At 59.7% G+C, this 56148-nt stretch carries 55 protein-coding genes and 1 pseudogene (2 of these 56 cut by a window edge); 25 read left to right on the top strand and 31 right to left on the bottom strand.

The features are described 5' to 3' along the window. The 3 genes from ACZ0A4_RS24285 to betC all read right to left on the bottom strand — a co-directional run. On the bottom strand, window positions 1–81 hold the beginning of the coding sequence (locus tag ACZ0A4_RS24285) for a SulP family inorganic anion transporter (RefSeq protein ID WP_463576621.1). The gene continues 1488 nt to the left of window position 1, outside the view; the window shows 81 of its 1569 coding nt (coding positions 1–81); its start codon is at window positions 79–81; its stop codon lies off the left edge, out of view. Window positions 82–335: 254 nt separating this feature from the next. Next, on the bottom strand, window positions 336–1256 hold the full coding sequence (gene choX / locus ACZ0A4_RS24290) for a choline ABC transporter substrate-binding protein (RefSeq protein WP_463576622.1): 921 nt from the start codon (window positions 1254–1256) through the stop codon (window positions 336–338). 16 nt (window positions 1257–1272) lie between these two features. Next, complete coding sequence (betC, locus tag ACZ0A4_RS24295) at window positions 1273–2787, bottom strand: choline-sulfatase (RefSeq protein ID WP_463576623.1); 1515 nt, start codon at window positions 2785–2787, stop codon at window positions 1273–1275. A 114-nt stretch (window positions 2788–2901) separates the two neighbouring features. On the opposite strand from betC, the gene ACZ0A4_RS24300 reads away from it, so the two are divergent. After that, entirely contained in the window at window positions 2902–3852 is a 951-nt protein-coding gene (locus tag ACZ0A4_RS24300) for a choline sulfate utilization transcriptional regulator (protein ID WP_463576624.1), read from the top strand. Between the two features lie 4 nt (window positions 3853–3856). On the opposite strand, the gene ACZ0A4_RS24305 is transcribed toward ACZ0A4_RS24300, so the two are convergent. Next, the gene (locus tag ACZ0A4_RS24305) at window positions 3857–4519 is read right to left on the bottom strand and encodes an NAD(P)-dependent oxidoreductase (RefSeq protein WP_463576625.1); all 663 of its coding nucleotides are present in this window, start codon (window positions 4517–4519) and stop codon (window positions 3857–3859) included. Window positions 4520–4602: 83 nt separating this feature from the next. On the opposite strand from ACZ0A4_RS24305, the gene ACZ0A4_RS24310 reads away from it, so the two are divergent. Continuing rightward, a complete protein-coding gene (locus tag ACZ0A4_RS24310; RefSeq protein ID WP_141126060.1) occupies window positions 4603–4929 on the top strand; it encodes a DOPA 4,5-dioxygenase family protein in 327 nt (108 codons plus the stop codon). Here the strand turns inward: ACZ0A4_RS24310 and ACZ0A4_RS24315 are convergent, their stop codons facing one another. Continuing rightward, the gene (locus ACZ0A4_RS24315; RefSeq protein ID WP_463576626.1) at window positions 4930–5331 is read right to left on the bottom strand and encodes a GFA family protein; all 402 of its coding nucleotides are present in this window, start codon (window positions 5329–5331) and stop codon (window positions 4930–4932) included. 322 nt (window positions 5332–5653) lie between these two features. Between ACZ0A4_RS24315 and ACZ0A4_RS24320 the strand changes: the two genes are divergently transcribed. The 9 genes from ACZ0A4_RS24320 (at window position 5654) to ACZ0A4_RS24360 (ending at window position 16087) form a co-directional block, all read left to right on the top strand. After that, entirely contained in the window at window positions 5654–6961 is a 1308-nt protein-coding gene (locus ACZ0A4_RS24320) for a CitMHS family transporter (protein WP_463576627.1), read from the top strand. 85 nt (window positions 6962–7046) lie between these two features. Further along, entirely contained in the window at window positions 7047–7814 is a 768-nt protein-coding gene (locus tag ACZ0A4_RS24325; protein WP_034152222.1) for a TerC family protein, read from the top strand. Between the two features lie 327 nt (window positions 7815–8141). Continuing rightward, complete coding sequence (locus tag ACZ0A4_RS24330; RefSeq protein WP_141126062.1) at window positions 8142–9800, top strand: Na/Pi cotransporter family protein; 1659 nt, start codon at window positions 8142–8144, stop codon at window positions 9798–9800. Between the two features lie 181 nt (window positions 9801–9981). Continuing rightward, window positions 9982–11373 (top strand): M16 family metallopeptidase, encoded by a 1392-nt coding sequence (locus ACZ0A4_RS24335; protein WP_463576628.1) that lies wholly within the window; start codon window positions 9982–9984, stop codon window positions 11371–11373. Window positions 11374–11495: 122 nt separating this feature from the next. Next, the gene (locus tag ACZ0A4_RS24340) at window positions 11496–12524 is read left to right on the top strand and encodes a DUF5924 family protein (RefSeq protein ID WP_016986428.1); all 1029 of its coding nucleotides are present in this window, start codon (window positions 11496–11498) and stop codon (window positions 12522–12524) included. A gap of 54 nt (window positions 12525–12578) precedes the next feature. Next, a complete protein-coding gene (locus tag ACZ0A4_RS24345) occupies window positions 12579–13727 on the top strand; it encodes an ABC transporter permease (RefSeq protein ID WP_463576629.1) in 1149 nt (382 codons plus the stop codon). Beyond that, a complete protein-coding gene (locus ACZ0A4_RS24350; protein ID WP_007911797.1) occupies window positions 13724–14527 on the top strand; it encodes an ABC transporter ATP-binding protein in 804 nt (267 codons plus the stop codon). Before ACZ0A4_RS24345 ends, ACZ0A4_RS24350 begins: the two co-directional genes overlap by 4 nt. A 1-nt stretch (window position 14528) precedes the next feature. Next, on the top strand, window positions 14529–15467 hold the full coding sequence (locus ACZ0A4_RS24355) for an MlaD family protein (RefSeq protein ID WP_463576630.1): 939 nt from the start codon (window positions 14529–14531) through the stop codon (window positions 15465–15467). Beyond that, window positions 15464–16087 carry an ABC-type transport auxiliary lipoprotein family protein gene (locus ACZ0A4_RS24360; protein ID WP_463576631.1) on the top strand — a complete coding sequence of 208 codons (624 nt, stop codon included), beginning with the start codon at window positions 15464–15466 and terminating at the stop codon, window positions 16085–16087. The genes ACZ0A4_RS24355 and ACZ0A4_RS24360 overlap by 4 nt, the downstream gene beginning before the upstream one ends. A gap of 16 nt (window positions 16088–16103) precedes the next feature. Here the strand turns inward: ACZ0A4_RS24360 and ACZ0A4_RS24365 are convergent. The 6 genes and pseudogenes from ACZ0A4_RS24365 to ACZ0A4_RS24390 form a co-directional block, all read right to left on the bottom strand. Next, window positions 16104–16235, bottom strand: a pseudogene (locus ACZ0A4_RS24365) (metal ABC transporter ATP-binding protein); the annotation flags it as partial. Beyond that, window positions 16207–17436, bottom strand: coding sequence for a nucleoside recognition domain-containing protein (locus tag ACZ0A4_RS24370; RefSeq protein WP_463576632.1), 1230 nt, complete (start codon window positions 17434–17436; stop codon window positions 16207–16209). The gene ACZ0A4_RS24370 and the pseudogene ACZ0A4_RS24365, both read right to left, overlap by 29 nt. A 202-nt stretch (window positions 17437–17638) precedes the next feature. Next, complete coding sequence (gltP, locus tag ACZ0A4_RS24375) at window positions 17639–18970, bottom strand: glutamate/aspartate:proton symporter GltP (protein WP_463576633.1); 1332 nt, start codon at window positions 18968–18970, stop codon at window positions 17639–17641. Between the two features lie 702 nt (window positions 18971–19672). Beyond that, complete coding sequence (locus ACZ0A4_RS24380; protein ID WP_016986435.1) at window positions 19673–20137, bottom strand: inhibitor of vertebrate lysozyme family protein; 465 nt, start codon at window positions 20135–20137, stop codon at window positions 19673–19675. 2 nt (window positions 20138–20139) lie between these two features. Further along, window positions 20140–20304: a DUF1328 domain-containing protein gene (locus ACZ0A4_RS24385; protein WP_003177151.1), complete on the bottom strand. Its 165-nt coding sequence runs from the start codon at window positions 20302–20304 to the stop codon at window positions 20140–20142. 71 nt (window positions 20305–20375) lie between these two features. Then, window positions 20376–20660 carry a hypothetical protein gene (locus ACZ0A4_RS24390; RefSeq protein WP_463576634.1) on the bottom strand — a complete coding sequence of 95 codons (285 nt, stop codon included), beginning with the start codon at window positions 20658–20660 and terminating at the stop codon, window positions 20376–20378. A 428-nt stretch (window positions 20661–21088) separates the two neighbouring features. On the opposite strand from ACZ0A4_RS24390, the gene algB reads away from it, so the two are divergent. Both algB and ACZ0A4_RS24400 read left to right on the top strand, forming a co-directional pair. Continuing rightward, entirely contained in the window at window positions 21089–22435 is a 1347-nt protein-coding gene (algB, locus tag ACZ0A4_RS24395; RefSeq protein ID WP_463576635.1) for a sigma-54-dependent response regulator transcription factor AlgB, read from the top strand. A gap of 10 nt (window positions 22436–22445) precedes the next feature. After that, a complete protein-coding gene (locus ACZ0A4_RS24400; RefSeq protein ID WP_463576636.1) occupies window positions 22446–24236 on the top strand; it encodes a KinB sensor domain-containing domain in 1791 nt (596 codons plus the stop codon). On the opposite strand, the gene ACZ0A4_RS24405 is transcribed toward ACZ0A4_RS24400, so the two are convergent. The 7 genes from ACZ0A4_RS24405 to ACZ0A4_RS24435 form a co-directional block, all read right to left on the bottom strand. Further along, window positions 24233–25846, bottom strand: coding sequence for an EAL domain-containing protein (locus tag ACZ0A4_RS24405; protein WP_463577627.1), 1614 nt, complete (start codon window positions 25844–25846; stop codon window positions 24233–24235). The genes ACZ0A4_RS24400 and ACZ0A4_RS24405 overlap by 4 nt on opposite strands. Before the next feature lie 76 nt (window positions 25847–25922). Then, the gene (locus tag ACZ0A4_RS24410; protein ID WP_463576637.1) at window positions 25923–26705 is read right to left on the bottom strand and encodes an N-acetylmuramoyl-L-alanine amidase; all 783 of its coding nucleotides are present in this window, start codon (window positions 26703–26705) and stop codon (window positions 25923–25925) included. A gap of 101 nt (window positions 26706–26806) precedes the next feature. Next, on the bottom strand, window positions 26807–28879 hold the full coding sequence (locus tag ACZ0A4_RS24415) for a GGDEF domain-containing protein (RefSeq protein WP_463576638.1): 2073 nt from the start codon (window positions 28877–28879) through the stop codon (window positions 26807–26809). Beyond that, complete coding sequence (locus ACZ0A4_RS24420; RefSeq protein ID WP_038364999.1) at window positions 28876–29754, bottom strand: endonuclease/exonuclease/phosphatase family protein; 879 nt, start codon at window positions 29752–29754, stop codon at window positions 28876–28878. The genes ACZ0A4_RS24415 and ACZ0A4_RS24420 overlap by 4 nt, the downstream gene beginning before the upstream one ends. A gap of 14 nt (window positions 29755–29768) precedes the next feature. Further along, on the bottom strand, window positions 29769–30410 hold the full coding sequence (locus ACZ0A4_RS24425) for a thiol:disulfide interchange protein DsbA/DsbL (protein ID WP_077575197.1): 642 nt from the start codon (window positions 30408–30410) through the stop codon (window positions 29769–29771). Between the two features lie 187 nt (window positions 30411–30597). Further along, the gene (locus ACZ0A4_RS24430; RefSeq protein WP_008081240.1) at window positions 30598–31209 is read right to left on the bottom strand and encodes a c-type cytochrome; all 612 of its coding nucleotides are present in this window, start codon (window positions 31207–31209) and stop codon (window positions 30598–30600) included. Window positions 31210–31252: 43 nt separating this feature from the next. Beyond that, the gene (locus ACZ0A4_RS24435; protein WP_038365005.1) at window positions 31253–31543 is read right to left on the bottom strand and encodes a c-type cytochrome; all 291 of its coding nucleotides are present in this window, start codon (window positions 31541–31543) and stop codon (window positions 31253–31255) included. Between the two features lie 191 nt (window positions 31544–31734). Between ACZ0A4_RS24435 and yihA the strand changes: the two genes are divergently transcribed. Continuing rightward, on the top strand, window positions 31735–32376 hold the full coding sequence (gene yihA, locus ACZ0A4_RS24440) for a ribosome biogenesis GTP-binding protein YihA/YsxC (RefSeq protein WP_007911767.1): 642 nt from the start codon (window positions 31735–31737) through the stop codon (window positions 32374–32376). 409 nt (window positions 32377–32785) lie between these two features. Here the strand turns inward: yihA and polA are convergent, their stop codons facing one another. Continuing rightward, window positions 32786–35590 carry a DNA polymerase I gene (gene polA / locus ACZ0A4_RS24445; protein ID WP_463576639.1) on the bottom strand — a complete coding sequence of 935 codons (2805 nt, stop codon included), beginning with the start codon at window positions 35588–35590 and terminating at the stop codon, window positions 32786–32788. Between the two features lie 74 nt (window positions 35591–35664). On the opposite strand from polA, the gene ACZ0A4_RS24450 reads away from it, so the two are divergent. Next, window positions 35665–35961: a DUF2782 domain-containing protein gene (locus tag ACZ0A4_RS24450; RefSeq protein WP_008081231.1), complete on the top strand. Its 297-nt coding sequence runs from the start codon at window positions 35665–35667 to the stop codon at window positions 35959–35961. A gap of 61 nt (window positions 35962–36022) precedes the next feature. Continuing rightward, a complete protein-coding gene (locus tag ACZ0A4_RS24455; protein ID WP_463576640.1) occupies window positions 36023–36976 on the top strand; it encodes a homoserine kinase in 954 nt (317 codons plus the stop codon). Between the two features lie 105 nt (window positions 36977–37081). Here ACZ0A4_RS24455 and znuA read toward each other — a convergent pair whose 3' ends face one another. Continuing rightward, entirely contained in the window at window positions 37082–38002 is a 921-nt protein-coding gene (gene znuA, locus ACZ0A4_RS24460) for a zinc ABC transporter substrate-binding protein ZnuA (protein WP_463576641.1), read from the bottom strand. Between the two features lie 66 nt (window positions 38003–38068). On the opposite strand from znuA, the gene ACZ0A4_RS24465 reads away from it, so the two are divergent. Genes ACZ0A4_RS24465 through ACZ0A4_RS24480 form a run of 4 tightly spaced genes read left to right on the top strand, consistent with a single transcriptional unit; the run spans window position 38069 to window position 40868 of the window. Further along, window positions 38069–38551 (top strand): Fur family transcriptional regulator, encoded by a 483-nt coding sequence (locus tag ACZ0A4_RS24465; RefSeq protein WP_007911760.1) that lies wholly within the window; start codon window positions 38069–38071, stop codon window positions 38549–38551. Next, a complete protein-coding gene (gene znuC, locus ACZ0A4_RS24470) occupies window positions 38551–39336 on the top strand; it encodes a zinc ABC transporter ATP-binding protein ZnuC (protein WP_463576642.1) in 786 nt (261 codons plus the stop codon). Before ACZ0A4_RS24465 ends, znuC begins: the two co-directional genes overlap by 1 nt. Next, window positions 39329–40117, top strand: a complete 789-nt coding sequence (znuB, locus tag ACZ0A4_RS24475) for a zinc ABC transporter permease subunit ZnuB (RefSeq protein ID WP_007911758.1) — start codon at window positions 39329–39331, stop codon at window positions 40115–40117. The genes znuC and znuB overlap by 8 nt, the downstream gene beginning before the upstream one ends. Before the next feature lie 37 nt (window positions 40118–40154). Next, window positions 40155–40868: a PA5502 family lipoprotein gene (locus ACZ0A4_RS24480; protein WP_463576643.1), complete on the top strand. Its 714-nt coding sequence runs from the start codon at window positions 40155–40157 to the stop codon at window positions 40866–40868. 123 nt (window positions 40869–40991) lie between these two features. Here ACZ0A4_RS24480 and katE read toward each other — a convergent pair whose 3' ends face one another. Continuing rightward, entirely contained in the window at window positions 40992–43133 is a 2142-nt protein-coding gene (katE, locus tag ACZ0A4_RS24485) for a catalase HPII (RefSeq protein ID WP_463577629.1), read from the bottom strand. Between the two features lie 260 nt (window positions 43134–43393). Between katE and ACZ0A4_RS24490 the strand changes: the two genes are divergently transcribed. From ACZ0A4_RS24490 to ACZ0A4_RS24500, 3 genes are all read left to right on the top strand, one after another. Next, a complete protein-coding gene (locus tag ACZ0A4_RS24490; protein WP_397484556.1) occupies window positions 43394–44401 on the top strand; it encodes a methionine ABC transporter ATP-binding protein in 1008 nt (335 codons plus the stop codon). Further along, window positions 44401–45075 (top strand): methionine ABC transporter permease, encoded by a 675-nt coding sequence (locus tag ACZ0A4_RS24495; protein ID WP_008081214.1) that lies wholly within the window; start codon window positions 44401–44403, stop codon window positions 45073–45075. Before ACZ0A4_RS24490 ends, ACZ0A4_RS24495 begins: the two co-directional genes overlap by 1 nt. Window positions 45076–45151: 76 nt before the next feature. Then, entirely contained in the window at window positions 45152–45922 is a 771-nt protein-coding gene (locus ACZ0A4_RS24500) for a MetQ/NlpA family ABC transporter substrate-binding protein (protein WP_463576644.1), read from the top strand. A gap of 282 nt (window positions 45923–46204) precedes the next feature. Here ACZ0A4_RS24500 and ACZ0A4_RS24505 read toward each other — a convergent pair whose 3' ends face one another. From ACZ0A4_RS24505 to ACZ0A4_RS24525, 5 genes are read right to left on the bottom strand one after another with little or no spacing between them, the layout of a single operon-like run. Then, a complete protein-coding gene (locus ACZ0A4_RS24505) occupies window positions 46205–46840 on the bottom strand; it encodes an SCO family protein (RefSeq protein ID WP_212550244.1) in 636 nt (211 codons plus the stop codon). Then, on the bottom strand, window positions 46837–47736 hold the full coding sequence (gene cyoE / locus ACZ0A4_RS24510) for a heme o synthase (RefSeq protein ID WP_463576645.1): 900 nt from the start codon (window positions 47734–47736) through the stop codon (window positions 46837–46839). The genes ACZ0A4_RS24505 and cyoE overlap by 4 nt, the downstream gene beginning before the upstream one ends. After that, on the bottom strand, window positions 47724–48803 hold the full coding sequence (locus ACZ0A4_RS24515) for a COX15/CtaA family protein (protein ID WP_463576646.1): 1080 nt from the start codon (window positions 48801–48803) through the stop codon (window positions 47724–47726). Before ACZ0A4_RS24515 ends, cyoE begins: the two co-directional genes overlap by 13 nt. A 10-nt stretch (window positions 48804–48813) precedes the next feature. Beyond that, the gene (locus ACZ0A4_RS24520) at window positions 48814–49407 is read right to left on the bottom strand and encodes a hypothetical protein (RefSeq protein ID WP_463576647.1); all 594 of its coding nucleotides are present in this window, start codon (window positions 49405–49407) and stop codon (window positions 48814–48816) included. Continuing rightward, window positions 49373–50113 (bottom strand): SURF1 family protein, encoded by a 741-nt coding sequence (locus ACZ0A4_RS24525; protein ID WP_463576648.1) that lies wholly within the window; start codon window positions 50111–50113, stop codon window positions 49373–49375. The genes ACZ0A4_RS24520 and ACZ0A4_RS24525 overlap by 35 nt, the downstream gene beginning before the upstream one ends. Window positions 50114–50184: 71 nt before the next feature. Here ACZ0A4_RS24525 and ACZ0A4_RS24530 point away from each other — a divergent pair, with 71 nt between their 5' ends. Then, window positions 50185–50388, top strand: coding sequence for a twin transmembrane helix small protein (locus tag ACZ0A4_RS24530; protein WP_007911731.1), 204 nt, complete (start codon window positions 50185–50187; stop codon window positions 50386–50388). A gap of 9 nt (window positions 50389–50397) precedes the next feature. Here the strand turns inward: ACZ0A4_RS24530 and ACZ0A4_RS24535 are convergent, their stop codons facing one another. The 4 genes from ACZ0A4_RS24535 to coxB form a co-directional block, all read right to left on the bottom strand. After that, window positions 50398–51285 (bottom strand): cytochrome c oxidase subunit 3, encoded by an 888-nt coding sequence (locus ACZ0A4_RS24535; protein WP_016986463.1) that lies wholly within the window; start codon window positions 51283–51285, stop codon window positions 50398–50400. 25 nt (window positions 51286–51310) lie between these two features. After that, window positions 51311–51862, bottom strand: coding sequence for a cytochrome c oxidase assembly protein (locus ACZ0A4_RS24540; RefSeq protein WP_456024753.1), 552 nt, complete (start codon window positions 51860–51862; stop codon window positions 51311–51313). A 126-nt stretch (window positions 51863–51988) separates the two neighbouring features. Next, entirely contained in the window at window positions 51989–53575 is a 1587-nt protein-coding gene (gene ctaD / locus ACZ0A4_RS24545) for a cytochrome c oxidase subunit I (RefSeq protein ID WP_034152254.1), read from the bottom strand. Window positions 53576–53657: 82 nt separating this feature from the next. After that, window positions 53658–54785: a cytochrome c oxidase subunit II gene (gene coxB / locus ACZ0A4_RS24550; RefSeq protein ID WP_463576649.1), complete on the bottom strand. Its 1128-nt coding sequence runs from the start codon at window positions 54783–54785 to the stop codon at window positions 53658–53660. A gap of 369 nt (window positions 54786–55154) precedes the next feature. Between coxB and ACZ0A4_RS24555 the strand changes: the two genes are divergently transcribed. Then, window positions 55155–55805: a hypothetical protein gene (locus ACZ0A4_RS24555; protein WP_095119633.1), complete on the top strand. Its 651-nt coding sequence runs from the start codon at window positions 55155–55157 to the stop codon at window positions 55803–55805. A gap of 134 nt (window positions 55806–55939) precedes the next feature. Here the strand turns inward: ACZ0A4_RS24555 and ACZ0A4_RS24560 are convergent, their stop codons facing one another. Beyond that, window positions 55940–56148: the end of a SulP family inorganic anion transporter gene (locus ACZ0A4_RS24560; RefSeq protein WP_250605511.1), read on the bottom strand. Its footprint extends 1318 nt past the window's final position; 209 of the gene's 1527 nt are visible here — the last part of the coding sequence; its start codon lies beyond the right edge, outside the window — the gene reads right to left on this strand; its stop codon occupies window positions 55940–55942.

Below are 56148 nucleotides of genomic sequence, written 5' to 3' on the forward strand. Positions count from 1 at the left end.
ATCCCGTCCGACGCTGGCGCGGGTTTGCCGCGATAGCCAGGTGAGGAAGGGGAAGAGAGAGTGGCGGCTGGGGAAGGCCATGGGTCCTCGCGGTTGGGGTTTTGTTCAAGGTTATCAGGGTGGCAGGGAAAGGGCCCTCACCCTAGCCCTCTCCCGGAGGGAGAGGGGACTGACCGAGGTGATTGGACTGGCTACATCGACCTGAGGAATCAGCGTCGAACTCAGGTTTCGAATCAAACAAAGATCGGCTCCCTTTCCCCCTCGCCCCCTGGGGGAGAGGGCTGGGGTGAGGGGGCAAAAATCTCAAGCAAAACCCGATTCCAGCCACCCCCCGATCAAAGCTTCGCCTTCACCGCCGCCAACGCATCTTTCCCGTCAGCTGTCTTCACCCCATCCAGCCACTTGTCCAACACCGCCGGATTCGCCTTGATCCACGCCTTCGCCGCTTCGGAATTGCTAACCTTCTTGTTCACCACCTCAGCCATGATGCTGTTCTCCATCTCCTGCGTGAACGAAAGATTAGTCAGCAATTTACCCACATTCGGACACGCCTCGGCGTAGCCCTTGCGCGTCAACGTAAACACGCTGCCAGTGTCGCCAAAATACTTCTCGCCGCCCTTCAGGTAATGCATCTTCAACTGCACGTTCATCGGGTGTGGGGTCCAGCCGAGGAAGGTGACGAATTTCTGCTTCTTCACCGCTCGCGACACTTCCGCCAGCATCGCCTGTTCGCTGGACTCGATCAGCTTCCACTGGCCCATGTCGAAGTCGTTCTTCTTGATGATCTCCTGCAGCGAGATATTCGCTGGCGCGCCGGAGCCGATGCCGTAGATCTTCTTGTCGAACTTGTCGGCGTATTTGTTCAGGTCGGCAAAGTTATGCACACCCGCGTCCCACACATAGTCAGGGACGGCGAGGGTGAACTCAGTGCCGTCGAGGTTCTTCGCCAGCTGCGTGACATCGCCGGTGGCGACGAACTTGTCGTAGAAGCCCTGCTGCGCCGGCATCCAGTTGCCAAGGAACACATCTACCTGGCCATCCTTCAAACCGCCAAAGGTGATCGGCACCGCGAGGGTGTCGACCTTGGCTTTGTAGCCCATGCCATCCAGCAGAAATCCGGTGATGGCGTTGGTCGCGGCGATGTCGCTCCAGCCCGGATCAGCCATTTTCACCGTGTCGCAGCTCTGCTCGGCGAAGGCCGGAGTGCTGCTCAACGCGATCAGGCCAACCGTCACTACTGTGGATAACTTGCGCATGGACTTCCCCTTAACATTATTGGTTTTGGCAGGGTTGTGGATAACGTGCTTTGCGTTCCAGATCATCGAGGTCGATGTGGTTGCGCATGTACTGCTGACTGGCGTCGACCAGGGGCTGGTGATCCCAGCTCTTCAGCTTGCCGATGGTTAACGCGTCGGCGACAAAACGTCGGCGGCGTTGACTGGCCAGTACTTCCTGGTGAATCGCCGGAATGTCCCACTTGCCCCGCGCTTCGGCGAGAAAATCGTCGAACAGCTGGTGATGTTGTGGCGATTGACTGAGTTCTTCCAGTTCGCGCGGATCGTTGTCTACGTCGAAGAGTAGGCAAGGGTCGCTTTCACTGTAGATAAATTTGTAGGCGCCGCGGCGGATCATCATCAATGGGCTGATGGTGCCTTCGGCCATGTATTCGCCGAACACTTCGTCATGGCCGCCCTGCCCTTGCAGGTGCGATACCAGCGAGCGGCCATCCAGTGGCAGACCCGGTTCCAGCGTACCGCCGGCCAGTTCAACGAATGTCGGCAGCAGGTCGGCGGTCGACACGGCAGCGCTGACGCGGCCTGACTCGAATTGCCCCGGCGCACTGATCAACAGCGGCACACGGGCTGCCATTTCGTACCAGTGCATTTTGTACCAGAGGCCTTTCTCGCCAAGCATGTCGCCGTGGTCGCCGGAGAAGACAATGATGGTGTCATCGATTAATCCGGTTTCTTCCAGCGTTTGCAGGAGTTTGCCGACGTTGGCGTCGATATAGCTGCACGCACCAAAATACGCCCGACGCGCATCGCGAATCTTATCCACAGGCAGCGGCTTGTCCCACAGGTCGTAGACCTTGAGCAGGCGCTGCGAGTGCGGATCGAGTTCATGTTGATCCGGCGTGACCGGTAGCGGGATATCGCCATCGTCGTACAAATCCCAGAAGGCCTTGGGAATCGTGTACGGGTCGTGTGGGTGAGTCATCGAAACGGTCAGGCAGAACGGTTGATCACCCTCCTCGCGAATGTGATCGAACAGGTATTGCTGCGCCTTGAATACCACCTCTTCATCGAAATCCAGTTGATTAGTGCGCACGCAGGGCCCGGCCTGCAGCACCGATGACATGTTGTGATACCAGGTCGGCCGCACGTCCGGCTCATCCCAGTTCACGGCCCAACCGTAATCGGCCGGGTAGATATCGCTGGTCAGACGCTCTTCATAGCCGTGCAATTGATCCGGGCCGCAGAAGTGCATCTTGCCGGACAGTGCGGTGCGGTAGCCGAGGCGGCGCAGGTAGTGAGCGTAGGTGGGAACATCGGCAGGGAAGTCGGCAGCGTTGTCATAGGCGCCGATCTTGCTCGGCAACTGGCCGCTGACCAGGGTAAACCGCGACGGCGCGCACAACGGGCTGTTGCAGTAAGCGGCGTCGAACACCACGCCTTGGGCGGCGAGGCGGGAAAGATTCGGCAGTTTGATCGGCGAAGGGCCGTAGAAAGGCAACATTGGCGCGGCCATCTGATCGGCCATGATGAAAAGAATATTCTTGCGCTTCATGTGATCGCGGCATTCCATAGTGAATATTTATGCGACTTTGCTGCGATCGAGCATGGAGTCCATGCTCTGTCGGGTAAAGCCCGCGCCGGGCAATGACTAGGATAAGCACAGCTTATGTATGAAGCCTTGGGTGATCTGTCCCTCGACCTGTTGCGCGCCTTTGAGGCGGCCGCTCGCCAGCGCAGTTTTACCGCGGCAGCGGTTGAACTGGGCACCACGCAACCAGCGATCAGTCAGCAGATCAAACGGCTGGAAGACCAGCTTGGCACGCGGCTATTTGATCGCATCTATCGTGGGATTGAATTGACCGAGGTCGGCGCGATACTGTTTGAGCAAGTTGCCCTAGGTTTGCAGAATATCGATGCAGGATTGAGCGCGATCAGCGCACAGCAGCAACATGAGGTCCTGCAAGTTGCCACCGATTTCGCCTTCGCCGCGTATTGGCTGATGCCACGCTTGCACCGTTTTCACGAAGCCAATCCGCAGGTCGACGTCAGCCTGGTGACCAGTGAACGCAACCACAACATGCTGCGCACCGATATCGACGTGGCGATCCTGTTCGGCGATGGGCGTTTCAAACAGGGCGAAAGCCATTGGCTGTTCAGCGAAGAAGTATTTCCGGTATGCAGCCCGCAACTGCTCAAGGATCGCGCCCTTCCCTTGCCGGCTCTGGCGTTGCTGGAGTTTCCACTGCTGCATCTGCGCGGTGAAAACAGCAGCAACTGGTTTGACTGGAGTGGTCTGTTCCGCGAGTTGGGCATCTCCACACCACCAGCGCCGGGGCAATTGCGCTTCGACAATTACACGCTGCTGATTCAAGCGGCGATTGGCGGTCAAGGCGTGGCCATCGGTTGGCGGCACCTTGTGGATAACTTGCTGAGTCAGGGTTTGCTGTGCCGACCCATAGGCGAAACGACCCTGTCGCGCCTCGGTTATTACGTAGTGCTGCCGCAACGCAAACGCCGGGGTGCATTGATTCAGCAGTTTGTCGATTGGTTGATGGCGGAACAGGCGAGAAGCGCTGAATCCCTCAATGGACTCGTACTGCCCTCTATCGCCGTTTAGAGGTTTATTCGCTGGCGGCGACGAAGTTCACATGCTGGCCCACGTGCAAATTAAGCCGCAGTTCATCGGCAATCCCCACCGCCACGCGATTCAAGCGTTCCAATGGCTCGGCCAGTCCCGGTTCGAGGTTACTGCCGACCTGACTGAAATGCTCGATGGTCAGCCCGGCCACGCCATGGGGCGCATTGACAAGCGTCCAGTGCAGCGGGCTGCTTTGCACGGCTTCGCGAATTTCTTCGGCAGCATGACGTTGCAGGCGATCATCGACATCCGGGTCATCAAGGACGGCAAAATCTCCCACCAGAAACAGCCGCGACACATTGGCCGCTTGCAGCCCATCGACCAATGCGTCGACGGCCAGTACCTGTTCGACCGGTCCCAGCACTACGGACCGTTCAACGTGATCGCTACTGAACGGCAACCCCGGCGCATCCAATAAACAGATGACCACCGAACTGCCGGCCACACTCTGGTTGACCCGCTCCGAGTCGAACAAATCGCCCGTTTTGGTACGTAACCCCGGACGCGGTGCGAGTGCGGTCAAATCGTCGAGAATCGCGATGACTTCGTGCTGACGCCGCAGCAATTCAGCCATCAACGCGCTGCCCAGGCTACTCATGGCACCATAGAGCACCACTTTTACCGCCGGGGTTTCGGCATTTTTCATGGCTGATCCCTTTTCTTGTCCCTTGTATGGCGTGTGACATACGGGCAGCGCCGAGGGTTCGAACCGATTTCCGAGGGTTTGCAATGCAAGCGATCAAGGGCTACCACGCCCACGTCTATTTCGACGCCAGTACCATTGAGCAGGCACGGGCCTTGTGTGAGCAGGCCGCGCAGTTGTTTCCATTGAAAATGGGCCGCGTCCACGAGCGCCCGGTCGGGCCGCATCCGGACTGGAGTTGCCAATTGGCCTTCGGCCCCGAGCTGATTACTGATGTGCTGCCATGGCTGGCGCTGAACCGCAAAGGCCTGGTGGTGTTTTTGCACCCGGATACTGGCGATGACTTGCTCGATCATACGGAGCACGCGATCTGGATGGGCGCGATCCGAACGCTGGATTTGTCTATTTTTTGATCAAAGCGTTTCTTCTGATTCGCCTGGCAGATGCTCGTCCAGATGCAGCCAGGGCAATTGGCTGGCCGTCCAGATATGTCGCTCGGCGGGCGCCCGTTCCGGGTGATCGAGGGTAGCAATGGTCACGTCGATGCTCTCAGGGCTGAGCAATGTCACCAGCGCCAGTTGTGCGCCGCACTGCGGACAGAAGTACCGCGTGCAACTGTCGGATGAGTCATAACGCGCCGGCGTACCGGCCAGCCATTGAAAACTCACCGCCGGCACGCTGATCCACGTCGTGACAATCCCGCCGCTGACTTTGCGGCAAATCGAGCAATGGCAGTGGGCGATGTCCTGCAACGCCCCACTGAACTGATAACGAATGTGTCCGCAATGGCAGCCGCCGCTGTGCACTTGGCTCATGACCCAAGCCCTCCTTCCCGTGTTTATTGACTTTAGTTCGCATCCGACGACCGGTTGACCGTTCATTCAAAGCTTTCTCCAGCGAAAGGTAGCTGAAAGCTTCCGCGATTAGGATCGCCTCCACTTCCGGCAACAGACCGGTTGGCCAACGCGTGTGATACCTCGCACGAACGGCCCAATTAACAACAACAATGGTGATTCTGATGTCCTCTGTAGCCCGCCTTTGCGCTGTCACTCCGCCCGTATGTCTCGTGCTTCCCGTTCTGTGCTGATCGGCCCGATCTGCTCATTTAACTAGCCGCGCTACGCCTGGAGTATTCCCATGCTGACTTTCCTTGGCTTCGCCATGGTCATCACGTTCATGTTCCTGATCATGACCAAGCGCCTGTCCGCGCTGATCGCTCTGATCATCATCCCGATTGTCTTCGCCCTGTTCGGCGGTTTCGCGCCGAAGATCGGCCCGATGATGCTCGAAGGCATCACCAAGCTCGCGCCGACCGGCGTGATGTTGATGTTCGCCATTCTCTATTTCGCCTTGATGATCGACTCCGGCCTGTTCGACCCGGCCGTGCGCAAGATCCTCAAACTGGTCAAGGGCGACCCGCTGAAGGTTTCGGTCGGCACCGCCGTACTGGCGCTCGTCGTTTCCCTCGATGGTGACGGCGCGACCACTTACATGATCTGCGTGGCCGCCATGCTGCCGCTGTACAGCCGCATTGGCATGAGCCCGCGGATCATGGCCGGTCTGATCATCCTCGCCGGTGGCGTGATGAACATGACCCCGTGGGGTGGCCCGACCGCCCGTGCGGCGAGTGCGCTGCATGTCGATCCATCGGACATTTTCGTGCCGATGATCCCGGCGATGGCTGCCGGTGTGGTGGCGATCCTGCTGATTGCCTACTTCTACGGTAAACGTGAGCGTGCGCGTCTCGGTGAACTGCACCTGGCCGGCGATGATATTGATCACAGCGAAATCAGCGTGTCGCAGTTCCCGGATGCCCGCCGTCCAAAACTGATCTGGTTCAACGGCGCCCTGACTTTCGGCCTGATGTGTACCCTGATTGCCGGCCTGCTGCCATTGCCCGTGCTGTTCATGGTCGCATTCAGTATTGCCATGATCGTCAACTACCCTTGCCTGCAGATGCAGAAGGATCGTGTTGCGGCTCACGCCGGCAGCGTGCTGGCAGTGGTCGGACTGATCTTTGCCGCCGGTATCTTCACCGGTATCCTGTCGGGCACCGGCATGGTCGATGCGATGTCGAAAAGCCTGTTGGCGGTGATTCCGGATTTCCTCGGCCCGTACCTGGCCGTGATCACGGCGCTGGTGAGCATGCCGTTCACCTTCTTCATGTCCAACGATGCGTTCTACTATGGCGTGTTGCCGGTGTTGGCCGAAGCCGCCAGCCACTACGGGATCACCGCAGTGGAAATGGCCCGTGCCTCGATCGTCGGTCAGCCTGTCCACTTGCTGAGCCCGTTGGTGCCATCGACGTATCTGTTGGTGGCCTTGGCCGGCATTGATTTCGGTGATCACCAGCGTTTCACCCTCAAATGGGCGATCCTGGTGTGCATCTGCATCCTGATTGCTGCACTGCTGTTGGGGACTTTCCCGGTGTTCAGCACTCTATAAGCCCAAGACTCACCGTTTCGGGTCCTGGCTTCGCGGTTTGAAGCCCGGACCTTTTTCGGTTTAACAATTGCTCAAAGGAATACACATGGAATGGCTGACCAACCCCGAAATCTGGGTTGCCTTCTTCACCCTGACCGCCCTGGAAATCGTCCTCGGCATCGATAACATCATCATGATTTCGATCCTGGTCAGCCGCATGCCCAAGCACATGCAGCAGCGCACCCGGATCTTCGGTCTTGGCCTGGCCATGATCACCCGCATTCTGTTGCTGCTGTCGATCACCTGGGTCATGCGCCTCACCGCCGACCTGTTCGAGGTGTTCGGCCAGGGCATTTCCGGCCGCGACCTGATCCTGTTCTTCGGTGGTTTGTTCCTGCTTTGGAAGAGCTCGCAAGAGATGTACCACGCGCTGGAAGGCGAAGACGAAAGCGACGACACCCCCGGCGGCAAGGGTGGCAACTTCCTCTACACCATCATTCAGATCGCGATCATCGACATTGTCTTCTCGCTGGATTCGGTGATCACGGCGGTGGGTATGGTTTCCCATGTGCCGGTGATGGTTGCGGCGATCGTTGTGGCGGTGCTGGTGATGATGCTGGCGTCGGGCAAGATCAGCGAGTTCATCGACAAGCACCCGTCGCTGAAGATGCTGGCGCTGTCGTTCCTGCTGGTGGTCGGTACCGTGCTGATTGCCGAGTCGTTCGACGTGCATGTGCCGAAGGGCTACGTCTACTTCGCCATGGCGTTCTCGCTGGCGGTAGAGGCGATCAACATCAAGTTGCGCGGCGCGATGGCCAAGAAAAAACAGCAGCAAGACCCGGTGAAACTGCGCAAGGACATCCCGGGCCAGTAATCCGCTAGTCCGGCAATACGCAGTACCCCTGTGGGAGCGAGCCTGCTCGCGAAGACGGAGTGTCAGTCGACAGAAATGTTGGCTGGCCCACCGCTTTCGCGAGCAGGCTCGCTCCCACATTTGTTTTGGGCAACACACGGGAACCGTGTCGGATTCAGGTGTGTGTATTGAACCCATTTTCATGACACTTTTGTTTCAATCGGCACTTTAGCTGTGCAATGCTGGCGCCCAGACCGTTAGCCAACTACAGCTTAATTATCAAAACGTAGAAAACGCGCGGTACCGTCCACTTGCCCCGCTGGGGCGCTGCTATTACAGGGGGTTTGTATGCTCACCCTGCTCAATCTGCTTTCCGCCGTGGCCCTGCTGATCTGGGGCACGCACATCGTCCGAACCGGCATCCTGCGGGTGTACGGCACCAACCTGCGCCATGTGATCGGCCAGAACATGTCCAAGCGCTGGCTGGCCTTTGTCGCCGGCATCGTCGTCACCGCGATGGTGCAGAGCAGCAACGCTACCGCCATGCTCGTCACTTCCTTCGTCGGCCAAGGCCTGATGGCGCTGACCCCGGCGCTGGCGACCATGCTCGGCGCCGACGTCGGTACTGCGCTGATGGCGCGGGTGTTGACGTTCGACCTGTCGTGGTTGTCGCCGCTGCTGATTTTCCTCGGGGTGATTTTCTTTTTGTCGCGCAAGCAGACGCGCCTTGGGCAGATGGGCCGGGTGTCCATCGGGCTGGGGCTGATCATTCTCGCGCTGCAATTGATCGTTGAGGCTGCTGCGCCAATCACCCACGCTCAAGGCGTAAAGGTGATTTTCGCCTCGCTGACCGGCGACATCCTCCTCGACGCCTTGGTCGGCGCCTTGTTCGCGATGATTTCCTACTCCAGTCTCGCCGCCGTACTGCTCACCGCGACCCTGGCCGGCGCCAGTGTGATCAGCCTGCCGGTGGCGATCGGTCTGGTGATTGGCGCCAACATCGGCAGCGGCGTGCTGGCGTTCATGAGCACCAGCATGCAGAACGCCGCCGGCCGGCAAGTGGCGCTGGGTAGCCTGTTGTACAAACTGATCGGCCTGTTGCTGATCATTCCGGTGCTCGACCCGCTGGTGCACTGGATCGACAGCCTCGATTTCAGCCCGCAGGAAATGGTCATCGGCTTCCACCTGCTCTACAACACCGCGCGTTGCCTGATTCTGCTGCCGAGCGTCGGCCCGATGGCGCGACTCTGCGCGTGGTTGCTGCCGGAACGCCCGGAGGTCAACGGTACGGCCAAGCCGCGTCACCTCGACGCGACGGCACTGGTCACGCCGAGTCTGGCGCTGGCCAACGCCGCGCGGGAAACCCTGCGCATGGGTGATCTGCTGGAGAACATGCTCGACGCCACCCTTGATGTACTGCGCGGCAAGCAGACCGCTGTCACCCAGGAAATACGTCGGCTGACCGATGACATCGAATCCTTGTACAGCGCGATCAAGCTCTACCTGGCGCAGATGCCCCGCGAAGACCTCGGCGAGCAGGACAGTCGGCGCTGGGCCGAAATCATCGAGCTGGCGATCAACCTGAAACTGGCCAGCGACCTGATCGAACGCATGCTGCGCAAGATCCAGCAGCAGAAGACCTCGCAGCGCCGTTCGTTTTCTGAAGAAGGACTGGAGGATCTGGCCGGTCTGCAACAGCAATTGATCTCTAACTTGCGTTTAGGGCTGTCGGTTTTCCTCAGTGGTGACCGCGAAAGTGCCCGGCAGTTGCTCCGCGAGAAACGCCGTTTTCGCGCCCAGGAACGCCGTTTGGCCCACGCGCATGTCAGCCGTTTGCAACGCAAGATCGTGCAGAGTATCGAGACCAGTTCGCTGCACCTGGAGTTGATTGCCGACATGAAACGCTTGAATTCGCTGTTTTGCGGCAGTGCGTATGTGGTGCTGGAAACGGCGGATACCGGGGCGCTGGCGGCGGATGATATTGCCGACATTACGCATTCGCCTTGAACGTCTGGGGCTGAGGTCAGTCAGTAACCTTGATTCAGCCTTAAGACCTTCGCGAGCAAGCTCGCTCCCACATTTGAAATGTATTCCCCTGTGGGAGCGACGGTGCGACGATTCGACTTGCTCGCGAATGGCGGCCTGAATAGCGACACGGATCTCCAAATCAGCCGTATGGAAGCCTGTTATGCGTTGCCTGTTGTTCGCCTGTCTGTTGCTCGGTTCCCTGCCCGCCTTTGCCCTGGATCGTTTTCAGGTCGAAGGCTATGCGCTGCCCAACGGTTTGCAGTTGCTGCTCAAACCCGGCACCGAGCGCGGGCATGTGGCGATCCGGCTGGTAGTCGGCGTCGGCCTCGATGATTTCGACTGCGATGAAAAAGAGCTGCCGCATCTGCTTGAGCACTTGTTGTTCAGTGGCATCGATGCCACTGGCGAAGGTGGTCTGGAAGAACGCATGCAAGCGTTGGGCGGTGACTGGAATGCCTTCACCAGCAACGCCGACACCACCTTCGTCATCGAAGCGCCGGCGAAAAACCAGCGCAAAGTGCTTGATCTGCTGCTTGCTTTGCTTACGCAAACGCGTATCGACGATAACGCCATCAATGCGGCCAAGCGTGTGGTCGAGCGCGAGGACGGTGGCCATTACACCCGCCTGCAACGCTTTCTCGATCGTCAGGACCTCGGCCACACCGCGAGCAATCAGCTCGCCGTCGAACTGGGTCTGAAGTGCCCGCAGCGCGCCGAGGTCGGCCATCTGACTCAGGAACAACTGGAGAAGGTACGCAAGGCCTGGTACGCGCCAAACAACATGACGCTGATCGTCGTCGGCGAACTCGACAAACTGCTGCCGGCCTATCTGGAACGCACCTGGGGCGCGCTCGACGCGGTCGATCCGAGCGAGCATCGTGCGCTGCCAGACATCAGCACCAGCGCCGCCCATGAGCGCACCCTCACCCGTGGCTTTATCGGCGACAGCGCCAAGCTGCACTGGCTGGTGCCGGAGCCGGTGATCGATGATCAGTACGACCAGACGTTCGACATTCTCAAGGATTACCTGGACTGGGCGTTGTACCGACAGATCCGCCTCAACCACGGTTTGTCGTACGGGCCGTGGGCCGAGCGTGAAGTGTTTGGTGGCGTTGGCTTCATGAGCCTGAATGCCGATCTTGATCGCGATGACGTCGACGAAGCTATCCACGTGCTGGAAGACCTCAAGGCTGATCTGCTGAAAAACGGCCTCGACCCTGACACGTTCGCGCGGATCAAACAGGCTTCGATCGCGCATCAGGCGTGGGCGGTGCAAGGCAACAGCGCGATGGCGGATTATTACTGGAGCGCACTGAGTGATTACGAGGATGGCCGCTTCGCCAACCCGGCGCGGGAGCTGCAAGGCGTGACGCTGGAGGCGGCAAACAAGGCCATGCGCGAGTTGTTGTTGCAACCGGGGTATCTGCGGATCGAGAAGCCGTTGCTCAGTGATGATCAGGTGTTGTGGTTGAGTGCGGGTGGCTTGGGTCTGGTGTTGTTGGTCCTGATCGGCTGGCGCCTGCACCACCGCCGAAAACCCGCCGAACACTAACCCCGAGCAGGCTCACTCCTACAGGGGAATGTGTTGGCTTTAAGTGACCGGCAGCCTCGCCACAGCGCCCGGCGGGCGCTACTCTGTCGAGGTTTTTTCCTATCCAGTTGTGAACCGCCCAAATGCCAAAAATACAGCTCCTGATCCAGCGCATTCTTGAACTGATGAAGCGCTATCCCGGGGTCATTGCGCTTGGCGGTTTCATCTCCGGGGTCGGCAGTTTCATCATGGTCGATCGTCAGCAAGGGCTGGCGAGCTGGATCACCGTGATCATGCTGCTCAGCTGGATCTGGCTGATGCTGGAGAACACCCTCACCGGCCTCTTCACCCGCGTGTTCAAACGCGAGATTCCCCAGCCGCTGCTGCGTTATGCGACGCAGATGATCCATCAGGAGAGTCTGTTCTTCGTTCTGCCGTTTTTCTTTATCACCACGACGTGGAACAGCGGCCAGTTGTTTTTCACCGGCCTCCTCAGCGTCGCGGCACTGATCTCGATCGTTGATCCGCTTTACTACAAATGGCTGGCGCCACGGCGCTGGGCGTTTCTCGCGCTGCACACCCTGACCCTGTTCGCCGCCCTGCTCACCGCGTTGCCGGTGATCATGCACCTGACCACCGCGCAGAGCTTCAAATGGGCGCTGGGGATTGCCGTGCTGTTGTCGTTCCCGAGTCTGGCGTCGATCTTCCCGATCCGCACGGTGCGCAACGCGCTGGCGATCCTCTGTATCACCGTCGGCATCGGTGGCGTTGGTTGGGCGCTGCGTTCGTGGGTACCGCCGGCGACGCTGTGGATGACCGACGTGGCGATCAGCACGCAAATGCAGGATCGCACCCCCGGTGCCAGCCTCGACACGGTCAGCGCCGAGCAGATTCGTGGCGATGGCCTCTACGCCTACACCGCGATCAACGCGCCGCGCGGGCTCGATGAGCGGATTTATCACGTCTGGCAGTTCAACGGCAAAGAGGTCGACCGCATCGCCCTCGATATCCATGGCGGGCGCAAGGAAGGCTACCGCGCGTGGACGCATAAACAGAATTTCCCAGGCAACCCGGCAGGCAAGTGGCAAGTGCGCGTGCTGACCGAAGACGGCCAGGTGATCGGCGTGTTGCGCTTCGAAGTCACGGACAGCACAGCGATCAAAGAAAAGTAACCCGGTTCGTGCTATTACGTTAGTTCGCTTAGCAGACGAACAAGCACGGAGCTTATGACCAGCAGCTCGATCAGCGGGAATGCCCAACTGGACACGTCCATCAGCCCTGCCCGCCTGCGGGTCACGGGGGACTGGACGCTTGCCCATTACGCCGAGCTCAAGCAGCTGAGCGAAAAGCTCCACGGCCAGTACGACGCCAACACGCCGATCGATCTGAACAGCCTCGGCGCCCTCGATACCGCTGGCGCTTCGTTGCTGGTCGAACTGCTCGGCTCCGAGCGCCTCGGCAAATCCGCTGAACACCCCGATTGCACGCTGACCTCCGCCGACCGCGCGCTGCTGCAAACCGTGTACTGCTCGATGACCGATTTTTGCGTGCCGATCAAGGAGCCGGAAATCAGCGTCAGCGTGCAATTGCTGACGCGCATCGGTCGCGCCGTCGACACGGTCTGGCAAGACACCCTGCAACTGCTCGGTTTCGTCGGCCTGATTCTGGAAACCATCGCTCGCAGCCTGTTCCGACCCAAGCGCTGGCGGATCACACCGATGATCGCGCACATCGAACAGACCGGCCTCGACGCCGCGCCGATCGTGGCGTTGCTGACTTTTCTGGTCGGTGCGGTGGTGGCGTTTCTCGGCGCGACGGTGCTGGCCAGTTTTGGCGCGACGATTTTTACCGTGGACCTGGTGGGCTTCTCGTTTCTGCGCGAATTCGGTGTGCTGCTCACGGCGATTCTGATGGCCGGCCGCACCGCCAGTGCCTTCACCGCGCAGATCGGCTCGATGAAGGCCAACGAGGAAATCGACGCGATCCGCACCCTCGGCCTCGACCCGATGGAGCTGCTGGTGGTGCCGCGCGTGCTGGCGATGCTGGTGGCGCTGCCGATGCTGACCTTTCTGGCGATGCTCTGCGGGATCATCGGTGGTGGCGTGGTCTGCGCGGTGTCGCTGGATATCTCGCCGGCGATGTTCCTGACGTTGTTGCAGTCAGACATCGGCGTTCAGCACTTTCTCGTAGGCTTGGTCAAAGCGCCAATCTTCGCCTTCATCATTGCCGCGATTGGTTGCCTGGAAGGTTTCAAGGTCAGCGGCAGTGCCGAGTCGGTCGGCGCCCACACCACCTCCGCTGTGGTCCAATCGATTTTTGTGGTGATCGTGCTCGATGCGGTGGCCGCGCTGTTCTTCATGGAGATGGGCTGGTGAGTCGTCTACCCCGCGCGCCCTCGGAGGCGGTGATCGAGGTTCGTGGCCTGTGCAATCGCTTCGGCAGCCAGAGCGTGCACGAAAACCTTGATCTGGATTTGTACAAAGGCGAAATCCTCGCCGTGGTCGGCGGATCCGGCAGCGGCAAATCGGTGCTGTTGCGCAGCATTGTCGGTTTGCGCCGGCCCAGCGAAGGTATGGTCAAAGTGTTTGGCAAGAACCTGCCGAGCCTTTCCGAGCATGAGCGCTCGCTGGTTGAACGGCGCTTCGGTGTGCTGTTCCAGAAAGGCGCGCTGTTCTCCTCGCTGACGGTTACCGAGAACGTCGCCCTGCCCCTTATCGAACACGCCGGCCTCAGCCGCAACGACGCCGAGCACTTGGCCGCCGTGAAGCTGGCGCTGGCCGGGCTGCCGCTGTCGGCGGCGGACAAATACCCGGCGTCGCTGTCCGGCGGCATGATCAAACGCGCCGCGCTGGCGCGGGCCCTGGCGCTGGATCCGGACATTCTGTTTCTCGATGAACCCACTGCTGGCCTCGATCCGATTGGCGCGGCGCAGTTCGATCAATTGATTCTGACCCTGCGCGATGCGCTCGGCCTCAGCGTGTTTCTGGTGACCCACGACCTCGACACGCTCTACACCATCACCGACCGCGTGGCGGTGCTGGCGCAGAAAAAAGTGTTGGTGGCAGGTCCCATCGACGTCGTCTCGGAAACCGACGACGCGTGGATTCACGAATACTTCCACGGCCCGCGCGGCCGCTCGGCGCTGGACGCCGCCAAATTGCTTAACGAGGTCTGACATGGAAACCCGAGCGCATCATGTGTTGATCGGCCTGTTCACCGTGATAGTGGTTGCAGGCGCCCTGCTCTTCGGTCTGTTTCTGGCCAAGTCCAGCGTCGACACCGAATTCAAGGATTACGAGATTGTCTTCAGCGAGGCGGTCAGCGGGCTGTCCAAGGGCAGCCCGGTGCAGTACAGCGGGATCAAGGTCGGCGATGTGATCAACTTGCGCCTTGATCCGAAAGACCCGCGGCGGGTGCTGGCGCGGATTCGTCTGGCCGGTGACACACCGGTCAAGGAGGACACCCAGGCCAAGCTGGCGCTGGCGGGGATCACCGGTACGTCGATTATTCAGCTCAGCGGTGGCACACCGGAAAGCCCGAAACTGCGTGGGCATGACGGTAATCTGCCGACCATCGTTGCATCGCCCTCGCCTATTTCGCGCTTGCTCAATGACTCCAACGATTTGATGACCGGCATCACTGCGCTGCTGCAAAACGCCAATCAGATGTTCTCTGCCGAGAACGTCGAGCGCGTGAGCAAAACCCTCGCCCATCTGGAGCAGACCACCGGCACGATCAACGATCAGCGCGGTGACATCAAACAGGCCATGCAGCAACTGGCGACCGTCGGCAAACAGGCCGGCAGCATGCTCGAACAGACGTCGCTGCTGATGCGCAACGCCAACGGTTTGATCAACGATCAGGGCAAGCAAGCGCTGGGCAGCGCGGAGCAAGCGATGAAGTCGCTTGAGCAAAGCACGAACACCATCAGCACCTTGCTCAGCAAAAATGAAAACTCCCTCGACAACGGCATGCAGGGTCTCAATGGCCTGGCCCCGGCGATCCGTGAGCTGCGTGAGACGCTGACCTCGCTGCGGGCCATCTCGCAACGCCTTGAGGCCAACCCCAGCGGCTACCTGCTGGGCCGTGACAAGAACAAGGAATTCACGCCATGAAGCTGATTCGACTTGCCCTCCTCGCCGGCTTCACGCTGATCAGTGCCTGCTCAATTCTGCCCCAGTCCGAGCCGTCGGATGTCTATCGCTTGCCAACCGCACAGGCGCCCGCCTCGGCCAGTTCAGCGGCGACGCAGCAGTGGTCGCTGCGGCTGAACAAGTTACAGGCCAGTGAGGCGTTGAACCGGCCGACGATTGCGGTGATTCCACAGGGCGATGTGATCAGCAGCTACAAAGGCTCGCGCTGGAGTGATCCGGCGCCGGTGCTGGTGCGTAATCGCTTGCTCGACGGCTTCGCGCGTGACGGTCGGGTGACGTTGCTCAGTACCGATGACAGCAACTTTGCGGCGGACCTTGAGCTGGGCGGGAGTTTGCAGGCGTTTCAGACCGAGTATCAGGGCACGCAGGCCAGCGTCGTGGTGCGCGTCGATGCATTGCTGGTGCGTGGCTATGATCAGCGCATTCTGGCCAGTCGACGGTTTGAGGAGCGTCAGCCATTGAACGATGTGCAGGTGCCGGCGGTAGTGGCCGGGTTTGGCCAGGCCAGTGATCGCCTGACTGCGAAAGTCGTCTCGTGGGCCGTCGATCAAGGCCAAAAACTCGCCCCACCGAAACCCTGAACCAAACACAAAGCCCCTGTGGGAGCGAGCTTGCTCGCGAATGCGGTGGGTCATTCAGCGATGATGTTGACTGACCGGACGCCTTCGCGAGCAAGCTCGCTCCCACAGGGTGTATGTGCTTAGCCGAAGAACCAGTAGCAGACGGCAATGGCGCCAACGACCCCGGCAAACTCCGCCAGCAACGCACACCCCACCGCATGCCGCGCGCGCTGAATCCCCACCGCGCCGAAATACACCGCCAGCACATAGAACGTCGTTTCGGTACTGCCCTGCACCGTCGCCGCGACCAGCGCCGGGAAGCTGTCGACGCCCGAAGTCTTCATCGTCTCAATCAACATCGCCCGCGCCGCGCTGCCGGAGAACGGTTTGACCATCGCCGTCGGCAGCGCATCGACAAACCGCGTGTCCCAACCGGCCCACTCGACCAGATGCCGAATGCCGTCCAGACCAAAGTCCAGTGCCCCGGAGGCGCGCAGCACGCCGACCGCACAGAGCATCGCCACCAGATACGGCAGCAGGTTCTTCGCGACGTCAAAGCCTTCTTTGGCGCCTTCAACGAACGCCTCGTAGACCTTGACCTTCTTTAACGCGCCGATCAGCAAAAACAGCATGATCAACCCAAACAGCGTGAGATTACCGAGGATCGACGACAGTCCCGCCAAAGCGGTCGCTGAAAGCGTGCCCAACAGCGCCATGAACCCACCGAGAATCAGCGCGCCGGGAATCAGATACGCCAACACCACTGGATCCCAGATCCGCAAACGCTGCATGAACGCCACCGACAGGAAGCCGACAATCGTTGAGCAACTGGTCGCCAGCAGGATCGGCAGGAACACCAGCGTCGGGTCCGGCGCGCCTTGCTGGGCGCGGTACATGAAGATCGTCACCGGCAGCAGGGTCAGGGAGGAGGCGTTGAGCACCAGGAAGAGGATTTGCGCGTTACTGGCGATGGTGGCACTGGGATTGAGCTCCTGCAGCGCCTTCATGGCTTTCAGGCCGATGGGCGTGGCTGCGTTATCGAGGCCCAGACCGTTGGCGGCGAAGTTCAGGGTGATCAGGCCAAGGGCAGGGTGACCGGCCGGTACTTCCGGCATCAGCCGCAGGAACAGCGGGCCGAGCACCTTGGCCAACCATTCGACAATGCCGGCCTTCTCGGCAATGCGCAGAAAGCCCAGCCACAGGGTGAGGGTGCCGAACAGCAGCACCATGACTTCGACCGAGAGCTTGGCCATGGCGAAAATGCTTTCCACCATCGCCGCAAAGATCCCGGCGTTGCCGCCGATCAGCCACTGCGCCAGCGCCGATACGGCTGCCACGATGAAGAAGCCAAGCCACAGGCCATTAAGCATCAGTCAAATCCCCCGAAGAATGCGGCGAATGATAGCGGGGTCACCAGAAACGACAAACCCCGGATTTCTCCGGGGTTTGTTGGTAAGCCCTGCATCAATCACTGTGGGAGCGAGCTTGCTCGCGAAGGCGGTGTGTCAATCAACATAATTGTTGAATGTGCCGGCCTCTTCGCGAGCAAACTCGCTCCCACAGGGTTTTGCATTACGGCTTGGAGATTTCGCCTGCTGGCAGTTTTTCCTTGCTGCGCCAGTGTGGCAGGGAGTTCCAGTAGCGCTCGCCCTTGGCGTCGTCGTACATGCCTTCCCAGCGCGAGATCACCAGCACGGCCAGCGCGTTGCCAATCACGTTCAGTGCGGTACGGGCCATGTCCATGATGCGGTCGACACCGGCGATGAACGCCAGACCTTCCAGCGGAATACCGACGCTGCCCAGAGTGGCCAGCAGCACCACGAAGGACACGCCCGGTACACCGGCGATGCCTTTGGAGGTGACCATCAGGGTCAGCACCAGCAGCAGTTGCTGGCTGATCGACAGGTCGATGCCATACAGCTGCGCAATGAAGATCGCCGCGATGCTCTGGTACAGGGTCGAACCGTCGAGGTTGAACGAGTAACCGGTCGGTACCACGAAGCTGCAGATGGCTTTCGGTGCGCCGTAGGCTTCCATCTTCTCGATCACGCGTGGCAGCACGGTTTCCGAGGAGGCAGTGGAGTAGGCCAGCACCAGCTCATCCTTGAAGATGCGCATCAGCTTGATCACCGAGAAGCCGAACAGCTTGGCGATCAGGCCCAGTACCACAAAGGCGAAGAAGGCGATGGCGACGTAAACCAGGATCACCAGTTTTGCCAGCGGCAGAAGGGACGCGAAGCCGAAATTGGCGACGGTTACCGCGATCAGTGCGAACACGCCGATCGGCGCATAGTTCATGATCATGTGGGTGACTTTGAACATGCTTTCCGAGACGCCCTGGAACATCTTCACCAGCGGCTCGCGCAGGTCCGACTGCAGGCTCGACAGACCGAGGCCGAACAGTACGGAGAAGAAGATGATCGGCAGCATTTCGCCGCGGGCCATGGCCGCGAAGATGTTCGACGGGATCAGGTTGAGGATGGTCTCGATGAACGCGTGTTCATGTTGCACTTCGGCGGCGGTCGCCTGGTACTTGGAGATATCCACCGTGCCGAGGGTGCTCATGTCGATGCCCGTGCCCGGATGGAACAGGTTGGCCAGCAGCAGGCCGACAACGATAGCGATGGTGGTGACGATTTCGAAATAGATGATCGTCTTCAGGCCGATACGCCCGAGTTTCTTGGCGTCGCCCACGCCGGCGATGCCGACGATCAGGGAAGAGATGACGATCGGAATCACGATCATCTTGATCAGACGGATAAAGATATCGCCTGCCGGTTGCAGGACATTGCTGATCCACCAGGCCTTCTCGGCACTGAAGTGGTTGAGCAACGCACCAATTGCAATACCCAAAACCAGACCGATGAGGATCTGCCAGGCGAGGCTAATTTTTGCCTTCTTCATTATCTTTACCCTTACTTGCGTTTGACTCAGGCACATGCAGGAACTGGAACGCTCTTTAGCGGAAAAGTCTGTGCATCTGCCTCCGTATAAGGTGCCCCGAAGCGCTTGTTTACGGCTCTTCGGCAGGCGAAAAAAGGCGCAACTATTCCGATGCAAGGTTGCGCCGTCTAATGCCGTAAACGCCTACCCTATGCCGAATCGGCATGAGCTTTTTTAATTGAAACTGGCGTCCCAACCGGTTCGATTGTGACATTTCGGCCGGCATAAGTGCCGTGAACCGGCCATCACAGCGCAGGTTGGTTATTTTTTAAACGAGAAAAAGCGACGAAAAATTTAGGAAAAAGCCTACACAGCAAGACTAGAAGTCCTATTGTTTAACAGGTCTCTTTGTCGATATACGGTCGCCGTGAAACACCGCGTAATGTTTTCGCGCGCAGTGTCAGCGATAAAAAAGGTGAGCTGGACGCTCTGGATCAATGTTTTGCGTGTTTGAAAGCTCAGCGCAAGTCCGTCGAGCCACTGTGGGTCGGCGAACCTGCGGCGCAGCTTTTACCCTGACCCGGCCCTTGCGCAGGTACTCCCTGTACCCGTAGGTCACTCCGACCCTGTAACAGTCAGAACGTCCCGGCCCCTTGGTCATGCGCCTGCCTTCCTCAGGTGGGCGCAATGGAAAGCAGCAGGGCTGCTGCCTTCATGTTCGAATCAGTACCACTTCGGATCTTTCTTCAGGGTTTCCATCAGCAGATCCTGCATGCCCTGATCGGGTTTGCCGAGGAAGCGGTAGGTGGCATGTCGCGTTGGCGACTTGTCGGCCGGCAGTCCTTCGGGCACATCGACGAGCATGGCGTATGCGTCTTTCTTGTCGAAACTGAACGCGACGATCAAGCGGTGGTTCAGGCACTTGTCTGCGGATTCGCAGAGCGGGCCGACCAGATACTGGTCGCCATCTTCAGTCACGGCATTCATCTGTTGGTCAGGCGTGCCGGACAGGTTCATCACCCATTCCGGCAGGCGTTCTTCCTTCTTCACCACGCCTTCCCAGGTTTCGCGGTATTGCGGGTCGGAACTCAACAGTTCGTTGACCCGCGTCTGGCCGTCATTGGCCGCCATCGCCATGGCACTGCCGCCCAGAAGCAGGGCGGCTGCCAGTGTCTTTAAAGCACTCATCGTTAACCTCGGCCGCGACGGCCAAAGAAGAAGGAAGCGATGAACATCACCAGGAACACGACAAAGAGAATCTTGGCGATACCCGTGGCGGTGCCCGCGATACCACCGAAGCCCAGTACTGCAGCGATGATGGCAATGATCAAGAATGTAATTGCCCAGCTCAACATGGTGATTCTCCTTACTTCTCTATTTAGGGGTGTTACGTGTTCCGGCGCTGTGCGCCAGAATTCGGTGCTCTTTAGAAAACCCAACGCTCTTCACGTGGCAGTTGATCCAGTGGCTGCGCCTGATCGACGTCCATCATGCGCATTGAGGCGCTTTCGGCCTGGCTGCTGCTGACGGCGCTGAAGTGCTTTTGCGTGCTGTGCTGGATCGAGATCAGCGGTTCACCCTGTTGGCTGTTTTCCCAAAGCAGGTATTGCTGACAGGCGATCAGGGTGATCAACAGCGCCAGTACGCCAAACAGACCTTGCTGGATGTGCAGTGGCGAGATACGCACTTGGGCGGCACGTTGGCGAGTCATCCTGGGTTCCTCACTCTTATTCGGTTGGGGCAGTTCATGTTCTGCCCGGGCTGAATGAGTTATTGCAGCCTGCATGCCAGTTTTTTATCTGAAAAATATTCAATAAAAACAATAAGTTATAAGTGTTGTGAAAAGTCTTGGCGACGCATCCTGCACGATGGGTCATCTGGGGTCGTGCGCAATGCACGATTTTTTCGTAGGAGATTTCATTCTTATGGAATTGAGAGCAGGGCGCAGATGTCAGAAAAGTACGCAAGGAATGCCCTGCAAATTTGCATTTGTTTAAAAAACCAACAAAATCAAGGTATTGGCTGTAAAGGCAGGAGAGAGCTACCCTCCTATGGCTGGCATCGTTCAGAATCAACCATGCAACTTGCCCGATTTTTCCGGGACTAACCCAAGACCAATCACTATGGAGCGTAGGAAAAATGGAATCTGCCGCTGAGCATCAAGGCCGCATTCTGCTGGTAGACGATGAATCTGCCATCCTGCGTACCTTCCGTTATTGCCTCGAAGATGAAGGCTATACGGTTGCCACAGCCAACAGCGCGGCTCAGGCCGACGCCTTGTTGCAACGTCAGGTCTTCGACCTGTGCTTCCTTGATTTACGCCTGGGCGAAGACAACGGCCTCGACGTGCTGGCGCAGATGCGCATTCAGGCACCATGGATGCGTGTGGTGATTGTGACCGCGCATTCGGCTGTCGATACTGCTGTAGATGCGATCCAGGCTGGCGCCGCCGACTATCTGGTCAAACCGTGCAGCCCGGATCAGTTGCGCCTGGCCACCGCCAAGCAACTGGAAGTGCGTCAACTGTCAGCGCGCCTCGAGGCGCTGGAAGGCGAGATCCGCAAGCCGAAAGACGGTCTCGATTCCCACAGCCCGGCGATGAAAGTCGTACTCGAAACCGCGCGCCAGGTCGCCGGCACCGACGCCAACATTCTTATCCTCGGCGAGTCCGGTACCGGTAAAGGCGAGCTGGCCCGAGCGATTCATGGCTGGAGCAAGCGCGAGAAAAAATCCTGCGTGACCATCAACTGCCCCTCGCTGACGGCGGAATTGATGGAGAGCGAGCTGTTCGGTCACAGTCGCGGTGCGTTTACCGGCGCCAGCGAAAGTACCTTGGGCCGGGTCAATCAAGCGGATGGCGGTACGCTGTTTCTCGACGAGATCGGCGATTTTCCCCTGACATTACAACCCAAGTTGCTGCGCTTCATTCAAGACAAGGAATACGAGCGGGTAGGGGATCCGGTCACCCGCCGCGCCGACGTGCGCATTTTGGCGGCGACCAATCTCAACCTTGAAGACATGGTTCGTGACGGGCGTTTCCGTGAGGACCTGCTCTATCGCCTGAATGTCATCACTCTGCACCTGCCGCCACTGCGCGAGCGCGCCGAGGACATCCTGACCCTGGCCGATCGCTTCCTCGCCCGTTTCGTCAAAGAGTACGCGCGTCCGGCTCGGGGCTTCAGCGACGAGGCTCGCGAGGCACTGCTCGGCTATCGCTGGCCGGGCAACATTCGCGAGCTGCGCAACGTGGTCGAGCGGGCGAGCATCATCTGCCCGCAGGAACGTGTGGAAATCAGCCACCTCGGCATGGCCGAGCAACCCGCCAACAACGCCCCTCGCGTCGGCGCGGCGCTGAGTCTTGACGAGTTGGAAAAAGCTCACATCGGCGCAGTTCTCGCCACCGCCGGCACCCTCGATCAAGCGGCGAAAACCCTCGGCATCGACGCTTCGACCCTGTATCGCAAGCGCAAGCAGTACAACCTGTGAGTGCCGGGCGATGAAACTGGCGATGAAGTTGCGGACCCGTTTGTTCTTGAGCATTTCCGCGCTGATCACAGTGGCGTTGCTCGGGCTGCTGCTCGGGCTGGTCAGCGTGATGCAGATGGCCGGCACTCAAGAAGCTTTGGTACGCAGCAACTTCGTCACTCTGGATCTGGGGCTCAAGTTGCGGCAGACGCTGGGTGATCAACTGATCATCATGCTCGCGGAAAAGCCCGATCCGGTGGCGTTCGAAGCGTCGAAACAACATTACTTCCAATTGCTGGACCAAGGCATCGCCCAAGAGCAAGACGGCGATGGCCGGCTATACGGCTTCAGCCGGGCAAAAGCGGATTATCTGAGCTTCCTGGAAGCTTTCGATTTGTCCCGTGACCCGGCCAGCTCGATGAGCAGCAGCGCCGACTTCCGGGAGCGCTTCAACACCTTGCGCAACGGACTGATCACCGAACACAAGCATGCACTGGACAACATCAACGCGGTACAGCATGAGGCGCGCGACCGCGCCTTGTTGATTGCCGGCCTGCTGGGGTTTGTCGGGCTGGCGGTGTTGATCATCGGGTTTATCACGGCCCACGGGATTGCCCGGCGTTTCGGCGCGCCGATCGAGGCGCTGGCGCAAGCGGCGGACAATATCGGCCAAGGCAATTTTGAAGTGACCCTGCCGATTTCGTCAGCGATGGAAATGAATCAGCTGACCAAACGCTTCGGCCTGATGGCCGAAGCACTGCGTGAGCATCAGGCGACTAACGTCGATGAACTGTTGGCCGGTCAGCAACGCTTGCAGGCAGTGCTCGACAGCATCGACGATGGTTTGTTGATGATCGACCGCCAGGGGCATCTGGAGCACCTCAACCCGGTCGCTCAACGCCAGTTGGGTTGGGACGATGATCGCCTCGGCCAAGGCTTGGGCACGGCGCTGCAGCGGCCGGAGCTGGATGCACAGCTGCAGCTGGTGTTGCGCGGCGGTACGCTGGAACGCGCACCGGAAGACCTGAGCATCGAGGTCGACGGCGAATCACGCCTGCTCACTTACAGTCTGACGCCGGTGAGCCACACGCAAGGGCATATTCTCGGTGCGGTGATGGTCTTGCATGACGTCACCGAGCAACGCGCCTTTGAACGCGTGCGCAGCGAATTCGTCCTGCGCGCGTCCCATGAATTGCGCACACCGGTCACCGGCATGCACATGGCCTTCGGGCTTTTCCGCGAGCGGGCGAAGTTTGCCCCGGAATCACGCGAAGCCGATCTGCTCGACACGGTCAACGAAGAAATGCAGCGCTTGATGCAGTTGATCAACGACTTGCTCAATTTCTCGCGCTACCAGAACGGTTTGCAGAAACTCACCCTGGCACCATGCTCCATCGAAGACTTGCTGGAACAAGCGCAGCTGCGCTTTGCCGAGTCGGCTGCCGACAAAGGCATCGCCTTGAATGTTGAAGTGCAGAGCCCGCTGCCGCGTTTGCAGGCGGATCAGGCGCAACTCGATCGCGTGCTCGACAACCTGATCGACAACGCCCTGCGCCATACCGCCCGCGACGGCCAGATCCGCTTGCAGGCGCGCCGTCACGGTGAGCGTGTGATCATCAGCGTCGAAGACAATGGCGAAGGCATTGCCTACGGCCAGCAAGGGCGAATCTTCGAGCCGTTCGTGCAGGTCGGCCGCAAAAAGGGCGGCGCCGGACTGGGTCTGGCGCTGTGCAAGGAAATCGTCCAGCTGCATGGCGGCCGTATGGGGGTTTATTCGCGGCCGGGGCAGGGCACGCAGTTCTATATGGCGCTCGCCGTTTAGGCTTCGTCGTCCATACGCCTTCCCGCGAGGCGTCGGCCACGGGTAATCAGTTCGATGAATTGCACCGCGCTCAGTGCATGGGCGAACAACCAGCCCTGACCGAACTTCACTCCTTCGCTGCTGAGCAATTGCGCTTGTGATTCCAGCTCGATGCCTTCGGCAATCACCTTCAGATCCAGCGCCTGGGCCATGTGAATGATGTGCGGGGCGACGCCGCTGCTCGCTGCGTCATGGCCCAGTGCATCGATAAATGCTTTGTCGATTTTCAGGCAATCGACCGGCAAGGTCTGCAGGTAGGCGAGGCTGCAATAGCCGGTGCCGAAGTCATCGATCAACACTTGATGGCCGACATCGCGCAAGGCTTGCAGGTTTTCCCGCGCCACCACCACATCAATCAAGCCACGTTCGGTAACCTCGAAGGCAATCTGCCGCGCGGCCACCCGATGCAGTGTGAGCAGCCGCGCCATGACCTGACCGATGCGCGGCACCATCACGTCGCAGGCAGCGAGGTTAACCGAGATATACAGCTGCGGATTGGCGCGCAGCAACTGGCCCAGTTGCTCCAGCAGGCGCTGCAGGACGAAGTCGGTCATCTGGCGGATCTGCCCGGTGTTTTCCGCCATAGGAATAAACAGGTCGGGACTGGTCAGCGTGCCATCGGGGCGGCGCCAGCGCAGCAGGGCCTCGGCGCCGACGCAGTTACGGCTGTCGAGATCGAATATGGGTTGATAGAGCACCTGCAGCTCGCCGCGCCGGATCGCGCCATGCAGTTCGGCATCCAGTGACTGGCGTTGGCGCACCAGCAAAAAAACGAAGAACCCCAAAAATGCGCCAAGCAGCAGACAGGCCGGGATCATCCACCACCAGATAGCCGGAATGTGCATGCCGGTTCTGGGTGTGATCAGGACCAGTTGGTATTCCGGGTTGTCGGTGGGCATGCGGTAGATCAGCCGGGTTTGCGTGACTTGCAGGGCATCGTGGCTTTTCGGTGGCCAGTGTTCCGTGGGTGGCCAGTCTTGCGCCATGCCGAGCACCGGGATGGCCCGGGTGCCGTGATCGAGCACTACCAAAAGGCTGCTACCGGGGGACAGATCGACCATGTCGGTCAGGTGCCCACGCGAGGTGGCCACTCGGAAATTGCCGCGCCCGAGCATCAGCGCCGCGCGGTTTTCATCGGGTTCAGTGGTGGTGTTCAGCCAATAGCTGTAGGTCGGGCCTTTGATATCGGGCGCACGAACCACCGACAGACCTTCCTGGCGTGGGCGGTTGGAACAGATCCGCGAGGCGTCCATGTAAGCCGCTTCGTAGACGAAGCGATAGTTGAAGGTGACTTGCTGCAAGGTGGCGATCATTTCATCGTCACAACTGCGCAATGGCTGCGCTTCGAGATCGTCGAGACTTTCACGCAACTGGCCGAACAATTGTTCGAGGCGGGCGAGGAAACGTTCGCCTTGCGCGTTCATTTCCAGACTTTCGCTTTGCTCGACCTGACGCATTGCCACGAACATTCCGCCGGCGATCAACAGGCTGGCACTAAGGACAGCAGCGATCATCGCCAAAAACCAAGGGCGATAGAACCAGCTACGCAGCGTCTCTCGGGTAGCAACCATCATGGAATATCCGAAGAATTACCAATGAGTTATAGCTGCTGATTGCGATTTCGCCCTGACCGTCGGGCGGGCGTCATTATTTTGTCTGATTGAGGACCAGCAACAACGCCGCCGTTTGCGCATCCGGCGTGCCATCGAAGCGCGAAGGACGGAAGTGCATCTGAAACGCGGCGAGGACATGACGCGTCGCAACGTCCAGTTCGCCGGTCTGCGGCGTGTCGTAGCCCAAGTGCGCCAATTGCGCCTGGAACCAGCTGATGCTCGGCAGTTCACTACTGTTGAACAGCGCTTGCTGACGCTCCACCGCTTGTTCGTTTGGCCACAGGCCCAGACCTTCAGCGGCGAGGCGTTTCCACGGGAACAGTGGCCCCGGATCGAGTTTGCGCAGCGGTGCGATGTCACTGTGACCGATGATATGGCGCGGGCTGATGCCGTTACGCTTGCTGATGTCCTTGAGGAGGGCGATCAGCGATTGAATCTGCGCTTCGCTGTACGGATACCACAGACGCCCGGTCGGGGTGTCCTTGAAGCCTGGATTGACGATTTCGATGCCGATCGAACTGGAATTGAGCCAGGTGCGGCCCTGCCATTGGCTTTCGCCTGCGTGCCAGGCGCGCTGGTTTTCGTCCATCAGCTTGTACACGGTGCCGCTCTTGTCGTCGCCAATCAGATAATGGCTGCTGACTTCGCCGTGGGTCAGCAATTGCAGCGAGCGCTCCAGTGAGGCCGACGTGTAATGCACGATCACGAACTGGATGCGGCTGTCGTAATTGGCGGACGGATGGCTGGTGTCATACCGGGGGCTGCCGGCACAACCGGCCAGAACGAGCAGCGAAGCGATGAGGGCAAAGAATTTCATGGCAGAAGGCAGTACACGCAAGTCAATAATGCAACAGTGTAACGTACTGCCTTGCGTCTCGACGGTCAGCGGGCGGATTTAAACAAAATGGAACAATTTGCTTAGCCGAGCTCGACCCGGTTGCGTCCTGCATTTTTAGCGCGGTAAAGCGCCTGATCGGCTCTTTTCAACACGAGATCGCTGTGTTCTCCGGCACGGAATGTCGCCAGCCCCATCGAGAGGGTGATCGTCACCCGCTCGCCCTTGAAATGGAACGGGCAGGCTTCGATGGCTGCGCGCAGGGTTTCCAGCAGCTTGGCGCCGACTGCCGGCGGTGTTGCCGGCATCAACAGAACGAACTCCTCACCGCCGAAACGGGCGATGAAATCGGAGCCGCGCAGACGCTTGCGCAGCACGGTGGCAATAATCTTCAGCACCTTGTCGCCGGCCAGATGGCCGTAGTTGTCGTTGATCCGTTTAAAGTGATCAAGGTCGAGCATGGCCAGGCTCAGGGTGTTGCCGTGCTGCTGCCACTGCTTGATCTCATGCTCGAGACGTTCGCTCCACGCGGCGCGGTTGGGCAGGCCGGTGAGTGGGTCGATCAAGGCTTTCTGGCGCTGTACTTCAAGGTGTTCGCGGAAGCCCTGGGCTTCCTGCTCCATATGTGCCACGCGTTCGGACAGGCTTTTGAGCCGCGTGGCGACTTCCTGTTCGCGGGCGTCGCGCTGCTTCTGGTGCTGATCCATGGTGCCGATCAAACCTTCAAGATGGTTCTCCAGCACTTGCTTGAGGTCATCCAGATCGGCGGCTTCCTGGACGCTGGTCTGCAAGCCGTCGACTTGCTCGCGGATCTGCGTGTCCATGGCCCGCGCCGCCGAACTGTTGTCGGCATGGCCTTCGCTGGCGGCTTGCAGGTTGCTCTGGAATGCTTCGAGGCGTTCGTTGAGCTGCTGCAGGTAGGCTTCGAATTCGTGCTGACCGCTGTCGGTGATCGCCAGCATCAATGTTGCGAGATCGTCGAGGATCGGGATCAGTTCGTACCAGTTCAAACCGTGTTTGAGCCGTTCGCGCATGGCTTCGGCTTGCGGACGGTGACGTTCCGGCAGGGTCAGGTCATCGAGGAGACCGATCAGGGTGTCTTCGATGTGCTTGGCCACCGAGCTGTAGGACGGCTCGGGGGTGTCAGGCAGGGCGAACAGGATGTCGTGCTCGGGCTGCTCCGGGTCGATGGCGGCCAGTGCCTGGGCAATTGGCTCGGGCAGTGGCAGGCTGTCCAGGATCAGTGGTGTCGGATCGCCGGGGTGGATCAGTTCATCAGGATTGAAGGCGGCAGGCGCGATTTCATTCTGAGCAGGAGCCAGGGTGAAATCAGGCTCGGGCTCGAAATGCTCAGCCTGCTGTTCGACCGGAGGACTGCTGTCTGTGCTGACGACCTTCGGTGGCACAAAGGTAACCACTTCTGCCGGTTCCGGTTCCAACTGAGCCTGGGCGGCTGGCGTCGTTGTGTCGGCAGGTACAGGTGCTTCGATGGCGGAAGGTGCCGTCACGGCTTCGATCGCCGCGACAGGGGCGGGCTGTGCGGCTTCTGCTTCAGGCGCCGGTGGGGCAAGCGGTTGTGGCGGCGTGGCTTGCAGAGGCGTGGGTGCTTCTGTCGCTGGCGCTTCTTCGCTGTCGCGGCTACCGAACAGCCGTTGCAGCAGACCCGGGCGACCCGGCTCTGCCGGGGTGTCCAACTGACTTAATGCCTTGCCCTGCAAGCCGCTGAGTTCGCTCAGCAGCAATGGCATTTCTCGCGCAGAGCCGACGCGGCCATCCAGTTGTTTGGCGAACTTCTTCAAGGGCTGGGCGACTTCACGCGGCAGCGGCAACGCCTGCAACTGGGTGACCAGCGACGTCAGCGCGCTACTGACCTGATCGATGCGGGTTTCGCGGCGTTGCTCGGAATCGAGCACGGCTTTTTCCAGGCGCGGCAGGAGGGCGGCGAGGCCGGCGTCCATGTCATCAGTGCGCACCACGTCGCGCATTTCTTTCATGCATTGATCAACGACCTTGTCGGTGCCTTCAGCCGCCAGTGTGCTGCGCACCAGGCCGCGACGCAGCAAATCGAGCCTGGCGGCCCATCGCCGTTCAAGCTTGTCCTGTTGTTCGATGCTTTTGAGGTACTTCTCTTTCCAGCGCTGGGCGTCGTCGCTCATTCAGGGGTTCCGCGAGGGGCAGGACTCAACGCGGGCAATGCATCGGCCGTGAGCGAACCCGGCAGACGAATCTCTACCGCGACCGGCAGGTGATCGGAAATCGGTTGTGCCAGCACTTCGACCTTTTCCAGGGTCAGGGTCGGGCTGAGCAAAATATGATCAAGGCAACGCTGCGGACGCCAGCTGGGGAATGTCGCTTCCACCTGCGGGGCGAGCAGGCCGAGATCGCGTAACGGAGAATGTTGTAGCAGATCGCTGGCGTGGGTGTTCATGTCACCCATCAACACTTGATGTTTATAGCCACCGATCAGCTCACGAATATAGGCCAGTTGCAGGCTGCGGGTTCGCGCGCCAAGGGCCAGGTGCATCATTACCACCACCAGCGCTTCCGGGCCTTCGCCGAAACGCAGCAGAATCGCGCCACGACCTTTCGGGCCGGGCAGCGGGTGATCTTCAATCGCCGATGGTTTCAGACGACTGAGTACGCCATTGCTGTGCTGAGCAAGTCGGCCGAGGTTGCGATTGAGTTGTTGATACCAGTAGGGGAAGGCGCCGAGTTGGGCCAGATGTTCCACCTGATTGACGTAGCCCGAACGCAGGCTGCCGCCATCGGCTTCCTGCAGGGCGACCAGATCGAAGTCGCCGAGCAGGTCGCCGATCTTTTGCAGATTGCCTGAGCGCCCGGTGTGCGGCAGCAGGTGCTGCCAGCTACGCGTCAGGTAATGCCGATAGCGCTCGGTGCTGATGCCGACCTGGATATTGAAACTGAGCAGACGCAAACGCTGGTCTGCGGGCAGGCCCGTGGACTCCAGGTGATGCTCGTTGACCTGCGGGTCATGCAGGCCAACGATGCGTTCAGACTTCCAGCGGCGCATGGCGGTTGCCGCGCTTAGTTGGCAGCAGCCTTGGTCGCCGCTCGCTCTTTGGCGACCAGTTGGTCAGCCAGTTGCAGCGCTTGTTCGGCACCGCCGGCGGAGCCGATGTCGAAGCGGTACTTGCCGTTGACGATCATGGTTGGCACGCCAGTGATTTCGTACTTCTTGGCCAGTTCGCGAGCTTTTACGATCTGACCTTTGATGGCGAACGAATCGAAGGTGGCGAGGAATTTGTCCTTGTCCACGCCTTGGGTGGCGAGGAAGTCAGCCATGTCGTTCTTGTCGGTCAGCTTCTTGTGTTCTTTCTGGATCGCGTTGAACACGGCGTTGTGAACCTTGTGCTCGACACCCATGGCTTCGAGGGTCAGGAACATCTGGCCGTGAGCGTCCCATGGGCCGCCGAACATCGCCGGAATACGCACGAAGTTGACGTCGGAAGGCAGTTTTTCAACCCATGGGTTGATCACTGGCTCAAAAGCGTAGCAGTGCGGGCAGCCGTACCAGAACAGCTCGACCACTTCGATCTTGCCAGGCTCTGCAACCGGAACCGGGTTGGCCAGTTCCACGTAAGGGGCGGCTGGGGCTTCAGCGGCTTGAGCGGTCACGCCGAACAGGCTGGCAGCGACGAGAGCGGCGCTGATGATCAGATTACGCATGCTTTACTCCTGGACAATTTGGGTCGCCTCGCGCGACCTGTTTTCAGACAGATCCTGGCGGGCATGAGTTCTGTAGTGTAACGGTAGCGGCCACAAAAAAGGGCGGCCAAAGCCACCCTTTTTATACTTGCTGCGACGGATTAATCGAGCGTTAACGTTGCGCGAGATCTATCGCTGCGAAATGCTCTTAGTGCAGACCTTGGATGTAGCTGGAGACTGCAGCGATGTCTTCGTCGCTCAGGCGCTTGGCGATGGTCTGCATGGTCATGGTGTCGCCGTCGTTGGTACGACCGCCTTCTTCCTTGCGGAAATCGGTCAGTTGCTTGGCGATGTATTGAGCGTGTTGGCCGCCGAGATGCGGGAAACCGGCAGCGGCGTTGCCGGCGCCGTTCGGTGAGTGGCAGCCGGTGCAGGCTGGCAGGCCCTTGGCCAGGTTGCCGCCACGGAACAGCGCTTCACCGCGTGCGACAATCTTCGGATCCGCGGCGCCGACGCTGCCTTTCTGGCTGGCGAAGTAGGCGGCGATGTCGGCCAGGTCCTGATCGCTCAGGTTGGTCAGCAGGCCAGTCATTTCCAGAACGGTGCGCTTGCCCGACTTGATGTCGTGCAGTTGCTTGGTCAGGTAGCGTTCACCTTGACCGGCCAGTTTCGGAAAGTTTGGCGCCATGCTGTTCCCGTCCGGGCCATGGCAGGCTCCGCAGACGGCGGCTTTTGCCTGGCCCGCTGCGGCATCACCGGCAGCATGGGCGAAGCCTGAGATTCCCACGGTCAACAGCAGACTCACGATCAATTTGTTCATCAGCTAATCCAACTACGGCTAAGGGTTAAGTTATGGACCGGGTTTACTCGCTCATCCAAAGGATGATGGCTTGGTAATCCTCGGCACTGCAGTCCATGCACAAACCACGCGGCGGCATCGCCTTGAAACCCTGGGTCACGTGTTGCACCAGCGTCCCCATACCTTTCGCCAACCTCGGCGTCCAAGCTTCCTGATCGCCTCTTTTGGGCGCCATGGGTAGTTGGCCGGAATGACAGGCACCACAAACACGGTTGTACACAGCTTCCGGATCCTGTGTAGCCTGTGCGCTGTAAAGCGGCATCAAGACTCCGGCAGCCAGCAGCCATTTCGTCATAAAACGACCTTTTCAGGGTTGAGAGCGTTCTGCGTTCTAATGCGCAATCAAGGTCTGTCGCTCTCGTGAACTTCATCCTACGCTGGGACAAAGCACACACAAAATCTGCGGCATTATATACTGGCGTCACTGAAACGGAAGCGACACCGCGTTCCGCGCCCAATCCCGGCGCCGCCCACATCGGAAATCCCATGCAACTCAAGAATCCCATCCTCGGCCTGTGCCAACAGTCCACGTTCATGCTCAGTGCCGCCAAAGTCGATCAATGCCCTGACGACGAAGGCTTCGAAGTGGCGTTTGCCGGTCGTTCCAACGCCGGCAAATCCAGCGCACTGAACACCCTGACTCACGCCAGCCTGGCGCGCACCTCGAAAACTCCGGGTCGCACACAGCTGTTGAACTTCTTCAAGCTAGACGAAGATCGCCGTCTGGTCGACCTGCCGGGCTACGGTTACGCAAAAGTACCGATCCCGTTGAAGATGCACTGGCAGCGTCACCTTGAGGCTTACCTCGGTGGCCGCGAGAGTTTGAAGGGTTTGATCCTGATGATGGACATCCGTCATCCAATGACCGACTTCGACTTGCTGATGCTCGACTGGGCTGTTGCCGCCGGCATGCCGATGCACATCCTGTTGACCAAGGCTGACAAGCTGACCTATGGCGCGGCCAAGAACACCTTGCTCAAAGTGCAGTCGGAAATTCGCAAAGGCTGGGGCGATCTGGTCACCATCCAGCTGTTCTCGGCACCAAAACGCATGGGCCTGGAAGAGGCCTACACTGTACTGGCCGGCTGGATGGAACTGGCAGACAAAGGCGCCGAGGCGGCTGAGTAAACAGGGATTAGAAAATTGGCTGTGGTGCGCGCAGGCAAGGCGAAAGCACGGCTAAAAAGCGGAGTTTAGGGTACCTAAATGAGCATTTTTAGCTGTGCTTTCAACGCAGTCTGAGCGTGCCACAGCCAATTTTCGGGCAAAAAAAGCCCCGGACTTCATTGGGGAGGGAGAAGTTCCGGGGTTTAAGTTCCGAACCGCTAGGGCGGGGTTCAGATATCTGCCAACACTTAACACAACATAGGAGCATCGAAGGGCTTCACCAGCCATTCAGTATCTCTGAGTGGTGTACTTCCAGATTAGTTCAGATTTTTTTCAAAAAGCTTTGGAATAAATCCAAGCGCTTTTCGAAATAAGCAGGTTTTACCGGCGTTGCCGCGACAACGGGTCGCGGCAGACCGAGATCAATGGCTCAGTGAGCCTCATCCCAATTGTTGCCCACACCGACTTCGACCAGCAGCGGCACATCCAGTTTCGCCGCTTCGCTCATGTGTACGCGAATCTCGGCGCTGACCTGTTCGACCAGATCCTCACGAACCTCCAGCACCAATTCATCGTGCACCTGCAGAATGACTTTGGCGTCCAGCCCGGACGTCGCCAGCCAGTTATCCACCGCGACCATGGCTTTCTTGATGATGTCGGCAGCCGTGCCCTGCATCGGCGCGTTGATCGCCGTGCGCTCGGCGGCAGCGCGTTCCTGCGGCTTGTTCGAGTTGATCTCCGGCAGGTACAGACGACGCCCGAAGAAGGTCTCGACATAACCCTGATCCGCCGCCTGTGTGCGGGTGCGATCCATGTACTCGCGAACCCCCGGGTAACGGGCGAAGTAGGTATCGATGTAAGCCTTGGCGGTCTTGGTGTCGACGCCGATGTCCTTGCCGAGTTTCTGCGCGCCCATGCCGTAGATCAGACCGAAGTTGATCGCCTTGGCGCCACGGCGCTGGTCGGAGGTGACTTCGTTGAGTTCGACCTTGAACACTTCGGCAGCGGTGGCGGTGTGCACGTCGAGGTTGTTGCGGAAGGCGTTCATCAGGCCTTCGTCCCTGGACAGGTGCGCCATGATCCGCAGTTCGATCTGCGAATAGTCCGCCGCCAGCAGTTTGTAGCCTTTCGGCGCCACGAACGCCTGACGAATGCGCCGGCCTTCAGCGGTTCGCACCGGGATGTTCTGCAGGTTCGGATCGCTGGAGGACAAGCGACCGGTCGACGCCACAGCCTGGTGATACGAGGTGTGGATACGGCCGGTGCGAGGGTTGATCTGCTCCGGCAGGCGATCGGTGTAGGTGCTTTTCAGCTTGCTCATCGAGCGGTGCTCCATCAGCACCTTCGGCAAGCGGTGATCGTCTTCAGCGAGTTTCGCCAGTACTTCTTCGGCAGTGGACGGCTGACCTTTGGCGGTCTTTTTCAGCACCGGCAGGCCGAGTTTCTCGTAGAGAATCACGCCCAGTTGTTTCGGCGAGCCAAGGTTGAATTCTTCCCCGGCGATCTCGAACGCTTCGCGCTCCAGCGCAACCATTTTGTTGCCCAGCTCGATGCTCTGGATGCCGAGCAGCTCAGCGTCGACAAACGCACCTTGGCGCTCGATGCGCGCCAGTACCGGCACCAGCGGAATCTCGATGTCGGTCAAAACGCTGGCCAGACTCGGAATGGCGCTGAGTTTTTCGAACAGCGTCTGGTGCAGACGCAGGGTGATATCAGCGTCTTCGGCGGCATACGGCCCGGCCTGCTCCAGCGCGATCTGGTCGAAGGTCAGCTGCTTGGCGCCTTTGCCGGCGATGTCCTGGAAGCTCACGGTGGTGTGATCCAGGTACTTCTGCGCGAGGCTGTCCATGTCGTGACGGGTGGCGGTGGAGTTGAGCACGTAAGACTCAAGCATCGTGTCGAAGGCAATGCCGCGCACGGTGATGCCTTGGCTCTGATCGCCACCGATGGCGCAGTTAGCCAGGATGTTCATGTCGAACTTGGCGTGCTGGCCGACCTTGAGCTTGCTCGGGTCTTCCAGAATCGGCTTCAACGCGCGCAGCACGGTGTCGCGATCCAGCTGCTCCGGCACGCCGATGTAGGAGTGGGTCAGCGGAATGTACGCGGCCTCGTTGGCCTGCACGGCGAACGACAGACCGACCAGTTGCGCCTGCTGCGCGTCGATGCCGGTGGTTTCGGTGTCGAAAGCGAACAGCTTGGCGTTATTGAGTTTTTCCAGCCAGACGTCGAAACGTGCCTGATCGAGGATGGTTTCGTACGCCGCTTCAGTCGAAGCGGCGGGCGCTTCGGCTTCTGGCGCGCTGAACAGATCGCCGGCCGGTGCAGGCTCGCTGGCTGCGCTCAGCTCCAGGCGTTTGGCGTCGCGATCCAGATCATTGATCCAGCTTTTGAATTCCAGCAGGGAGTACAGCTCGTAGAGCTTTGCCGGGTCTTCCGCGCCCATCTGCAGATCGTCGAGTTCGACGTCCAGTGGCACGTCGACCTTGATGGTCGCCAGTTGATAGGAGAGGAACGCCATCTCCTTATGCTCTTCGAGCTTGGCCGGCAGGGTTTTTGCGCCGCGAATCGGCAGGGTCGGGACGATGTCGAGATTGGCGTACAGCTCGGTGAGGCCGCCATTGACCCCGACCAGCAGGCCGGATGCGGTCTTCGGGCCGATGCCCGGAACGCCCGGAATGTTGTCGGACGAATCGCCCATCAGCGCCAGATAATCGATGATCTGCTCCGGTGCGACGCCGAATTTCTCCTTCACGCCTTCCACGTCCATCGAACTACCGGACATCGTATTGACCAAGGTAATGTGGCCATCGACCAGTTGCGCCATGTCCTTGTCGCCGGTGGAGATGATCACTGGGCGATCCGCCGCCGCGCTGCTACGGGCGAGGGTGCCGATCACGTCATCAGCCTCGACGCCTTCGACGCAAAGCAGCGGGAAACCGAGGGCGATCACGCTCTGGTGCAGCGGCTCGATCTGCACGCGCATGTCGTCGGGCATGCTTGGGCGATTGGCTTTGTATTCGGCGTACATTTCATCGCGAAATGTCCCGCCCTTGGCGTCGAACACCACGGCGAACGGGCTGTCCGGGTACTGCTTGCGCAGACTCTTGAGCATGTTCAGCACGCCTTTGACCGCACCGGTCGGCAGGCCTTTGGAAGTGGTCAGTGGTGGCAGCGCGTGAAACGCGCGGTACAGGTAAGACGAACCGTCCACCAGGACGAGGGGGGCTTGGCTCATGAGCAGAATCAACCTTTTCGGCGGGTCCGGCGCTAGAATAGCGGGACCGTTGACGACAAAGGGACAAGGTTATCATGCGTACGTTAAATCGCTTGCTGCTGGTCGGTCTGATTGCTGCCTCACCGTTGGCCGCGATGGCGGCGGACGATGCGCCCGCCTCGGAGCCGGAAGTTACGATCAACACGCACACGGAAGGCGACAAGGTCATCCAGGAATACAGTCGCAGTGGCTTCGTCTACGCGATCAAGGTCACGCCGAAGGGCGGCAAACCGTATTTCCTGGTGCGCGCCGATGGTACGGACGCGAACTACATTCGCTCCGACCAGCCGGATATGCTGATTCCGTCGTGGGAAATCTTTACCTGGAAGTAAGTTTCCCGACTTTTAATCGGCGTCGCCTGAGCGCGACGCCTGAACTGAGCAGTTTTTAAACATGTCTGTGTTCACTCCCCTGGCTCGGCCCGAGCTGGAAACCTTTCTCGCCCCTTACGGGCTTGGCCGTCTGCTTGATTTCCAGGGGATCGCCGCCGGCAGCGAAAACACCAACTTCTTCATCAGTCTGGAGCAGGGCGAATTCGTCCTGACCCTGGTCGAACGCGGTCCGGTGCAGGAGATGCCGTTTTTCATCGAACTGCTCGACGTGCTCCACGAAGCCGATCTGCCCGTGCCTTACGCACTGCGCACCACCGACGGCGTGGCGTTGCGTGAGCTGAAAGGCAAACCGGCACTGCTGCAACCGCGCTTGTCCGGCAAGCACATCAAGGTCGCCAATGCCCAGCATTGCGCGCAGGTCGGCGAGCTGCAGGCGCACCTGCACCTGGCGACGCAGGGCGAGCGCATGATCAAGCGCAAGACCGATCGGGGCCTGGACTGGATGCAGGAGGAGGGCAACGAGTTTCTCTCGCACCTGAGCGATGAACCGCGCGCCTTGCTGCAAAAGGCGCTGGATGAAATCACCGAGCGCAAAGAGAAGATTCTCGCGCTGCCGCGGGCGAACATTCACGCCGACCTGTTTCGCGACAACGCGATGTTCGAAGGCACGCACCTGACCGGGCTGATCGACTTCTACAACGCCTGCTCGGGGCCGATGCTGTATGACGTGGCGATTGCCTTGAATGACTGGTGTTCGGACGAGGACGGTTTGATCGATGGCCCGCGTGCCCGGGCATTTCTTGGCGCTTATGCGGCGCTGCGCCCGTTTACCGCGGCGGAGGCTGAGTTGTGGCCGACGATGCTGCGCGTGGCGTGTGTGCGGTTTTGGCTGTCGCGATTGATCGCGGCGGAGCAGTTTGCCGGGCAGGACGTGTTGATTCACGATCCGCAGGAGTTTGAGCAGCGCTTGGCGCAGCGGCAGCAGGTTCACACACCGTTGCCTTTCGCCCTCTAAAAGCTTCGTCGGAACGCCGCCCGGAGCAGGCTCGCTCCCACAGGATTTCGGTGATCCTGTGGGAGCGAGCCTGCTCGCGAATGGGGGCAACACCTATGCCGGGGGTTAAAGAGATTCCAGGCATCCCGCTAAATCATTGCCCAACTTTTCCAACACTTGCTCATAACCCTGAGCCGTCGCCGGGGTGTACCCGCCCAGCGCATCCAGTTCCGCCAGTTTCACTGGCAGGCCCGCCACCAATGTCTCCGCCAGACGCGGACGCAACGGCGGTTCGCTGAACACACAGGTCTTGCCCACTTCCTGCAAACGCTTGCGCATCGCCGCGACATGCTGCGCGCCCGGCTGCACTTCGGCGGCGACGCTGAACACGCCGGTGTGCTTCAGGCCATAAGCCTCTTCAAAGTAATCGAACGCCTCGTGAAAGACGAAGTACGGCTTGCCTTCAACGCTGGCCAGACGCTTTTTCAATCGCTGATCCAGTGCATCCAGACGCTGATCAAACGTCTTGGCATTGCTCTGATAACGCTCGGCATTCGCCGGATCAACGGCACTCAAATCAGTGGCCATTTTGTCGGCAATCACCCGCGCATTGACCGGCGATAGCCACAAATGCGCATCCAGCGTGCCCGGACGATGATCGTGATCATGCTCGTCGGCATCTTCGGCGTGGGAATGGCTGTCCTCCGCAAAATGCCGCAGCTTCATCCCCGGCAGGTCCTGCACGGCGATGCTCGGCAGCGTCCGACCGTTGAGCACGCGCGGCAGGAAACCTTCCATGTCCGGGCCGATCCAGTAGAGCAGATCCACCGATTGCACCTTCCGTACGTCGGATGGGCGCAGTGCGTAATTGTGTGGCGAGGCACCCGGTGGCAGCAGCACTTCGGGAATTGCCACGCCGTCCTGCACGGCCGCTGCAATCAGCTGCAACGGTTTGATGCTGGTGAGGACTTTGACCTCGGCCTGAGCCGAACCGATCAGCAGGAAACTGGCGACAAAAGCCACAAAAACAGAAAAAAGTCGGGACACGATGACCACTCAAGGAGGCGAGAACGGGTAACATAATAACGTCTCTATCAAAACTCGTCGCCGCCCATGCCTATTACACCGATTGCCAGCCGTCCCCACGACCACTCTCATTGCGTGCACAGCGCTTTGTCCGAGGCCGATACCTTGTGCGCCCAGAAAGGCTTGCGCCTGACCGCGTTGCGCCGCCGGGTACTGGAACTGGTGTGGCAGAGCCACAAACCGCTGGGCGCCTACGACATTCTCGCTGTGCTCAGCGAGCAGGACGGCCGCCGCGCCGCGCCGCCGACCGTGTACCGCGCGCTGGATTTCCTCCTGGAAAACGGCCTGGTACACCGCATCTCCTCGCTCAACGCTTTCGTCGGCTGCGTGCACCCGGAACACGCGCATCAGGGCCAATTCCTGATCTGCCGTGATTGCCACGCCGCCATCGAGCTTGAGCAAAAAGTGATCAGCGACGCGATCATCAACAGCGCCAAAGACGTCGGTTTCATCGTCGAAGCGCAGACCGTCGAAGTCGTCGGCCTGTGCTCCGGTTGCCAGGGGGCTTGATGAGCAATGCGCTGATCCGTCTGGAACAGGTCGCCGTCACGTTTGCCGGGCAGGCTGTGCTGGACAACATTGAGCTGAGCGTCGAGCCGGGGCAGATCGTCACCCTGATCGGCCCCAACGGCGCCGGCAAGACCACCTTGGTGCGCGCGGTGCTCGGCTTGCTCAAGCCGGACAGCGGCAGCGTCTGGCGCAAGCCAAAACTGCGCGTCGGCTACATGCCGCAGAAACTTCACGTCGATCCGACCTTGCCGCTTTCGGTGCTGCGCTTTCTGCGTCTGGTGCCGGGCGTTGATCGTCCGCGCGCGCTGGGCGCGCTGAAAGAAGTTGGCGCCGAACACGTCATCGACAGCCCGGTGCAAAGCGTTTCCGGCGGTGAAATGCAGCGTGTGCTGCTGGCGCGGGCACTGCTGCGCGAGCCGGAATTGCTGGTACTCGACGAGCCGGTGCAAGGCGTCGACGTCGCCGGCCAGGCCGAGCTGTACAGCCTGATCACCCGCCTGCGCGATCGCCATGGTTGCGGCGTGCTGATGGTGTCCCACGATTTGCATCTGGTGATGAGCACCACCGATCAAGTGGTCTGTCTCAACCGTCACGTCTGCTGCTCCGGGCATCCCGAGCAGGTCAGCGGTGATCCAGCATTCGTCGAACTATTCGGCAAGAACGCGCAGAGCCTGGCGGTCTATCACCACCATCACGACCACGCTCACGACCTGCACGGTTCGGTGGTCAAAGGGCCGGTTATTGGCCAACCTCACGTTCACGGAGACAACTGCAAGCATGGCTGATTTTCTGTTGTATGCCCTGCTTGCAGGTCTGGCGTTGGCGATCGTTGCAGGTCCGCTGGGTTCGTTTGTGGTCTGGCGGCGCATGGCGTATTTCGGCGACACCCTGTCCCACGCCGCATTGCTCGGCGTGGCTTTGGGCTTTCTGCTGGATGTCAGCCCGACCGTTGCGGTGACCGTAGGTTGCCTGCTGCTGGCGGTGCTGTTGGTCACGCTGCAACAGCGCCAACCGCTGGCGTCTGACACGCTGTTGGGAATTCTCGCACCGAGCACGCTCTCTCTCGGTCTGGTGGTACTAAGCTTCATGCATGAAGTGCGGATCGACCTCATGGCCTATCTGTTTGGCGACTTGCTGGCGATCAGCCCGACCGATCTGGCGTGGATCCTCGGCGGCAGTGCGGCGGTGCTGGTGTTGCTGGTGACGCTATGGCGGCCATTGCTGGCGATCACCGTGCACGAAGAGTTGGCCAAAGTCGAAGGCCTGCCGGTGGCGGGTCTGCGCATGGCGCTGATGCTGTTGATCGCGGTGGTGATCGCGGTGGCGATGAAAATCGTCGGTGTATTGCTGATTACGTCGCTGTTGATCATTCCGGCGGCTGCGGCACAGCGTCACGCCCGTTCCCCGGAGCAGATGGCACTGGGCGCGAGCTTGCTGGGCATGCTCGCCGTGTGTGGCGGGCTGGCGTTGTCGTGGTTCAAGGACACCCCGGCCGGGCCGTCAATCGTTGTGACGGCGGCCGCACTGTTTCTGCTGAGTTTTGTTCTGCCCCGTCGCGGGGTGTAGACTTGGCCGCTTTTTGCGCAAATAGAGAGTCGCAGGAATGAAGCCGTTCGCCTCCCGTTATCTGCTCCTTGTCGCATTTTCAGTGCTGCTGGGCGCCTGCCAAAGTACGCCGCCGGTGGCTGAAGTCCCCGATGCGCGGGCTACGGCCATCGCACAGCTGGAGCAAAGCCTGGCCAGCAGCGAACTGGCCACGGCAGAAGACCAATTGGCCGCTTTGCAGAAAGAAACTCCAAACGACCAATCCCTTGAGCAATACCAGCGGCAGCTTGCCGAGGCGTATCTGCGTCGCAGCCAGATTGTGCTGCAGAAGGGTGATGTGAATGCCGCTGCCACAGCGTTGAGCCGCGCTCGCGTGCTGATGCCGAAAGCCCCGGCGCTGACAGGTGGCGTCAATGGTGCCATCACTGAAGCGCGCAAGGCTGAGCTGGAAAAGGCTGAAGCAGCGCTGCTGGCCGCTGAAGCCAAGCCGAAAGCCAAGGTGATCGATCCGACGGCCGAGAGCACCACGGTGGCGCTGAATATCACCGATAGTCACAAACTTCGCCGGCAACTCGATGCGATCGCCGCTGATGTTGTGAATTATGAGTGTGGGGTGACCATTCAGGCGCCGCGGACCGATGATTATCCGTGGCTGGCAACGTTGCTGACCAAACGGGTCAAGAAATTGAATCCGGATTTTGATCTGAAGATTGTGAAGCAGACCGTACGCACCGTACCGGCGCAGATGGTTCTGAGTCCGCGTAAACCTTAAAAGCTTCGCGAGCAAGCTCGCTCCCACAGTAGATTTTCGTCGATCACAAGATTTGTGGTCACTGAAAATCCCAATGTGGGAGCGAGCTTGCTCGCGAAAGCGTCCTGTCAACCAACGAAGATCTTAAGCTGGAATGGCCTTGGCCTTAGGCTCCCGCTCCCAAACCCGATGCTGCCCGATCGCCGCAAAGAACGGTTTGGTCAACGCGCCAACATCCTTGCCCTGCAGCAACCCGGCATCCGCTTCCAGCTTCAGCAAATCCTGCAGCTGCTTGGCTTCCCCGTGCAGTGCAATCGCCTTCAAATGCTTGTAAGCCTCCAGCAGGTAATGCAACGCCACGCCGTCGCCGCTCAATGCCTTCACCGACGCCGCGCCACCCGGCACAAACACCGCATCGAAAATCACTGATGGCATGCCTTCCATGGACGCATCCACTGGCAGGCTTTTCCCGTCAGCGGTTTGCACTGGCGCCGAAGTCGGCCCAAGTAACTTGGCATGCGCTCCTTCAGCCGCCAATGCTTTCTTCATCGCATCAATCGCCGCACCATCGACGCCGTTAGCAGCAAGAATCGCCACTTTTCGCGTTTTGATGTTTTCCGGCAGCAGATTCGCCTGGCTCAGTGCTGGCGAGTGATCGAACGACACCTTGCGCGCATCCACTGTGCCTTTGGTAGGTGCAGGCAGCCCCAGATTGGCCGCCACACGCTTGGCCAGTTCCAGGTCAATGTTGGCCAGAATCTCGTTCACTTCCCGCGCCCGGATGAACTCGCGCTCAACCTTGCCCAGCTCGAAGCTGTAGGCGGCAATGATGTGCTCTTTCTCGTGGTCGCTCATGCTGTTAAAGAACAACGTCGCTTGGGAAAAGTGATCGCTGAACGACTCGCTGCGCTGGCGGATCTTGTTCGCATCAATGCGCTCTGGATAACTTTCGAAGCCACCGTCCTGCGCGGCTGGCGGCGTTTCTTTCGGCCAGCCGCCATCAATCGAGTTCGGCTCATAAGATGCACGACCCTTGTCGATCACCGTGCGGTGCTGCGCATCGCGTTGGCCGTTGTGGAACGGCGCGACCGGCCGGTTGATCGGCAGCTCGTGAAAATTCGGCCCACCGAGTCGGCTGATTTGCGTATCGGTGTAGGAAAACAGCCGACCTTGCAGTAGCGGATCGTTGGAGAAGTCGATGCCCGGCACGATGTGGCCAGGGCAGAACGCGACCTGCTCGGTCTCGGCGAAAAAGTTGTCCGGATTGCGGTTCAACGTCATTTTGCCCAGCGGCGTGATCGGCACAATTTCTTCGGGGATCAGCTTGGTCGGGTCGAGGATGTCGAAATCAAAGTCGTGCTCGTTTTCTTCTTCGATGACCTGCACGCCCAACTCCCATTCCGGGTAGTCGCCCATCTCGATCGCTTCCCAAAGGTCGCGACGGTGATAGTCGGTGTCCTTACCGGCGAGCTTCTGCGCCTCGTCCCACACCAGCGAGCAAGTGCCGGCAGTAGGGCGCCAGTGGAATTTGACGAAGCGTGACTTGCCTTCAGCGTTGATCAATCGGAAGGTGTGCACGCCGAAGCCCTGCATGCTGCGCAGGCTTTTCGGGATCGCGCGGTCGGACATCGCCCAGATCACCATGTGTGCCGATTCCGGCACCAGCGAAACGAAGTCCCAGAAGGTATCGTGGGCCGAGCCGCCGGTAGGGATTTCATTGTGCGGCTCGGGTTTTACCGCGTGGACGAAGTCGGGAAACTTGATCGCGTCCTGAATGAAAAACACCGGCATGTTATTGCCGACCAGGTCGAAGTTGCCTTCGTCGGTGAAGAACTTCACCGCGAAACCACGCACGTCACGCACGGTGTCGCCGGAACCACGCGGGCCCTGCACCGTGGAAAAGCGCACGAACACGGGCGTTTTTTTCCCCGGATCCTGTAGGAAACCCGCCTTGGTCAGCTCCGAATGGTTCTCGTAGGCTTGAAAGAAACCATGGGCGCCAGTGCCGCGTGCGTGGACGATGCGCTCCGGAATTCGCTCATGGTCAAAATGCGTGATCTTTTCCCGCATGATGAAGTCTTCAAGCAGCGACGGCCCACGGGGGCCGGCCTTGAGGGTGTTCTGGTTGTCGGCGATCTTCACGCCTTGGTTGGTACGCAGGGCCTGGCCGGTGGCGTCGGAGCGAAACTTCTCGAGGCTGTCGAGTTTGGCGTTGGTGTTGGCGCGATCCGGTGTATCGGTTCCGGCCATCTGGCTTTTATCGGACGTAGGCTTCTTGCTCATCAGTCGTAAACTCCTCGGTTGACCCCGATGTTTGCCGGGGACTCTTGAGTGGTTCCCGGGCACGGCACCCAGGGTTTTCAAGTCGCTTACTTAGTGACTGATGGGCTGCTTTGGACGTTCCTTTTTTATGACCTTTGATCTTGTTATTGCCAAATCGAAGGTTAATTGCGAAATAAATGCTAAGAACCTCTATACGGACAGGCTAAAATGCGCGCCCGGCTAACCGCTGATCCTTTTCTAACGCGCCCCACAAGGTTCGCTACGTGATCGAGTTTCAAAACGTCCACAAGACTTACCGCGTCGCCGGTAAGGATATTCCCGCGCTGCACCCGACCAGTCTCTCTATCGAGAACGGGCAGGTGTTCGGCCTGATCGGCCATTCCGGCGCGGGCAAAAGTACCCTGCTGCGTCTGATCAATCGCCTGGAGAACTCCAGCGGCGGCAAGATCATCGTCGACGGCGAAGAAGTCACCGCGCTGGACGCCAACGGCCTGCGCCGTTTCCGCCAGCAAGTCGGGATGATCTTCCAGCACTTCAATCTGCTCGCCTCCAAGACTGTCGCTGACAACGTAGCGTTGCCGCTGACCCTGGCCGGCGAACTGTCGAGCAGTGACATCGACAAGCGCGTTGCCGAGTTGCTGGCGCGAGTCGGTCTGTCCGATCACGCGAAAAAGTACCCGGCGCAATTGTCCGGTGGCCAGAAGCAGCGCGTCGGCATCGCCCGCGCCCTGGCAACCAAGCCGAAGATTCTGCTGTGCGACGAGGCCACCAGTGCCCTCGACCCGCAGACCACCGCGTCGGTCCTGCAACTGCTGGCCGAGATCAACCGCGAACTGAAGCTGACCATCGTCCTCATCACGCACGAGATGGATGTGATCCGTCGCGTCTGTGATCAAGTGGCGGTGATGGATGCCGGCGTGATCGTCGAGCAAGGTTCGGTGGCCGATGTGTTCCTGCATCCGAAGCACCCGACCACCAAGCGTTTCGTCCAGGAAAGCGAGCAGATCGACGAAAGCGAGCAGCGTGATGACTTCGCTCACGTGCCGGGCCGCATCGTGCGTCTGACCTTCCAGGGCGAAGCGACTTACGCGCCGCTGCTCGGTACTGTCGCCCGGGAAACCGGTGTCGACTACAGCATCCTTGCTGGTCGCATCGACCGCATCAAAGACATTCCTTACGGGCAATTGACTCTCGCCGTCACCGGTGGCGACATGGAAGCGGCCTTCGCCCGCTTCACCGCCGCTGACGTTCACATGGAGGTATTGCGCTAATGGAAGACCTGATCAGTTTCTTCACCAATATCGACTGGTACGAAATCTGGCTGGCCACCGGCGACACGATGCTGATGCTTGGCGGTTCGCTGCTGTTCACCGTGCTGCTCGGCCTGCCGCTGGGCGTGTTGCTGTTCCTGTGCAGTCCGCGTCAGCTCCTGGAAAGCCGTGGCCTGTACGCGTTCATGTCGCTGGCGGTGAACATCCTGCGTTCGCTGCCGTTCATTATTCTGTTGATCGTGATGATCCCGTTCACCGTGCTGATCACCGGCACGTCACTGGGCGTGGCCGGTGCGATTCCGCCGTTGGTAGTCGGTGCCACACCGTTCTTCGCACGTCTGGTGGAAACCGCGCTGCGTGAAGTCGATCGCGGCATCATCGAAGCGACACAGTCGATGGGCGCGACCACCCGGCAGATCATCATGAACGCCCTGCTGCCAGAGGCCCGCCCGGGCATCTTCGCGGCGATTACGGTGACGGCGATTACACTGGTGTCCTACACGGCGATGGCCGGTGTGGTAGGTGCCGGTGGTCTGGGTGACCTGGCGATCCGTTTCGGTTACCAGCGTTTCCAGACCGACGTGATGATCGTCACCGTGGTATTGCTGTTGATTCTGGTGCAAGTGTTGCAGATGGTCGGTGATCGACTGGTCGTGCACTTCTCGCGTAAATAACCGGTTTTGTATTGAACAGATGAGCCGGCCATTCGCTGGCAGGCGCCAGACGGGCGCCTCATAAGGAGTTAGCTGAATGAAAAAACTGATCGCTGCTTTTGCTGCCGTTGCAGCATTCTCGGCCCACGCCGAAACCCTGACCGTTGCCGCCACTCCGGTGCCGCACGCAGAAATCCTCGAGTTCGTGAAACCAGCCCTGGCCAAAGAAGGCGTGGAACTGAAGGTCAAGGTCTTCACCGACTACATTCAGCCTAACGTACAGGTCGCGGAAAAGCGCCTGGACGCCAACTTCTTCCAGCATCAGCCGTACCTTGATGAGTTCAACAAGGCCAAGGGCACCAGCCTGGTCGCCGTGACCGGCGTGCATCTGGAGCCACTGGGCGCCTACTCGAGCAAGCTCAAGGATTTGAAGGATCTGCCAAGCGGCGCCAACGTGGTCATCCCGAACGACGCCACCAACGGCGGCCGTGCGCTGTTGCTGCTGGCCAAGGCGGGCGTGATCACTCTGAAGGATCCGAGCAACATCCTGTCGACCGTCAAAGACATCGCGCAGAACCCGAAAGACCTGAAGATCCGTGAACTGGAAGCCGCGACCATCCCGCGCGTGCTGACCCAGGTTGATCTGGCGCTGATCAACACCAACTACGCGCTGGAAGCCAAGCTCGATCCGTCCAAGGATGCGCTGGTGATTGAAGGCAACGACTCGCCGTACGTGAACATCCTCGTGTCCCGTGCGGACAACAAGGACAGCGACGCGATGCAGAAACTCGCTGCTGCGCTGCACAGCCCGGAAGTGAAGAAATTCATCACCGAGAAGTACAAAGGCGCGGTATTGCCGGCGTTCTGATTTCAGATGGCTGCAATGAAAAAGGGGACGCCGTGAGCGTCCCCTTTTTTGTGTCTGGTGTCTGGCTTTTGACCAGCTTTGAAGCTGCCTCTCACCCCAGCCCTCTCCCGAAGGAGAGGGGGCCGACCGAGCTGTCTGGCGTCATACATCGACCTGAAAAATCTTGGCGATTATGGATTCAGCATATAACTTTCAGGTCTGCGTATTTCTTCACCATCCCCCATTCAGTCCCCTCTCCCTCCGGGAGAGGGTTAGGGTGAGGGGCTTTTGGCTTTTAAACTGTCACTTACGGTTAAGCATCACCGGAAGCTGCGCCACCAGTTTGGCGTTATTCAACGGCGCCCGAATAAACCCACGCTGCGTCCCATCCGGGCCAATCACCGCCAGATTGCCGCTATGGTCGACGGTGTAATTCGGCTTGCTCGTATCCGCCGGAATAAACGGAATACTCACCGCGTTCGCCACCTTCTGCAGCTCTTCAATCGAGGTCGGTGTCAGGCCGATGAACTGCGGATCAAAGTAGCCCAGATACTGCTTCAACTGCTTCGGGCTATCGCGGTTCGGGTCAACGCTGACCAGCACGATCTGTAACTTGTCCACAGCGTCTTTGGGCAACTCGCTCTTGATCTGACGCAGCTGCGCCAACGTGGTCGGGCAGATGTCCGGGCAGAAGGTGTAGCCGAAGAACAACAGACTCCACTTACCTTTCAACTCATTGATCGCCACCGGTTTACCGTCCTGATCGGTCATCGTCACGTCCGGCAGATTACGGCTTTGCGGCAGCAGAATAATGCCGGCGTCGATCAGCGCAGTCGGATCGCCCTGGCCCTTGCCGCTCAGCACTTTGTTGACGGTAAGTCCCAGGATCAGCGCGATCACGGCGACGAGGATGAAGACGGTTTTCTGGGTTCGAGTCATAGGTTCAACAGTAAGTAGTGGTCTACGAGCAGGGCGATGAACAACAGGAACAAGTACCAAATAGAGTACTTGAAGGTGTTGATCGCCGCGTGCGGCCGAGTGCCACGGTACAGCACCACGGCCCATTGCAGAAACCTTGCGCCGAGAGCGAGCGCGCAAATCAGGTAGAGCACGCCGCTCATGTGGATAACGTACGGCAGCAGGCTCACCGCCAGCAGCGCGAAGGTGTACAGCAGAATGTGCACTTTGGTGTAGTGCTCGCCGTGGGTGACCGGCAGCATCGGAATGTCGGCTTTGGCGTATTCCTCTTTGCGATGAATCGCCAGCGCCCAGAAGTGCGGCGGCGTCCAGGCGAAGATGATCAGCACCAGCAGCAACGGTTCGGCGCTGACGTGGCCGGTGGCAGCGGTCCAGCCCAGCAGCGGTGGCGCAGCGCCGGCGAGGCCACCGATGACGATGTTCTGCGGCGTCGCGCGTTTGAGGAAGCCGGTGTAGATGACGGCGTAACCAAGCAGCGAGGCCAAGGTCAGCCAAGCGGTCAGCGGATTGGTGAAGGTCAGCAACAAGGCCTGACCGAGCAGCGCCAGCACCAGCGCAAACGTCAGCGCCGCCGCCGGTGAAACCCGACCTTCGGCCAGCGGCCGTTTATGCGTACGCGCCATCACCGCATCGATGCGCCGATCCACCACATGATTGACCGCCGCTGCCCCGCCGGCACACAGGGCAATCCCCAGATTGCCGAACACTAGCACCGTCCACGGCACCCCGGCTCGGGTCGCGAGGAACATGCCGACCAGCGAGGTGATCAGCATCAGCACCACGACTTTCGGTTTGGTCAGTTCCAGATAATCACGCCAGATCGCCTGCTGCTGGCGTTCGCCAATCAGAATCGCCACGGCGTTTCTCCTTTTATTGTGATGGGCGCGGCGGAATGTTTGCGCGGGCTCAGGCGCCAGCGCGCGAGCACCGGTTGTTTGACCCGGACCAGGCTGGTGCGCGCGTGATAATTGACCAGCACCATGGTCAGCAACAGCGCAGCACCACCGGCGTTATGCGCGACCGCCACCGGCAGGGGCAGATGGAACAGCACGTTGCTGATGCCGAGGGTGATTTGTGTGGCGAGGGCAATCAGCACCAGACCGGCCAGCCGCGTCATGCCGACCACTTTCAATTGCCACGCCAGACCGAGCAGCACCAGCGTCACCAGCAAAGCGCCGATCCGGTGAGTGAGGTGAATCGCCGTGCGCGCATCGCTGTCGAGTTGTCCGCCAAGATAATTCGGGCCGATGTGTTGCGTCAGATGAAACCCATTGGCGAAATCCGCTGGCGGTAGCCACTGCCCGTGACATGTGGGGAAGTCGATGCAGGCCACCGCCGCGTAGTTGGAACTGACCCAGCCGCCCAGCGCAATCTGGCCAATCACCAACAAAAGTCCCGCCGTCGCCCAATACTGCAAACGCTTGGGCACGGTCAGCGCCGGCAGCACGCCGGACAATCGCAACGTCAGCAAAAACAGCAGACTCAAGGTCGCAAACCCGCCGAGCAAATGCCCGGTGACCACCTGCGGCCAAAGCTTGAGCGTCACCGTCCACATGCCGAACGCCGCTTGCGCAAACACCACCGCCAGCAGAAACAGTGGCAGCTTCAACGGCTGCCCCGGATGACGCCGGTTGACCCAAGCGCGCCCGGCGAGAATCGAAATCAGCAGGCCGAGGGTACCGGCAAAGTAGCGGTGGATCATCTCGTTCCAGCCCTTGTGCGCCTCCACCGGCGAGTCCGGGTAATGCAGTTCGGCATGGGCCAGTTGCGCTTCGCTTTTCGGCACGCTGATAAAACCGTAGCAGCCCGGCCAGTCCGGACAGCCGAGGCCGGCGTGGGTCAGGCGCGTATAAGCGCCGAGCAGCACCACAATCAGCGCCAGCAGGGTGGCAAACAGCGCGAGGCGAAATCCAGGTTTGGCCATGACGATGCCCTTATCCGATGTTCGACAGTTTCAGCAGGTGACGCAGGTCGTTGAGCAGATCCTTGCCTTTCACATTCGGTTCGTAACGCAGCACGAGGTTGCCGTGCGGGTCGATGATCCACAGCTGCGGCGTGGCCTTGTCGCCCGTCGTCTTGCTGAACACACCGGCGTCCAGCGGATAGCGCTGCAGTTGCGGATATTCACGGGTCAGCTTGGTTTCGTAATCGGCGCTGACGGGTTGCGCAGCGGCGAGGGCATGGCTGGCGCGGCCGGCATCGCGGCCGAGGCCGATCTGGATCTGCCGCGCCAGGTACACCAGTTGCTGGCAATCCACCGCGCAATCCTTCGGCGCGGTAACCAGCATCTGCCAGCGATCCTCGTCGGCTTGCACGCCGAGGTCGGCGCGGGTCTGGCCGTTGCCGATCAGTTCGCCGTGATAGCTGCGACCTTCCGGTACCCAGAACTGCAACTTGTACATGCCAGTGGCGAGCACCATCGGGCCGATCACGCCGAGCAAAATCAGCAGCAATTGAATGCGCCCGCGACGGCGGGTGGCGGCAGGTTTCGCCTCAGACATGCTGGGTGGATTCATGGCCGTTCCCATGGTGTTTCTCCTTTGCGTTGTGCAAGCCCAAATAGACGTAGAGGCCGAGCAGGGCGGTGGCCATGGCGAACCACTGCACGGCGTAACCGAGGTGTTTTTCCGGGCCCATGGCGACCACCGGCCAATCGGCCTCGTAGCTGGCCGGGCCGGGTTCGGCGCGTAATTCGTAGGCGAAGCCGTCACGCTCGAGGGTTTGCCACAGCTTGGCGGGTTCGACGGCGGTGATGGTTTGCGGCCAGGTGCTGCTGACAGGATCGGCATGCAACTGGAAGGTCGCGCCGGGGGCGACGTAGACCCAGGCATCGACATTCAACGCCTCAGTAGGCGTAGTGTATTGCGGCGGTACACGGCGATCCGGCCACGGCAACCAACCGCGATTGACCAGCAGCCACAAACCGCTGCGTTGATCCTGAAACGGTTGCAGCAGCTCGACGCCGACCTTGCCGTTACGCTGGCGGTTATCCAGCAACAGACTGTGCGCGGCATCGAACTGGCCGTGCAGATGCACACGGCGATAAGCCGGATCGGCGCTATTAAGGAGTTCGGTGCTGGCCATCGGTTCAGCGGCGCGGCGTTCGGCGTAACTGGCGAGCAGGGCGGTTTTCTCGGCGCCCCGGCTCAGTTGCCAGAAGCCCAGCGACACCAGCAGCGGCAGCAACAGCGCCACCACCACGGTCGGAATCACGCCCGGGCGAAAACGCTTCATGGCTGCGCCACAAAGTCAGTCGTTGCGCTCGCTATACTCAACTGCATCGCCTGTCCCCCGGAGTTCTTCCCATGCTCAAAACAGCGATCGTCCTGATGCTGATTGCCACGGTGATCAGCCTGTTCAGCGGCCTGTTTTTCCTGGTCAAGGACGACAGCAGTTCCAATCGCCTGGTCATCGCCTTGAGTGTTCGGGTGGCATTGGCCGCTGCCACCGTCGGCTTGATCGCCTGGGGCTTTTACAGCGGCCAATTGGTCTCGCATGCGCCTTGGTAGCGTTGATCCTCAGAGCACGTAAACGAAGATAAACAGGCCGATCCACACCACATCGACGAAGTGCCAATACCAGCTCGCCGCTTCGAAGCCGAACTGGTGCTCGTTGTCGAAGTGGCCCTTCATGATCCGCATCAGCATCACAAACAGAATGATCGTGCCGATGGTCACGTGGGCGCCGTGGAAACCGGTGAGCATGAAGAACGTTGCGCCATAAATGCCCGAACCGAGGGTCAGCCCCAGTTCGTGATAGGCGTGCATGTATTCTTCAGCCTGGAAACCGAGAAACGCGCAGCCCAGCAGTACGGTGATCGCCAGCCAGATTTTCAGTGCGCCGCGATGGCCCTTCTTCAAGGCATGGTGGGCGATGGTGATGGTCACGCTGGAACTGACCAGCAGAATCGTGTTGATCAGCGGCAGGCCCCACGGGCTGATGACTTCTTTCGGCGGCGGGAACAGTTTCGGGTCCGGCGTGTGCAGCAGCGGCCAGGTGAACTGGAAGTTCGGCCAGAGCATGTGCGCGATACCTTTGGTGCCCTCACCGCCGAGCGCCGGTCCGGAGACGTGTCGCACGTAAAACAGCGCACCGAAGAAAGCGATGAAGAACATCACCTCGGAGAAGATGAACCAACTCATGCCCCAGCGAAACGAGCGATCCAGCTGTGCGCTGTAAAGTCCCGCGCGGCTTTCCTTGATCACCGTGCCGAACCAGCCGAACAGCATGTAAGCCAGCAACAGGCCACCGACGAAAAAGATGTACGGGCCGTGGGATTCCGGGCGCGCTGCCTTCAGATCGTTGAACCAGACGGCAAGGCCGTACACGGTAATGGCCATGCCGAAAGTGGCGATGATTGGCCATTTGCTCTGGGCCGGTACGTAATAGTGCTCATGAGTTGCCATTTATTGTTCTCCTTATCGGGCACGCTCAACCGCCAGTGTTTACAGCCACTGGCGGATGTCGGGCGGTGATATCGAACAGCGTGTAGGACAGCGTCAGGTGCTTCACATCCTTGGGCATGTCGCGGTCAACAATGAAACGCACCGGCATCTCGATCTGTTGACCGGGCTGCAGCACCTGCTGGGTAAAGCAAAAGCATTCGGTCTTGTGGAAATACGCCGCTGCGCTGCTCGGCGCGATGCTCGGCACGGCTTGCGCACTCATCGGTTTGTCGGTCGGGTTACGCGCGATGAAGATCATCTCGTTGACCGCGCCGGGGTTGGCGGTGAGTTCGTCATGCTTGGGGTAGAAGTCCCACGGCATGTCGACGTTGTTGGTCGACAGAAACTGCACACGCACCTGGCGCGAGGTGTCGACCACTTGCTCACCCTCGTACTGCCCGGCGGTCTTGCCGTTGATGCCGAAGGCTTTGCACATCACGTCGTAGATCGGCACCAGGGCAAAGCCGAAGACAAACATCGCCACCACTACACCGAGCAGACGGGTGACGAGTTTTTTCATCGAGATCGAGTCAGCCATGATTCGTGCCTCTCATCAGATCCCTTGTGGGAGCGAGCCTGCTCGCGAAGCAGACAACTCGGCGCACCAGATGAACCGCGTCATCGTTCTTCGCGAGCAGGCTCGCTCCCACAGGGAGATCTGTGTTCATTTCACTTCCGGCGGTGTGGTGAAGGTGTGATACGGGGCCGGTGACGGCACGCTCCACTCCAGACCTTCCGCACCATCCCAAGGCTTGGCCGGTGCTGGCGGGCCGCCGCGAATGGTCTTGATCACAATGAACAGGAAGAAAATCTGCGTCGCACCGAACATGAACGCGCCGATCGAGGAGACCATGTTGAAGTCGGCGAACTGCAGGTTGTAGTCCGGAATCCGCCGAGGCATCCCCGCAAGACCGACGAAGTGCATCGGGAAAAAGGTCAGGTTCATGCCGACAAACGACAGCCAGAAATGCAGCTTGCCGAGGGTTTCGTCGTACATGTGGCCGGTCCATTTCGGCAGCCAGTAGTAGGTCGAGGCGAAGATCCCGAAGATCGCCCCCGGCACCAGCACGTAGTGGAAGTGCGCGACCACAAAGTAGGTGTCCTGATACTGGAAGTCCGCCGGAGCGATGGCCAGCATCAGCCCGGAGAAACCACCGATGGAGAACAGGATCACGAACGCCACGGCAAACAGCATCGGCGTCTCGAAGGTCAGCGAGCCTTGCCACATGGTGCTGGCCCAGTTGAACACCTTCACCCCGGTCGGCACCGCGATCAGCAGCGTGGCGTACATGAAGAACAGCTCGCCCACCAACGGAATGCCGACCACGAACATGTGGTGCGCCCAGACGATGAACGACAGAAACGCGATGCTCGCCGTCGCATAGACCATCGAGGTGTAGCCGAACAGCGGCTTGCGCGAGAAGGTCGGGATGATCGAGCTGACGGCGCCGAACGCCGGCAGGATCATGATGTACACCTCGGGATGCCCGAAAAACCAGAACACATGCTGGAATAGCACCGGGTCACCGCCACCGGCAGCGCTGAAGAAGCTGGTGCCGAAGTGGATATCCATCAGCATCATCGTCACGCACCCGGCCAGCACCGGCATCACCGCGATCAGCAAAAACGCAGTGATCAGCCAGGTCCAGACGAACAGTGGCATTTTCATCAGCGTCATGCCGGGGGCGCGCAGGTTGAGGATGGTCGCGATCACGTTAATCGCGCCCATGATCGAACTGATCCCCATCAAATGGATGGCGAAGATGAAGAAGGTCACGCTTTCCGGTGCGTATGTCGTCGACAGCGGCGCATAGAACGTCCAGCCGAAGTTCGGCCCGCCACCGGGAGTGAACAGGGTCGACACCAGGATGAGGAACGCCGCCGGCAATAGCCAGAAGCTGAAGTTGTTCATCCGGGGCAGGGCCATGTCCGGCGCGCCGATCATTAACGGGATCATCCAGTTGGCGAGGCCGACGAAGGCCGGCATCACCGCACCGAAGACCATCACCAGACCGTGCATGGTGGTCATCTGGTTGAAAAATGCCGGTTCGACGATCTGCAAGCCGGGCTGGAACAGTTCGGCGCGAATCACCATCGCGAACGTACCGCCGAGCAGGAACATGGAAAACGCAAACCACAGGTACAGCGTGCCGATGTCCTTGTGGTTGGTGGTCAGCACCCAGCGCATCAGGCCTTTGGCGGGGCCGTGGGCGTGGTCGGCATGACCGTGGTCATCGATGACAGCGCTCATGGCCGGTCTCCTTTACGTGAGTGGACGGGGCAGGCCGGGGCGCGTTGCCCCGACCGGTTCACGAAGTACGCGATAGACCGGCTCATTTGCTTTCCGCCTGTTTCAGCTCCAGCACTTCTTTCGGCGTGACCATGTCGCCCTTGTTGTTGCCCCAGGCGTTACGTTCGTAGGTCACGACCGCTGCGATATCGACTTCCGACAGCTGTTTGCCGAACGCCGCCATGGCGGTGCCGGGCTTGCCGTGGAAGACAATGCTCAAGTGGCCTTCTTTCGGTCCGGTGGCGATTTTCGAGCCCTTGAGTGCCGGGAACATCGGCGGCAGACCCTGACCTTCGGCCTGGTGACAGGCCACGCAGGTGGTGTGATAGATCTTGTCGCCACGTTCCTTGAGTTCGTCGAGGGTCCATTCCTTGCTGGTCAGCTCTTTCAACTGCGCGGCTTCGGCTTTACGGTCGGCGAGCCACTTGTCGTAATCGGCCTTGTCTTTGACCTCGACCACGATCGGCATGAAGCCGTGATCCTTGCCGCACAGTTCGGCGCACTGGCCACGGTAGATGCCGGGCTTGTCGATGCGCGTCCACGCCTCGTTGACGAACCCCGGAATCGCATCGCGTTTCACCGCGAAGGCCGGCACCCACCACGAGTGGATAACGTCGGCGGAGGTCACGAGGAAGCGCACCTTGGCCCCGGTCGGCAGCACGAGCGGCTTGTCGACCTCGAGCAAGTAGTGCTCGCCCTTGGCCTCCTTGTTGTGGATTTGCTCGGCGGGGGTGGCCAGGTTGCTGAAGAACTCGACGTCCTGACCCAGGTATTTGTAGTGCCACTTCCACTGATAACCGGTGATCTGGATATCGATATCCGGTTCACTGGTGTCATACATCTTGATCAGGGTGGCAGTCGCCGGCACGGCCATCGCCACCAGAATCAGAAACGGTACGACGGTCCAGAGAATTTCGACGGTGGTGCTTTCGTGGAATTTTGCGGCGACCTGCCCGGTAGAACGGCGGTGCACCATCATCGACCAGAACATGGCGCCGAAGACGATGATCCCGATCACCACACAGATCCAGAAAATGGTCATGTGCAGGTCGAATACTGCGTGACTGATTTCAGTCGCTCCAGGCGCCATATTCACAGTCCAGGCGGCGTGCGCAGGACTGAAAATCGACCACAACAGGAGGCCCATCCAGACGTGTGGATGTCGCATCATTGCGGGTTCCCCTTATCGTTCTTGTTATCCCGCCGGCTTTCGCCTGCGGCAAGGGAGCGGCTGCATCAGACTACGAACTTGAATCGCCGGGCCTTGCTGCGGGTGCAGTCGGGCGTCATCAGCTAACTCCATTCATTGGCGAGTATAGACAGCGACGGGAAATTGCAATGTGTGGACGTAAATGATCTGAAACAGCTGGCACTTGCGTTCAAGGGCACGAATGGAGAAGGATGCAGACGAGTGGTGGCAAACCGATATAACGCAGGTGCATCAAGGATGAAATAATTATGACAAATGCGTCTTAGCATTTTTCGTAAGCCAGCTAAGTTATGTCTTCCCTATTTCATTGCCTTGTTTCCTGGAGTTTTCATGAACACCGCCGCATTGCGCGAGCAGATCCAAAAAGCCCAACAACACGAAAAAGAAACCGGCCTGCTGACCCGTCAGCTGGAAAGCAAGCTGCCTCATTTACACCCGGCGATCCAATTGCCGGAAGCCGACGCCAATGGTGTGCTGACGCGTTTTGTCGCCGCCTATATCGATGAAGTGCCAGACCTGCTGGATGCAGCCAATGAAGTTGCCAGGGAAGCGGGAATCGAATCGCAGATCAAACCGGTGCTGAAAATCGCCGAGCAGTATTTCCTCCAGCCACCCGCCATCATGGCCGGGCACGTTGGCCTGGACAGCCTGCTCGACGAAGCCTATCTCGCGCACCGTTTTGTCGAAGAGGTCAACGACCTGTACATCAAGCATTTCGGCCAGCCACTGATCCCCCTGGACATGACAGTCGCCAACTTGATTGCTCACCAATTGATCGGTGAGGAATTTGCCAACCAACTGGACGAAGCGGTGCATCACGCCATCGACGAGATGCTCAACGACGAGAGTTTTGCGCTGGAATCGGTAGAAGTTTACCGGGAAAAACTCAGCAGCCCGGACACCGGCGCTGCGTGGAAACGCTGGCCGTGCATGGGCCGCCGACTGGGTGTGGGCCTGGAACTGGATCAGCCTGCTGCGTAACCCAGAAACACTTCAACACCTGTGGGAGCTGGCTTGCCAGCGATAGCGGTGGATCAGTCAGCATGGTCAGTGACTGACACTCCGTCATCGCTGGCAAGCCAGCTCCCACAGGGTTTGTGTTCAGGCGGGGAGATTTAGCCGGCTGCACCGATGCCTGTTGTTGTGCGAATCCGTCCCTCAAGCCTGCGCTTCAATCCACGCGACTCAATCAACAGTTTCGACCCTTTCGCCGCATTCGCCCGGCCCCACTCTTCCAGCAACTCCAGACACGAATGGTCGATGTAGCTCAGATTATTGAGCGGTACATGCACCGTCGTCCCCTGCGGAATACTGCCCAGCACTT

The sequence above is a fragment of the Pseudomonas sp. AC172 genome (assembly GCF_979258595.1).

Coding starts and splice junctions, on each gene's coding strand:
- ACZ0A4_RS24400 (WP_463576636.1), top strand. CDS start 22,446: ATGAAACTGGCGATGAAGTTGCGGACCCGTTTGTTCTTGAGCATTTCC.
- ACZ0A4_RS24390 (WP_463576634.1), bottom strand. CDS start 20,660: ATGACTCGCCAACGTGCCGCCCAAGTGCGTATCTCGCCACTGCACATC.
- ACZ0A4_RS24325 (WP_034152222.1), top strand. CDS start 7,047: ATGGAATGGCTGACCAACCCCGAAATCTGGGTTGCCTTCTTCACCCTG.
- ACZ0A4_RS24540 (WP_456024753.1), bottom strand. CDS start 51,862: ATGGCTGACTCGATCTCGATGAAAAAACTCGTCACCCGTCTGCTCGGT.
- ACZ0A4_RS24345 (WP_463576629.1), top strand. CDS start 12,579: ATGACCAGCAGCTCGATCAGCGGGAATGCCCAACTGGACACGTCCATC.
- ACZ0A4_RS24435 (WP_038365005.1), bottom strand. CDS start 31,543: ATGACGAAATGGCTGCTGGCTGCCGGAGTCTTGATGCCGCTTTACAGC.
- ACZ0A4_RS24340 (WP_016986428.1), top strand. CDS start 11,496: ATGCCAAAAATACAGCTCCTGATCCAGCGCATTCTTGAACTGATGAAG.
- ACZ0A4_RS24480 (WP_463576643.1), top strand. CDS start 40,155: ATGAAGCCGTTCGCCTCCCGTTATCTGCTCCTTGTCGCATTTTCAGTG.
- ACZ0A4_RS24530 (WP_007911731.1), top strand. CDS start 50,185: ATGCTCAAAACAGCGATCGTCCTGATGCTGATTGCCACGGTGATCAGC.
- znuC (WP_463576642.1), top strand. CDS start 38,551: ATGAGCAATGCGCTGATCCGTCTGGAACAGGTCGCCGTCACGTTTGCC.
- ACZ0A4_RS24305 (WP_463576625.1), bottom strand. CDS start 4,519: ATGAAAAATGCCGAAACCCCGGCGGTAAAAGTGGTGCTCTATGGTGCC.
- ACZ0A4_RS24385 (WP_003177151.1), bottom strand. CDS start 20,304: ATGTTGAGCTGGGCAATTACATTCTTGATCATTGCCATCATCGCTGCA.
- ACZ0A4_RS24330 (WP_141126062.1), top strand. CDS start 8,142: ATGCTCACCCTGCTCAATCTGCTTTCCGCCGTGGCCCTGCTGATCTGG.
- ACZ0A4_RS24535 (WP_016986463.1), bottom strand. CDS start 51,285: ATGGCAACTCATGAGCACTATTACGTACCGGCCCAGAGCAAATGGCCA.
- ACZ0A4_RS24320 (WP_463576627.1), top strand. CDS start 5,654: ATGCTGACTTTCCTTGGCTTCGCCATGGTCATCACGTTCATGTTCCTG.
- coxB (WP_463576649.1), bottom strand. CDS start 54,785: ATGATGCGACATCCACACGTCTGGATGGGCCTCCTGTTGTGGTCGATT.
- ACZ0A4_RS24555 (WP_095119633.1), top strand. CDS start 55,155: ATGAACACCGCCGCATTGCGCGAGCAGATCCAAAAAGCCCAACAACAC.
- znuB (WP_007911758.1), top strand. CDS start 39,329: ATGGCTGATTTTCTGTTGTATGCCCTGCTTGCAGGTCTGGCGTTGGCG.
- ACZ0A4_RS24455 (WP_463576640.1), top strand. CDS start 36,023: ATGTCTGTGTTCACTCCCCTGGCTCGGCCCGAGCTGGAAACCTTTCTC.
- ACZ0A4_RS24415 (WP_463576638.1), bottom strand. CDS start 28,879: ATGAGCGACGACGCCCAGCGCTGGAAAGAGAAGTACCTCAAAAGCATC.
- ctaD (WP_034152254.1), bottom strand. CDS start 53,575: ATGAGCGCTGTCATCGATGACCACGGTCATGCCGACCACGCCCACGGC.
- ACZ0A4_RS24380 (WP_016986435.1), bottom strand. CDS start 20,137: ATGAGTGCTTTAAAGACACTGGCAGCCGCCCTGCTTCTGGGCGGCAGT.
- ACZ0A4_RS24360 (WP_463576631.1), top strand. CDS start 15,464: ATGAAGCTGATTCGACTTGCCCTCCTCGCCGGCTTCACGCTGATCAGT.
- ACZ0A4_RS24500 (WP_463576644.1), top strand. CDS start 45,152: ATGAAAAAACTGATCGCTGCTTTTGCTGCCGTTGCAGCATTCTCGGCC.
- ACZ0A4_RS24300 (WP_463576624.1), top strand. CDS start 2,902: ATGTATGAAGCCTTGGGTGATCTGTCCCTCGACCTGTTGCGCGCCTTT.
- choX (WP_463576622.1), bottom strand. CDS start 1,256: ATGCGCAAGTTATCCACAGTAGTGACGGTTGGCCTGATCGCGTTGAGC.
- ACZ0A4_RS24335 (WP_463576628.1), top strand. CDS start 9,982: ATGCGTTGCCTGTTGTTCGCCTGTCTGTTGCTCGGTTCCCTGCCCGCC.
- yihA (WP_007911767.1), top strand. CDS start 31,735: ATGCAACTCAAGAATCCCATCCTCGGCCTGTGCCAACAGTCCACGTTC.
- ACZ0A4_RS24430 (WP_008081240.1), bottom strand. CDS start 31,209: ATGAACAAATTGATCGTGAGTCTGCTGTTGACCGTGGGAATCTCAGGC.
- ACZ0A4_RS24525 (WP_463576648.1), bottom strand. CDS start 50,113: ATGAAGCGTTTTCGCCCGGGCGTGATTCCGACCGTGGTGGTGGCGCTG.
- polA (WP_463576639.1), bottom strand. CDS start 35,590: ATGAGCCAAGCCCCCCTCGTCCTGGTGGACGGTTCGTCTTACCTGTAC.
- ACZ0A4_RS24355 (WP_463576630.1), top strand. CDS start 14,529: ATGGAAACCCGAGCGCATCATGTGTTGATCGGCCTGTTCACCGTGATA.
- algB (WP_463576635.1), top strand. CDS start 21,089: ATGGAATCTGCCGCTGAGCATCAAGGCCGCATTCTGCTGGTAGACGAT.
- ACZ0A4_RS24450 (WP_008081231.1), top strand. CDS start 35,665: ATGCGTACGTTAAATCGCTTGCTGCTGGTCGGTCTGATTGCTGCCTCA.
- ACZ0A4_RS24515 (WP_463576646.1), bottom strand. CDS start 48,803: ATGGCCAAACCTGGATTTCGCCTCGCGCTGTTTGCCACCCTGCTGGCG.
- gltP (WP_463576633.1), bottom strand. CDS start 18,970: ATGAAGAAGGCAAAAATTAGCCTCGCCTGGCAGATCCTCATCGGTCTG.
- ACZ0A4_RS24505 (WP_212550244.1), bottom strand. CDS start 46,840: ATGACTCGAACCCAGAAAACCGTCTTCATCCTCGTCGCCGTGATCGCG.
- ACZ0A4_RS24520 (WP_463576647.1), bottom strand. CDS start 49,407: ATGGGAACGGCCATGAATCCACCCAGCATGTCTGAGGCGAAACCTGCC.
- ACZ0A4_RS24310 (WP_141126060.1), top strand. CDS start 4,603: ATGCAAGCGATCAAGGGCTACCACGCCCACGTCTATTTCGACGCCAGT.
- ACZ0A4_RS24495 (WP_008081214.1), top strand. CDS start 44,401: ATGGAAGACCTGATCAGTTTCTTCACCAATATCGACTGGTACGAAATC.
- ACZ0A4_RS24410 (WP_463576637.1), bottom strand. CDS start 26,705: ATGAAATTCTTTGCCCTCATCGCTTCGCTGCTCGTTCTGGCCGGTTGT.
- betC (WP_463576623.1), bottom strand. CDS start 2,787: ATGAAGCGCAAGAATATTCTTTTCATCATGGCCGATCAGATGGCCGCG.
- ACZ0A4_RS24420 (WP_038364999.1), bottom strand. CDS start 29,754: ATGCGCCGCTGGAAGTCTGAACGCATCGTTGGCCTGCATGACCCGCAG.
- ACZ0A4_RS24405 (WP_463577627.1), bottom strand. CDS start 25,846: ATGGTTGCTACCCGAGAGACGCTGCGTAGCTGGTTCTATCGCCCTTGG.
- ACZ0A4_RS24425 (WP_077575197.1), bottom strand. CDS start 30,410: ATGCGTAATCTGATCATCAGCGCCGCTCTCGTCGCTGCCAGCCTGTTC.
- ACZ0A4_RS24370 (WP_463576632.1), bottom strand. CDS start 17,436: ATGCTTAATGGCCTGTGGCTTGGCTTCTTCATCGTGGCAGCCGTATCG.
- ACZ0A4_RS24315 (WP_463576626.1), bottom strand. CDS start 5,331: ATGAGCCAAGTGCACAGCGGCGGCTGCCATTGCGGACACATTCGTTAT.
- ACZ0A4_RS24465 (WP_007911760.1), top strand. CDS start 38,069: ATGCCTATTACACCGATTGCCAGCCGTCCCCACGACCACTCTCATTGC.